Source organism: Haloglomus halophilum (genome assembly GCF_024298885.1).
Classification (GTDB): domain Archaea; phylum Halobacteriota; class Halobacteria; order Halobacteriales; family Haloarculaceae; genus Haloglomus; species Haloglomus halophilum.
Genome location: NZ_CP101166.1, coordinates 1,400,995 through 1,456,332, shown reverse-complemented (window position 1 = coordinate 1,456,332; position 55,338 = coordinate 1,400,995). Strand labels below are relative to the sequence as shown.

Genomic DNA, 55,338 nt, shown 5'->3' with positions numbered 1-55,338 from the left:
CGTCACCGAGGAGGTGTGGGTGCTCGCCGTGAGCATGTCCGTCTGGCAGGCCCTGCTCACCGTCGGCATCGTCTTCGCCATCGGCTACGGCGCGCTGTACCAGGCCGACGACCGGGACCCTGACCGTGAGACGGAGGTCGTCGGGGTTCCGGCCCGGTTCATCTCGCTGATGCTCGTCTCCTTCGGCTCCGTGCTCGTGCTCGCGCTGGCGTTCGGCGCTCCCGAGACGTTCCTCTCGGGACTGGGTATCCCCGTCGCGGAGTGGCCGCTGGTCACCGCCTACGCCGTCAGTATCGGCGCCATATTCAGCGTCGTCGGCGCGGCGACGGCTGACTCCGTGTTCTAGACGAGTCGCTTTGCGGCGAGCGGTGGCGGGCTGCCGCACGGGATGTCTGACGTTCGCCCCGTCAGACACGCCTCTATCGTGCGGTTTTCACTTTCACCGCGGACGGCGGGCGTTTATCCACCATCACGGCATCTATCCGAGTGCACACACGCTCCCTTGCTCCCGGGGTGGTCGGGGCGGCTCCCGCTCCGCTTCCCCGAAGCACTCACCGCTCGCCAGCGGCGGCACTCGTCGCCGGGGCGAAGCTACAACTCCCGCGCGCCGGTAGCGCCGCGTATGCTCGATATCGAGGACGTGCGGGCGGCCCGGGACCGCATCGGGGACGTGGTCCGGCAGACCCCGCTCGACTACTCGCACACCTTCTCGCAGCGGACCGGCGCCGACGTGCATCTGAAACTGGAGAACTTCCAGCGGACGGGTGCGTTCAAGATCCGCGGCGCGCTCAACAAGATCCGCCTGCTGGATGAGGCGGACCGGGCGGCCGGCGTCGTGACCGCGAGCGCCGGGAACCACGCACAGGGCGTGGCGCTGGCTGCGACGACCGAGGGCGTCGACGCGAAGGTGGTGATGCCCGAGCAGGCGCCCATCTCGAAGATCAACGCGACCCGCGGGTACGGCGCCGAGGTGGTGCTTGCGGGGGCCGACTACGACGCGGCCGCCGAGCACGCACACGAACTCGAACGCGAGGAGGGCCGGACCTACATCCACGCGTTCGACGACTACGACGTCATGGCCGGGCAGGGGACCATCGGGCTGGAGATGGTCGAGGCGATGCCCGACGTGGACACGGTCGTCGTCCCCATCGGCGGCGGCGGCCTCATCAGCGGCATCGCGACCGTCCTGAAGGCCGAGACGGACGCTCGCGTCGTCGGCGTGCAGGCCGAGGGGGCCTCGGCGGTGGCCGAGTCACTCCGGAAGGGAGAACCCGTCGAGCGCGACCGCGTCGACACCATCTCCGACGGTATCGCGGTCCGGAAGACCGGCGAGAAGACGTTCCCCATCATCGAGGAGCGCGTCGACGAGGTCGTGACCGTGACGGACGCCGAGACGGCGAACGCGCTGGTCGCGCTGCTGGAACGGTCGAAGACGCTGGTCGAGGGGGCCGGGGCGGTACCGCTCGCCGCGGTACTCGAGCGGGCGTTCGACTACGAGGACGACGAGACCGTCGTCACCGCGCTCTGCGGGGGGAACATCGACCTGAACGTGCTCACGACGGTCATCATGCGGGGGCTGGTGGAGTCGGGGCGCTACCTCCGGCTCCGGACGGTGCTGAAGGACCGCCCGGGCGCGCTCGAACAGCTCATCGAGGTCATCTCGGGGGCCCGCGCGAACATCTACGCAATCCAGCACGACCGCACCTCGCGGGATATCGAGATGAACGCCGCCGACGTGAAACTGGACCTGGAGACCCGTGGCCACGAGCACGTCGTGGAACTCGTCGACGCGCTGGAGGCGCACGGCTACGAGGTTGATATCCTCGTGTAACCGTCTATCGCCTGAACTATCTCTCCCGGATAACCGCACCAGCCGTACTTCTACGACACGGTCCGTTCGGTCGGTCTCGGGACGGCGATTCCCCGGATGTCCGCGATGACTTCCGCACCCTGCTGGCTTCCCACCTGAACCCTCGTCTCCGCCTCCGGACAACCACGGTCACGTCTCGCGATTTCACTTTCACCTACCTGTTGACGAGACTTTATATGACGGGGGGCACAACGCCAGGGTATGTCGACGACAGCTGACCTCGAGAACCTCCCCGGTGTGGGTCCCGCAACTGCAGAGAAGCTCAAGGAGAACGGCTACGACTCCTTCCAGTCCATCGCTGTCGCGAGCCCCGCCGAGCTCTCGAACAAGGCCGACGTGGGCGAGTCAAGCGCGGGCGACATCATCAACGCTGCTCGTGAGGCCGCCGACATCGGCGGCTTCGAGACCGGCGCCGACGTGCTGACCCGACGCGAGGAGATCGGGAAGCTCCAGTTCATCATCGACGAGCTGGACGAGCTGCTGGGCGGCGGCGTCGAGACCCAGTCCATCACGGAGGTGTACGGCGAGTTCGGCGCCGGGAAGAGTCAGGTCACCCACCAGCTCTCGGTGAACGTCCAGCTCCCGCAGGAACACGGCGGGCTGGAGGGCCGCGCCATCTTCATCGACAGCGAGGACACGTTCCGCCCGGAGCGTATCGACGAGATGGTCCGCGGGCTCCCCGACGAGGTCATCGAGGCTACCCTGGAAGCCCGCGAGATCGAGGGCGGCGCCGACGACGAGGACGCACTGGAGGCGCTCGTCGAGGACATGCTGGACAAGATCCACGTCGCCAAGGCGTTCAACTCCAACCACCAGATCCTGCTGGCCGAGAAGGCCCAGGAGATCGCTGCCGAGTACGAGGACGACGAGTTCCCCGTCCGGCTGCTCTGTGTGGACTCGCTGACCGCCCACTTCCGCGCGGAGTACGTCGGCCGTGGCGAACTCGCCAACCGCCAGCAGAAGCTCAACAAGCACCTCCACGACCTCGACCGCGTCGGCAACCTCTACAACACCGCGGTCATCGTCACGAACCAGGTGCAGTCGAACCCGGACGCCTTCTTCGGCGACCCGACCAAGCCCATCGGCGGCAACATCCTCGGCCACAAGTCGACGTTCCGGCTCTACCTGAAGAAGTCCAAGCAGGACAAGCGCATCGTCAAACTCGTCGACGCGCCCAACCTCCCCGACGGGGAGGCCGTCATGCGCGTCCAGGGTGCGGGCCTCAAGCCCGAGTGACGGCTGGGACGTAGTTTCTCCTCGGCTCTTCCGCGTTCAGGGTGTGAGCCGTTGGACCCGGAGCCATTCGATATCCGGGCCGTCGGCTGTGCCCCCGGCGGCAGCCGCGTCCTCGCCCTGGCTGTCGACCAGCACGAACACCATCTCCTTGCGGACGCCGTGCGCGAGCCGCACGTCTAGCGCGAGGTCCCGCGGTGCGAACGTGTGGCCGCCCGGCAGCACCCGGACGAGCAACTCCGAGTGCCCCAGTTCCTCGACGCTCTCGACCTCGGCGTAGGTCCGGAAGTCGGCGCCGAACTTGAAGCCGGTCTTGGGGACGACGCCGCGGTCCCGGAGCGTCGTGTAGACCGTGAGCCGGCGGTCGAATCGGCCGCCCTCGGCCTCGCGGCCGCGGGCGAGGACCGCCGCGTGCCCGTCGCCCCGGTCGTCGGCTTGTACGTCCAGCGCCCCGCGCTCGGCGAGGTACGCGGCCTCCACGAGCGAGAGCTGGAGGGCGTCGTCGTCGCGGTCGAGCGGCTGGCCGTAGAATCCCTGTTCGTACAGGCTCTCCGGCGGGTCCCACGCCACGACGCGGTCGCCCAGCAGGGTCGCCGCGACGCCGGCCGGGGGCTCGTGGTCGGTGTCGCCCTCGACGGCAGCACGGCGGGTGTCGAGGTAGGTGATCTCGGACTCCTCGTCGACGACCGCGAGGACGCCACCGTCGAGTTCGGCCGCGGGGACGGTCGTCCGCTCCCCGACGACGTGGACCCGGTGTTCGACGACCTCGTCCCAGGGCCCCTTCCCGCGCGGGTAGACGAGGAAGTCGGCCGTATCGTCGGGGTCGACGGCCTCGCTCCAGCCCTCGCGGGTGGGCGAGCAGTAGAACCCGCGGTCCCGGAGGTCCTTGTAGACGAGGAAGCGGACGGCGAGGCCGTCGACGGCGCTCAGGTACTCGCGGAAGCCCCGGCCGTCGACCGAATCGAGGTCGCCGCGGTAGAGCAGGTGTGCGGCCTCGACCGGCGCGAGGTCCAGCGCGTCACCCGCCGGCCGGCCGTAGCCGCGCGAGTCGTAGAACTGCTCGCGGCCGTTGGCCGGCACCCGGACGATGTCGTCGGTTCGTGACTGTCCCTCCATGGCCGGCCGTTCGCCTCGCCGGGCATAGCGATGACGGTGTGATGACAGCCCCCCACGGGTGCTGTCTCGCCCGGCTCAGCCCCCTTCGTGGCCACAGCCGGCAGCCAGACAGCGCTCGTCACCGGCACCATCGCCCGCCCGCGGTTCGTACGTCGGGAGCCCGCAGTCGCACTCGCCGGCCAGGACGCCGTCGGGGACGGTGGCCGAGAACGTGCAGTCGGGGTAGGCGTCGCAGCCGAGGATGAGCCCGCCCCTGCGGAGCACGCGCAGCGGTTCGCCGCAGTCCGGGCAGTCGAACTCACCGTCGAACGCGGCGGTGACGGCCCGGTCGAGCGACTCGCAGGTCCGGTCCAGACAGACGGTGAACGCGTGACCACGCTCCACCCGGAAGCGGGGAAGGCCGCAGTCCGGGCACGACTCGTCGGTGACGGTCGCGCCCGCGGGCAGGCCGTAGCGCGCCTCGCACGCCACGCAGGCGACCCCGCCGGTGTCCCGGACGAGCGTGCCGCCACAGTCACAGGTTCCGACGGGTGCGCCCGACGCGGAGGTTGGGTGCGTCTCGCGGGCGGCGGCGTCGACCCGGACCCGGAGGCGGCTGTCCCCGTCGACCGCGGTGACGACCGTCTGGTCGCCGTCGGCGCTCGTGGGCCGTTCGCGCTCGACGGTCACGTGCTCGGGGCGCGTGAGCCACGCCACGGGCTGGTAGCCGCTGGCGTCGTGGACGAGCGTGGTCCCGTCGGGCTTGACGACGGTCACGAGCCGGCCGTGCTGCTCGCGCTCGGGCCGCCACGCGCCGTCGCTCCCGTTGTTCGTGAAGAAGGTGGTCGTGCTCTCTCCGGCGATGACCCTGACCGCGTCGGTGTCGGGCATGGGCCCTCTGGCCGCGTCCCCCTATTTCAACTTGAGCCGACCCCCGGTTCCGGGACCAGGAAGCGCGCTGGTACTCTTCTATGATAACGGCGACTGCGGCGACACGAACGGCTACGAAGGCCTCGCGCGCTCCGAAGAGCGACCGAACTGACGGCGGCGACACCTACGAAGCCCTCGCGCTCTCGACCGTCCGGGAATCGCTGCGCTCCTCGGTCGCTCGCGTTGCTCGCTCCCTGCGGTGCTTGCTTCCTCCGGGACGGGTCGAGATCGCTCGCCCTTCGAGTCCGCCAGGAACGGGGCTGGTGGCACGGGCGCAGTGGCCCTGCCCTCCCCCAGGTCGCGCGGGTTCGGCCGCAGGGGCCTCACCACGTGCTCCCGGCCGGAGAGCGGTTGCGCGACCGGCCGGTTCCGGAATCAGGAAGCGCGCCAGCGGCCCTGCCGTGGAGGCCGCGAGCGGAGCGAGCGTGCCGGAACACGCGCGCCGCTGGCGCGGGGAGGTGAGGGGACACGAGCACTCCGCTGGAACCGCCACGCGGAACGCTCGGTGCAACAGACAACAGGGCGGGACTGAAAGGGGCCGCCCGCTCGGCGGTTCCCGGGCGAAGCAAGCACCGCAGGCCGAACGAAGTGAGGCCGAGGAGCGCAGCGAGCCCCGGAACCCCGAGCGGGCGGGGGCTTTCAACAGGATCCAGTTTCGCTGATTGGACCTCAATTTAGCCAGATAACGCATTTGCAATCTACTAAAAGTGCAAATAAGATTGAAAATTTCCAGATATCCGAACTATCTCTTCCGCGGGCTCTCCAGTTCGATGTCCAGCTCCTCCAGCAACTCGGCAGCCTCCTCGCGCTTCTCCTGGTGTTCGTCGAGGAACTCGCGCATCAGCGTCGCGGCCTGCTCCTTGCAGTCGCCACAGAGCCGCTCGCCGCCGACGCACTCCTCGTACACCTCGGCGGCGAACTCGTCGTCGTCGCCGGCCAGCAGGTACGCATAGAGTTCGTAGACGGGGCACTCGTCGGCCTCGCCGCCGAGTTCGCGCTGTTTCTCGGCGGTTTCGCGCCCGCCCGTCGCGGCGGATTTGACCTTATCGTACCCGTCCTCCGGGTCGTCGAGCAGTGAGATGTGGCTCGCCGGGACCGACGAGGACATCTTCCCGCCCGTGAGCCCGGTCATGAAGCGGTGGTACACCGAGGACGGCGGCTGGAAGCCGTAGCCGCCGTGCTCGACCTCCACCTCGCGGGCGAGGTCCTCGGCCGCCGCCCGGTCCATATCAAACGCGTCGACGTGGCCCTCGAAGACCCGCTTCTCGCCCTCGACGGCGTCGATGAGCGCCTCGAACGCCTCGTCGGTCGCGTTCCGGTCGAGGAAGCGCACGCGCGGGCGGAGGGGTTCCTTGCCGCCCGAGTCGAGGCTCTCGACCGCGCCTGCGCGGGCGTCGCTCGCGTCGGCGTGCTCGCGGAGCCAGTCGGCCGCGTCCTCGCAGCGCACCGGGCCGTCGTCCTCGCCGCGTTCGGCCTCCAGCGCCTCGTACGCCCGGGCGAGGAGGTCGCGCTCCTCGTCGTCGACCTCGAAGCTGGCGTACCCCTCGGTCACCTTGAAGAAGCGCATCCGCGCCGCGAGGTCCCGTGCCAGCCGGACGTGCGGGTCCTGGTCCGGGCCGACCGGGATGACGACCGGTCGGGGTTTCTCCAGTTGCGGGTAGAGGATGTCGGCCATCTGCGTGACGACCGACTGCATGTACGACACCTCGGTCTCGCCGTCGAAGTCGTAGATGGCCGAGAGTTCGGAGAAGTTCGCCTTCGTCCCGAGCTCGAACGCGAGGTCCTGCACCTCGCGGTTGGTGGACTGGCGGTAGAGCTCACCCTCCCCGGGGTCGAAGCCGAGCGCGAGCAGCGAGAGCAGGTACGAGCGCGTGTGCTCGTCGATCTCGTCCCACGAGAGCCCGCGGGCGGCGTGGGCCTCGAGGTCCGCGATGAGGCCGAACGCGTCGGCCCCCTGCTCCTGATGCCAGATGATCTCATCGAAGACCATCTTGTGGCCGATGTGCGGGTCGCCGGTGGGCATGAACCCCGAGAGGACGGCGGCGTCGGCGGGCTCGTCCGGGCCCGTGGTGTCGTTGCGCATCGCGCGGGCCACGCGGCCGTAGTCGCGGTGGCCGAAGAGGACGCCCCGGCGCATCAGGTAGTGCGGCTCGGGGACCTCGGGGAGGACGTCGTCGAACTCCTCGATGCCGAACTCCTCGAACAGCTTGCGGTAGTCCCCGACGGTCGAGGAACCCCACGGGTCCAGCGCGACGTCGTCCGCTCCTGCTGCGCTCCCTCCATCGGCGACCGGTGTCCCGGTGTCGGCCGCGGAGGGAGGCGTGTCGTCGCTCCCGTGAGTGTCGTCGTCGGTCATCCGTACAGGTCTGGCGAGGGCGTGTCACCGCAAAAAGCGTTCGTTCGGGTGGGGCGGGCTGGCACGGGGGAAGGCGCGCGGTGATAGTATCGATTGCGACGCCTCCGGGCCCCTCGGCCGCTCCGGGGCCGCGGGGCTCGCTGCGCGCGCCCGTCCGACTGACAGGTAGCGTCTGCTCGTGGACGGTGGCAGCAGCGTGGGACCACCGGGGATGAACCCGCAGCCTCTTGGGCCCGGGTATCGAACGTCCGGCCATGCGACCGGGTGCCGCAACGCTGACCCTCCTCGTGCTGGCCGCTGCGCTCGTGGGTGCGGGCGTCGCGGGCGGACACTCGGTGAACTACGTCTCCGCGGACGCGCAGGTGACCCCCGACGGGACGGTCCTCGTCGAGGGAGCCTTCGTCGAGGAGTCCGGCTGGGCCGTGCTCCACGAGCGGACCGCGGACGGCTACGGCGAGGCGCTCGGGGCGACCCGGCTCCCGCGCCGGAACGCCTTCTACACGGATATTGCGGTCACCATCGAGGACGACGCGTGGGGCAACTGGACCACACGGAAGGTCGTCGTGGTCCTCCACGGCGAGGACGGGGACGGCGAGTACACCAGCGCGGACCCGCCGCTGGGTGGGTTCGGCGTCGTCGTCACCGACCGGTTCGTCGTCGAACCGGGCCACCGGGCCGTCGTCACCGGTGAGGACGACTTCCCCCAGCGTGCCGACGGGCCGAGCGTGACCGTCCGGCGGGCGACCCTGCCCGAGCGCGGGCACCTCGTCGTCCGCAACCGGACCGCCGACGGCCGCGTCGTCGGCGCGCGGACGCTCGGTGCCGGCACGCACGAGAACGTCTCCGTCGCGGTGAACGACTCGTTCTACGCGGCGACCGAGGGGTCGTTCGCGGCGCGCGTGAGCCTCCACCGCGACGACGGGGACGGGCAGTTCGACGGCGACGAACCGGCGGTCCGCGCGGGCAACGAGAGCGTCGCCACCCGGTTCAGCGTCGAACCCGAGCGGGCGGGCGGCATCGTCACGACACCGGTCCCGACGACCGCGCCGCCGGGCGGGGACGACGGGGCCACCAGGCCCCCGAGCGCGACGCCCGGCGACGACACGACCGAGGTGGCCGGCCAGCCTGGCTTCGGTCCCGTGGTGGCCATCGTGGCAGCCATCGTGGCCGCGCTAGCGCTCGGCAGCGGCCGGCGCCCCTGAACCCACCCTCCCGCGCGGACGCCCGTCTCCCGAGTCCCACGACGGTTTCGACGGTCGGACCAGAACCCGTTTTGGCGGGGAGACCGGACGAGGAGCCAATGCAACGACGCGATCTCCTGCTGGGCGCCGGTGCCGCGGGTGCGACCGCGCTAGCCGGGTGTGGGGGGCTCGTCGAGACCCGCTCGCTCTCCAGCCCGCCGGTCCTCTCGAACCGCCCCGACGCCGTCTACTTCCCCACCCACGTCGAGGGGATGCAGATGACCGGGACGGGGGAAGCAGGCGACTACAAGTTCGCCCTGATGTACAGCTATCCCCACCGGTTCTGGAACGTCAACGGGGACGAGGTCCAGAAGACGAGCATCGAGGACGACGACGACGTCCACCTGATGGCGAGCGTCTGGGACCCCGAGACCGGCACCGTCCTCCCGGAGACCGGCCTCGACGTCGAGATAACGAAGGGGGGCGACCTCGTCACACAGGAGGTCATCTACCCGATGCTCTCCCAGCCGATGGGCTTTCACTACGGCGCGAACTTCTCCCTTGACGGCGACGGGAGCTACGACGTGACCCTCTCCGTCGGCGGGATGAACATCCGGCGGACGGGCGCGTTCCAGGGCAGGTTCGGCGACCCCGCCGAGACCACCATCGGGTTCGACTACAGCAAGGCCGAGCGCGACGAGATCACCTTCCAGGAGACGCCCGACAAGGCGGGCAAGCAGATGGCCCGCGAGCCGATGGAGATGGAGATGCTGCCCCAGTCGACGCTGCCGCCGGGCGAGGAGCTGCCGGGCACGGTGCGCGGGACGGCCGAGACGGGTGACGCGAAACTCGTCGTGACCACGCTCGAATCGCCGCCCGAGGGTGTCGACGCGCCCGACGGTTCGCAGTACCTCGCCGTCTCGGCACGGACCCCGTACAACCGGATGGTCCTGCCCGCGATGGCGATGGCGGGGACGCTGACGAGCGGCGGCGAGACCGTCTTCGACGGCGCCCTGACGCGGACGCTCGACCCGGACCTGAACTACCACTACGGCGCGGCCGTCGAGTCGGTCCCGTCGGGCGCCGACCTCGAACTCCGGGTGACGACCCCGCCACAGGTCGCCCGGCACGAGGGGTACGAGACGGCGTTCCTGGAGATGCCCGCGACGGAACTAACACTGTGACCGCCGAGGAGACAGAGACATGACCAGCACGACCCGACCGGAGGCGAGCGAGGTATGGTGAGCAAGGACACGGAACGGAGCCGCCGCGAGTTCGTGAAGGCGGCCGTCGCCATCGGCGGCGCGAGCGCGCTGTCGGCCTGCACCGACCGGCTGCCGGGCGGCGGGCCCGACGCGCCGAGCGGGAGCGACCCGGCCTCGCGTCCGGCCCGCCAGTACGCCTGGGATGGCGCCCTCCCGACGGACGATGCCGGCAACGTCCGCAACGCCCGCCACCACGTCCTCCTGCTGCTGGACCTGCCGGGCGACGGGACGCCGAGCGCCGGGGACCGCGAGGCCGTCGGGACCGTGCTCGACGACCTCGACCGCGCCTACGAGTGGAGCGCGGACGGCCTGCTGTTCACGGTCGGTTACTCGCCGTTCTACTTCGACCGGTTCGACGCCGACCTGCCGGGGAACGTCGACCTGCCGGAACCGGAGGCGCTCTCCTCGTTCGAGGACCCCGTCCTCGAGGACCCGGACGCCGTTCTCCACCTCGCCAGCGACCACGGGCCGGTCGTGCTGGCGGCAGAGGAGGCCCTGCGCGGGAACAGGGAGGAAGCGAACGGACAGTCGTTCGGCGCCGCGCTGACCGACGCCTTCGAGGTCCGGGACCGTCGGACCGGCTTCGTCGGAACGGGGCTCCCCGCCCAGCACCAGGACGTCGAGGGCGTCCCCGACGACGAGCCCGTCTCCGAGGACGCGCCGCTGTACATGGGCTTCAAATCCGGCTTCAAGAAGAACCAGGCCACCGAGGACCGTGTCGCCATCTCGCAGGGCGCGTTCGCGGACGGGACGACCCAGCACGTCTCCAAGCTCCGGCTCCGGCTGGAGGACTGGTACGGCGAGCAGGACCACGAGAACCGCGTCGCGGAGATGTTCTGTCCGGCCCACGCCGAGGAGGGGAAGATTCCGGAGGGCGGCACCGGCGAGTCGCTGGGGACCGACTCCGGGATGGACGACTGCCAGGACCCATCCGAGAGCGCCCGGGAGCACGGGCGCGTCGGCCACTCCCAGAAGATGGCCACCGACGCCCGCGAGGACGACTCGCCGCTCATCATCCGGCGCGACTTCGACTCCACCGACGACGGCCAGGCGACCCTCCACTTCGTCGCGCTCCACGAGGCCATCGCGGACTTCGCGGAGACCCGCAAGGCGATGAACGGCGAGGAGCTCACGGAGAACCCGGCCATCCGCCAGCGCGTCAACAACGGCATCCTCGAGTACACGTTCGTCCGGCGGCGGGGGAACTACCTGCTGCCGCCGCGCTCGCTGCGTGCGCTGCCGACGCCGACCGGCGCGGGCGAGTGACCGCGAGGGAGGGGTCCGCGGGGAAACCGCCCGAAGGAGGCTTATCCGCGGCGGACCAAGGTGGGCGCATGACAGACCGGAGCCGCCGCGACGTGCTGAAAGCGGCCGTCGCGGTCGGGGGGAGCGTGGGGCTGTCGGCGTGTCTCGACGCCGTCGGCTACCAGGGCGAGGACCGCCCGCCCGTGCCGTCGGGGCCGGCGGACCTCTCGACGCTCCCGACGCGGCAGTTCGCCTGGGGCGAGTTCATCCGCCGCGACGAGTTCGGCAACGAGCAGTTGCCGCGCCACCAGACGCTGCTCTATCTGGACCTGCCCGGCGAGGGGGCGCCGACCCCCGACCAGCGCGCGACCGTCGAGCGCGCGCTCACCCGGCTGGACGAGGCGTACGCGTGGTCCCACGAGGGACTGTTGCGCTCGATCGCGTACTCACCGGAGTACTTCCAGCGCTACGGCTCGCTCCCCGAGGGCGTGGACATCTACCCCGCCGAGCGGCTCTCCGCGTTCGAGACGCCCGACTTCGACCGGCAGGACGCGCTGGTCCACCTCGCCAGCGACCGCCCGGGCGCGCTGCTGGAAGCGGAGCTCGCGCTCACCGGCGAACGCGCGACGGCCAACGGCGTCGCGTTCGATGCCGCGCTCACGGATGTCTTCGAGGTCGCCGACCGCCGGACCGGCTTCGTCGGCGCCGGCCTCCCCGCCTCGAAACAGGAGGGGCTGGAGGGGGTTCCGGCGGACGGCCCCGTCCCGGAGGCGAGTCCGCTGTTCATGGGGTTCAAGGCCGGCTTCAGACGGAACCAGGCGCCCGAGGACCGCGTCACCATCCGGGAGGGCCCGTTCGCCGGCGGCACCACGAAGCACGTCGCCAACCTCCGCCAGCGGCTGGCCGACTGGTACGGCGAGCAGGACTTCACCCAGCAGGTGATGGAGATGTTCTCGCCGATGCACGCCGAGAACGACTGGGTCGAGGGGGTCGGCGAGAACCTGGGCGACGACTCCCGCGTGGACGCAACGCTCGACACCATCCGCGAGCAGGCCCGCGAGCACGGCCGCGTGGGCCACGCGCAGAAGGCCGCCCGCGCGAACCGGGACGAGGACGGCGGGGTGAAACTCAACCGCCGGCACTTCGAGTCCGCCGACGACGGCATCGCGGCGTTGCACTTCCCGTCACTCCAGCGCGAGATGTCGGAGTTCGACGCCGTCCGCGAGGCGATGAACGGCCAGGACCTGACCGAGGTGACGCCCGCGGTGCGACAGCGCGTGAACAACGGCATCCTCGAGTACATCTTCGTCCGACACCGGGGCAACTTCCTCGTGCCGCCGCGCTCGCTCCGGGCGCTTCCGACTCCTGATGGCGAGGCGCCGTTCGAGGATTAAACGTCCTCTATATTAGAAAAAATATAATTTACGAGTTTATATGTGGTTCTACAGGTTAAAATGGCGGCAGAGCGCGAGGGATACGGGGTTGTCCGTGTTGTCGATGAGACCGGGTGAAATATCTCGGATGCTACTCGATCACTCTCTAACTCGTCTACATTGTCGATAACTGGGTGTTGCTGAACTTACTCACTCGGCAAGTAGCGAATCCACCAGCCGCGTGAACCGGTCCACCAGCCGCTCGGGGAGCGACGGCTCGGCCCGCTGCAGGAGTCGTGCCGTCCGTTCCGGCTCCGCCAGCGCCAGCACCACGCGGTTCCCGTCGCGCTCCGTCCGGACCACGCCGGCCTCGCTCAGTCGGTCGACGTGCCACGAACAGGTCGAGCGGGCGATACCGACGCGCTCGGCGGTTTCGCTGGCGCCGAGCGGCCCCGCCGCCAGCAGCTCGGCGACGATGTCCGCGCTCGTCTCGCGGTGGAGCAGCGCCAGCGCGGCCCGCTCCCAGTCGTCGAACTCGGGCGGGTAGTAGTGGGTCCGGCCGAACAGGTCGGCGGCGACGACGCGGTCGGCACGGGTGAGCCGCTTCAGGTGGTACTGGACCTGTCCGGGCGCGAGGTCCAGCACCCGGGTCAACTCGTTGAAGTGGACGCCCGGGCGCTCGTGGACGTGGTCGTGGATCGCCCGCCGGGTCGCGTTCTCACGCGTCTCAGTCATCGTCGACCACCTCGCGCTCGGTGTCGGTGTCGGCGTTCGCCCGCCTGCGAACCGAGCGGGCCGTGTAGACGGCGGCGATGACCAGCGCGGCCATCAGCACGTCCAGCACGTGCTCGGCGAGATGGTGGTCGGGGTCCGTCAGCAGGCCGGCCATCGCGGCCGACGCCACCGCGACGCGGATGAGGAGCGTCGCGAGCGCGAGCGCCACCAGCAGGTACGGCCGGGAGCGCCGGCGGGCAAAGCCCGCGAGCGCCAGTCCGAGTAGCGTGGCCGCTGCGACACCCGCGAGTGCCAGCAGCACGATGAGCAGCGGCCCGTTCGCCATGCAGGTGGGTAGTCATCGTTCGTGTTTAGGTCCGTCGGCGCCGTCCGCCCGCCGCGAGCACGGCCACGACGGCCACTACCGCGACCAGCACGCCGAATCCGGGCTGGCCGTCCGTACTCGTGACGGTCGGGTCGGTGGCGGTCGTCGTTCCGGCACCCGTCGCCGTGGAACCGTCCGCCGCTTCGGCCGTCGCGGTCGTGACGAGGCCGCCGTCGTCGCTCTCGTCCGTCCCGTCGGTCGCGCTCGGGGTGGTCACCGCCGCGCCGTCGCCATCGCTGCCGTCCGCTCCCTCGCCTCCGGCCTCGCCGCCGCCCGCGGCGTCCGTCCGGTTGAGGAAGACGAAGGTGGTGACCGGCTCGTCGCCCGCGCGAACCGGCTCGTCGCCGGGGCCGAAGCTCCCGTCGCCGTCGTCGCGGTAGACGGTGAAGCCGATGCGGGCGCGGGCGTCCTGACGCTCGTAGTACTCCTCGTCCAGTTCGACGGTGACGTTGCCGTGGGTCCCGGCTGACAGCGCGGTCGACCCCACGGGTTCCAGCGCGGTCTCGTTCTCGTCGCCAGCGTTGGTCACGTTCCGCGCGACGAGATGCCCGTCTCTCGGCAGTCGTGCGGTCCGGACGGTCACGCGTGGCCCGTCGGTCTCCTGGGGGCTGAACGCCCGGGTGCCGACGTAGGCGCCCGGGCCGCGTTCGAGCGTGAACCGGTCGGTCGCCTCCCGACCGAAGAAGGTCAGGACCGGGTCCTCCTCGCGGTCGAAGCCGCTCGACCCCTCGTCGTTGTGGAGCGCGATGTGGACGGTCCCGGCCTCGCCCTCGCTCCAGTCGCTCCAGGCCGCCTCGTCGATGGTCACTCCCAGGTCGGTGCGGAAGCCGGCGCCGCTCAGCCGCTGCGAGGCGAGCAGCTCGCCCCGCTCGCCATCGTCGTCGCGGTAGAGCGCGATCCAGGCGTCGTCGGCGACGTACGCCGTCTCCACCAGTACGGTCCCGTCGGCCGAGACCTGCGGGTCCGCACGGACGTCGTTGACGTGGGCGCTGACCGGCAGTGGAACCGCCGCCAGCGCCGCCACGCAGGCCAGCGCGAGCGCCGCCGCGACGAGGGAGCGTCGTTGCACTGCCCGTACGCTGTCGCTCGTCCCGTATAGCCTGTTTCCCAATTCGGACCAGAATTGCACGGTCGCGCCGGTTGCACGGGCGCGGCGGTCGAACGGATCCCGCCCGCTCAGACCGTGAACGTCATCGGCTCCATCTGCAGGAACGCCCGCTCGTACCCCTCGTGCCGGGCGACCTGTGGCGGCGTCGGGACCCGGAGTTCGACCTCGTCGCCGGCCTGGACCCCGCCCTCGACGGCCGCGCCGTAGTGGTAGCCCAGGTCGGGGTCCAGCGTCCGGGCGAGCGCGCCGTCGAACACCGTCTCTCCGTCCCGGGTGACGGTCGCCTCGACCGCCATCGACGGCAGGACGATGCGATTGTACGGGGTCCGGGTCGAGGTGGCGAGGTAGTGTTCGGCCCCGAACCGGCTCGCGGTGTCGCCCGAGAGCTGCGTCGAGAGGAAGACGGCGTCGTCGCTGGTCGTCTCCGCGAGGAACTCGCCGGGCAGATCCGCCTTCGCGGGGGCGTACGCCTGTGGCATCATCCCCATCTCCATCGGCTGGACCGCGCCGCGCTGCCCGTACTGCTCCAGTTCCTCGACGGTCACCTTCGAGCGCTCCGTCTCGTTGAACGCGAACGGGAGGTCGATGGTGGTCGGCTCGCCGAACTTCCCCTCGAAAGCGCCCGTCCGGCGGGTACTCATCCCGCCGATGCTCACCCGCGCGACGTACTCCCCGTCGCCGTCGAGCGGGAAGTTCCCGCCCCAGTGGAACCCCATCCGCTGGGAGAGCATCGGGTAGATGACCTCCTGGCTCACGAGCGAGTCGTTCTGGAGGATCTCGACGGAGACGCCCACCTCGGGGAGGACCGTGTTCGTCTCCGGGTCCCAGACGACGGCCATCAGGTGGACGCTGTCCGAGGACTCCTTCGGCGTCTGCTCCAGCTCCGACCCGACGACGTTCCAGAAGACGTGCGGGGCGGCGTACATCAGCCCGGCGGCGTAGCCGTCCGCCGTCTCCGTCCCCTGCATCGCCATCGTCTCGGAGAACCGCTGGACGTAGACCCCCTCCGGGAGCGACGCGTCGTCGGCCTGCGTGGGTGTTCCGCCGCTGCCACCGGCCGGCGTGGGTGTCGGGCTCGCACCGCCCCCGCCGTCCCCGCCGTCGGTTCCCGTGCAGCCTGCCAGCGCGAGGGCCCCGGCCACTCCACCCGCCCGCAGGAACTCTCGTCTGTCCATTCTTGCGTGGGGTACGCGAGAGACGTCGAAAGGGGTTCTGGTCCGACCGTCGAAACCGCGGCGCTCGGCGCCTCGGTTGCCCGTTTCCGTTACCCGACCGGAGCGACAGGCGTTTGCCGCTCGCTCGCCGACTCCGGGATATGGACTCGCCGCTGGGTGACGATGGGTCGTCCGCGGGCGCGTCCGCGGACGACCGCCGGTGCCCGCGCCTGCCCTCCCGTGCGCTCGTCGCGCTCGCGTTCGCGGCCCTGCTCGTCATTGCGGGCTGCACCCTCCCCGGGGGCGACACCGCCAGCGACGACGACCTGACGGCCAGCGTCGACTGGGTCGCCGGCGACTCCGAGGTCCTCGGTAACCACCACTCGCCCGGTGTCGGGCGGCTCCCGGGCGTGAACGGGACCGACGGCGTCGTCGTCGCACACCCCCTCGGCGGCCGCGGCGACGAGGAGGGCTGCCGACTGCTCGCGCTGAACGGGAGCGGCGGGGAGCGCTGGACCGCTCCGATCCCGCCCGAACACTGCACCATCCACGCCGTCGCGGACCCCGTCGTCGCGGACTTCCTCGGCGGCCCTGCACCCGAGGTCATCGCCTCGACCACGGCGTCCGAGACGGTCGCCTACGACGCCCGGAGCGGGGAACGCCGCTTCGCCGTCTCGCTCACCGACTACGGCTACGTCACGCCCGTCGTCGCGGACCTCGCCGGCGACGACGCGCCCGAACTCGTGACGGTCGACGCCCGTGGCGAACTGCTCGTCGTCCGTCCCGACGGCGTGGTCTGGCGGCGCTCGCTCGGTGCCTACACCTTCGCGGACCCCGTCGTCGATGACTTCGACGCCGACGGCGCGCCGGAGCTCGTCCTCGGAACCGGGGACGGCCACGTCGTCGCCTTCACCGGCGACGGCGTCAGTGACTGGAACGTCTCCGTCGACGGCACCATCGTCTGGGCGACGGCCGTCGACGTGGACGACGACCCGGCCGTCGAGTTCCTCGTCACGACCGCCGACGGCGAGATAATCGCGCTCGACGGCCGCGACGGCGCGGTCGAGTGGCGGCACGGCGTCCCGGGCGACCTCGCGGCGGTCGGCCCCGCCCTCGACGGGGACGACGACGGCACGGTCGAGGTCTACGTGACGGGTGAGGATGCCCGTGTCCGGGCGCTGGACGGGGGCACGGGCGCGGTCGAGTGGACGAGCGACCCGCTCTCGGAAGCACCGCTCCGCTCGGTCCCGCCCGCGACGGCCGGCGACGTGGACGGTGACGGCCGGCCGGAGGTCGTCGCGGTGACGGGAGACGGCGTCGTCGCGGTCCTCGCGGGCGACGGGACCGTCCGGGCGACGTTCGAGCGCGAGGGCGACCGCGCGCTCTACACGCCCGCCGTCACGGCCGACGTGGACGCCGACGGTCGGGCCGAGGTGCTGGTGCCGTACGGCGACGGCCGACTCCACGCCGTCTCGTTCGACTGACGGTCCGGGGGCTGCACGGCGCGGGCGCGGGGCGCCGCGGCTGCATGGTGGACGCTGGGCGCTCTACGTCGGCGCGCCCGCCCGCTGTCGGCGTGGCTGTCGCTGGGATGGTAGCTGACGATAGAAGGTGCGGGAGGGTCCCGCTATAGGTCGATCTCCTCGCCCTCGTACAGTTCCTCGAAGTCGACGTCCTCGTCCTGGTGTTCGATCGCCTTCTCGATGTCGCGCTCGCGTCGCTGTTCTCGCTTCACCAGACCCTTCCGCTCACGGCCCTTCTTCGTGTCTCCCATTACAGTGCGTGTCAATGCCTCACACCGACTTGAACCTGTCGGCGGTTCCGGCGTCCGTGGCGACCACCGGCCCCTGCACGCCCGACCGTCCTGAAGGTCGGTTTCGGCCGCCATAGCTGGTATCACCCGTGTCACGATGACGCTGATATGTCTCGCGCGTGTAGGGGTGACCAGTCATGGTCAACATGTTCGTCGACGGCGAATGGCGCACCGACACGTACGAGTTCAGCGACGAGGAGGGTGAGTTCGACCGGCAGCCGACGACCTTCCGGGACGCCCTCGGCGAGGAGTTCCCCGTCGAGAGCGACCGCTACCACCTCTACGTCTCCCGGGCCTGCCCCTGGGCCCACGGCGCGGCGATGGTCCGGTCGCTGCTGGGGCTGGAGGACGCCATCAGCATGGACATCGTCGACCCGTACCGCGACGAGCGGGGCTGGCAGTTCACCCCCGAGAAGGACGACTGCACGACCGACCGCATCAACGGCTTCGACTACCTCGGCGAGGCCTACGTCGAGGCCGACCCGGAGTACACCGGCCGCGTGACGGTCCCGGTACTGTGGGACACGCAGGAGGGGACCATCGTCAACAACGAGTCCATCGAGATCATGCGGATGCTCGCGACCGAGATGAAGGAGGTCGGCAACGGCGTCGACCTCTACCCCGCGGACATCCGCGACGAGGTGGACGAGGTCGTCGACGCCATCTACGACCCCATCAACAACGGCGTCTACCGCGCGGGCTTCGCCGGCACGCAGGAGGCCTACGAGAACGCCGTGGCCGAGCTGTTCGACGCGCTCGACCACTGGGACGACGTGCTCGCGGACCAGCGCTACCTCGTCGGTGACGGCGAGCGGCTGACGCTCGCTGACCTCCGCATGTTCGCGACGCTGGTGCGCTTCGACCAGGTCTACCACACCCACTTCAAGTGCAACCGGCAGCTCATCGAGCAGTACGACAACCTCTGGCCGTACGTCCGCGATATCTACGGGACGCCCGGTATCGAGCAGACGGTCAACATGGCTCACATCAAGGAGCACTACTACACCACCCACACGGACATCAACCCGACCGCGTTCGTCGCCGTGGGACCGGACCTGGACTTCGAGGCGAGCCACGACCGCGACGCGCTGCCGGGCGGGCCGCCCGAGGAACTGGTGGCCGGCACGGCCAGCGCGGACTGAGGCGCTACTCCGCTACCTCCTCCCCGGTCCGACGCTCGGTGATGTCCAGGATGGTACCCGTGATCTGGACGGTCTCGCCCGCCTCCCGTGTCACTTCTCCGCGACACCGGACCCACGTCACCCGGCCGTCGGGGCGCTGGATGCGGTGCTCGAACGTCGGAAACGAGCCAGTCGCCATCGCCTCCTCGACCGCTGCCTGGGCCCGTTCCTGGTCGTCGGGATGCACGGCGCCGAGCCAGTCCTCGAAGGACGGGGTGGGGAGTTCGTCGGCGTCCCACCCGAAGATGCGGTAGGTCTCGTCCGACCAGACGACCGTGTCCGATTCCGCGTTCCACTCCCAGGACCCGACGCCCGCGACACGCTGTGCTTCCTCGAGCCGTTCCGTTCGCTCCTCCAGCGTCCGTTGCAACTCCTTTCGCTCCGTGATGTCGGTCGCGAACCCGGCCACCCGGACGACCTCGCCCGCTTCGTCCGTGATGGGCTCGCCCCGGACGCGGACCCACCGGTCGAACCCCGACCGTTCGTCCACACGGACCTCGTGCTCGATCGTCTCCCCGTCGGACATCCGCTCCATCGCACCCTGTGCCCGCGAGCGGTCCTCGGGGTGGATGCCGCTCAGGAAGTCGGTCGGGTCGTTCCGGAGCGCCTCGACCGACCGGCCCCAGAGGGCCTCGTACGCGGAGTTGATGAACAGGAGCTCGGTCCAGTCGTGGCTGAAGATGTAGAGGACGCGGTCGGTGTTCTCGGCGAGTTCGCGGAGGTGCCGCTCGGCCTGCTCGCTCTGTGCGCGCGAGACGGCGTTCTCGATCCGATTGGCCAGCAACTCGTACTGTTCACCACCCGTTCCCTTCTGGAGGTAGTCCGTCGCGCCCGCCGAGATCGCATCGCTGGCGATCTCCTCGGACCCCTTACCGGTGAAGAGGATGAACGGGAGATTCGGGTGTGACTCGCGGACGCTCCGGAGGAACTCGATACCGCTGCGCCCCGGCATGTCGTAGTCCGAGACCACGCAGTCGAACTCCCCGTCGGCGAGCCGCTCACCCCCCTCGGCGGCGCTCCCGGCGCTGACGACATCGAATCCCTGGCCCTCTCGCTCCAGGAAGGACGCGGTCAGGTGGGCGAACTCCGGATCGTCCTCGACGTGGAGGACGTGGATCGGGTCCGGAGTGTGACTCATCGTCCTAGCAATTTCGAGAAGCAGCGGCATAAGTATGGGTGTAAATGACTACCACTCGGAGGTCGGCGGTGAGTGCCGCCAACTCGGCGGCGGGGGCGGTTCAGGGCGCGCTGGCCGTGCTGTCGGGCCCTGTTCTCCGCGGGGCGGTCGACCCTACTCCCCGGAGTCGGACTCCAGCGTCTCGACCACGCTCACCACCCGCTCGGCCACCTGCCGTGCGTCCGTCCCGACGAACTTCGCGATGGGTTCCTTCCCGTGTGCGCCGCGGTCCAGCACGACGACGGGCCGCTCGCCGTCCGCGTCTACCGAGCCGAACACCTGCCGGGCGCCCCACTGCATCGTGGACTCCTCGACCTCGGCCACGTTCTCTGGTTGCGCGTCGCGGTCGTACTCGGCGACCCGGCCATCGAGGGACGCCAGTGCGGCCTCGATGTCGTCGGTGAACCGACAGTTGACGGCCCAGCGCAGGTTTGGGTCGTACTCGCGCGCGGCGAGCAGGAAGCGAGCCACGTGGCTGGACGCGCCGAAGCGCACGCCCCGGTTGGGCTGGACGCCCGACAGGGTGCGGGTGATGCGCCCCTCGACGGCGGCGGTCTCCTCGGGTGCCTCGGCGTACGGGGTCGAACCGACGACGTTCATCCCCACCTCGGGAACGAGCGGCGATACGTCCCGCTCCGTGAACCAGTCCACCACGTCCTGCACCCGTTCGGCCGTGGGGTTCCGTGCGGCCTCGTTGCGCACGTCGGCGAGGTGGTGGACCGCGCCGGGCCCCTCGCCCACGTCGTGGTGGTAGCGGACGGCCCGTTCGAGCAGGTCGGCGCTCTCGCCGACGGCCTCACGGAGGGGTTCGCCGTGCGCGAGATGCGTGGCCGCTGCCGAGGCCAGCGTACAGCCCGAGCCGTGGGTCGCCTCCGTGTCGATGCGCGGGTGCCGCGCCGTCTCGATGTAGTCGGCGGTGACGAGCGTGTCCAGTACCTCGTCGCCGGGGATGTGGCCGCCCTTGACGAGCGCGCCCTCGGCGCCCCACGTGAGGAGACGCTGGCCGGCGAGGCGCGCCCCCGCCTCGTCCTCGACGTCGACGTCGGTCAGGACCGCGGCCTCGTCGGCGTTCGGCGTGACGAGCGTCGCCTCGCCGACGAGGGCCTCGTAGGCGTCCTCGGCGGCCTCATCGAGCAGGCGGTCGCCGCTGGCCGCGACCATCACCGGGTCGACGACGAGCGGGCAGTTCAGGTCACCGGCGTAGGCCGTGACGGTCTCGACGATATCGGCGGTGGCGAGCATCCCGGTCTTCACCGCCGCCACGTCGAAGTCCGCGAGGACCGCGTCCAGCTGTGCCTCGACCTCCTCGACGGGCAGGACGTGCGTGCCGTGGACGCCGGTCGTGTTCTGCGCGGTGACCGCGGTCACCGCGGAGGTGCCGAAGCCGCCGCAGGCCTCGATGGTCTTCAGGTCGGCCTGGATGCCGGCGCCGCCACCCGAATCCGATCCGGCGACGGTGAGGATCACCGGCCGCTCGACGGGTGCTGGGCGTCGCGTACTCATGGATATGGCTGCGGGCGTGACGACCATAGCGGTGGTGGTCGCCTGAATGAAACTCTTCGAGGTATTGCTGTCCGCATTTATACACCGTAATTTTATAATATCGGATAATCTTGTTATCATATGACTATTCTTGTCAGTGATGATGGGCTGTGGGGATTATTACAGTCCGATGAAAATGATCAATTAGACTTTAAGAGTGCGAGCTTATTAACGAATCCTGATGGTCAAAGTAGGTATAAAATTGCCAAACATATAACTGGATTTGCAAATCACAGGGGTGGTGAAATTGTGTTTGGGGTTAATGATGAAGGCGAGCCTGAGGGAGCAGATCTAATAGAAGAAGAGTGTCTGAGTACAATATCTGAAATATCTGCTGACTGGTGTAGCCCCAGCATAGATTTCAGGCACGACTTCTTTTCAGAAAGCCGTGGTGATCTTTCCGAGGGATCGATATTGGTACTTAAAATATACCAGAAACGCAATCCGCCACCGGTAGCAATCACTGAAAATTCGGAGGGCAAAATACAAAAAAGAGAATACAGAATCAGATCTGGCGAATCTACACGCCTGGTCTCTGATGGCGAATTGCTATCTCTATTCCAGGATGAACATGACTTGGAAATCGAGAAGTCGCATAATTTTTGGTATACGCACGGAAATAGACTGGAAACACCAAAATTAGACTTTCAACCAGGGTATTATTACAAATTCTCCGATATACTTCAAACTATTTCTGAAAACCGCGATTCTATTCTTGAAGCAATAGAGAGGGAGACAGATAATGAAGAAACAGAATACCTTCATATCGTGCTATTTGAGAGAATATCGTGTCTGTCTATATTGAGGGACTTGTTTTCTATTAGCTGGGACCGACTATTAGATCAGATTAAAACTATTGAGGATGATCGCTCAGTCTCTTCGGATTATGATTTTGTAACCATCTCATCAGATGATATTTTGATGGGTGATAACGATGATCCGGTTGTGAATGAATTCCCATCAGAATTTTGCGATTTGATTGAGGAAGCTGAAGCTACCTCAACTGAAGATAAGGATCAAGGATTACCTATCCCTGATGGTGCTGAAATTAAGGTGACTGATGACTTTAGAGGTATAGAGATAACTATGGATGGTGAATTTTCGATATTTGTCAACACTAGGCCTAGAATGACTACAGTGGGCTTACCACCTAATCATCCAGAAGCAGGTGAAAACCCTCATGCGCCGTTATTATTGACTGATGGTGGAGAACCTGGAATTAATAATGATTTCATATCTCATCAGGTAGATATAAAAATTGAAGCAGAGTTCATGTATCCTTCGCAATCGTATGATAATTATGTAGTGGCACAGGAGTATGCAGAGCATTTGTATCAGAAACTTTCTCGCGGATATAATTGGGAAGAGTTCATAGAGAATATCCCGAACAGAAAATTCTATGATATAGAAGAAAAACTAGAGGATATCGAAGACAAGATAGACAATATATCTGAATAAATAAGCTTTTAATACTTGCTGTTGCGAAATGCTGGAATTTCACGACTCATGTCCTCAATTCAGATTTAATTTATTTCGCTTAGCGACTTCCGCTCCCAGCGCGCCCCGGTACGGGTGTAGAGGCCCACCCCGATACCGCCCGCGACCAGCCCGATACCGACCGCAGCGCCGCCGGTCTGCAGCGGCGGGTAGAGCGGGTACGCGATGGCGAGGATGACTAAGGGCATTAGCACCGCCATCATCGCGAGCGTGAACAGCGCGAACGTCGGCGTGTCGAACAGCAGCTCCGTCGGCTCCAGGCCGGCGACGTACGCGGTGACACCGAAGACGTACATCGAGAGCGGGGGGAAGACGAGCAGGCCGACGATGGCCGTGTCGTAGCCGAAGACGAGCCCGCCTAGCGCCAGGTACGCCAGCCCGACCGGGAGCGCGAGGATGGCGAAGCCGATGAGCTTCGCGCGGAAGACGGTCGGCAGGCTCACGGGGTAGCGCAGGTAGAACTGCTCGTCCTCGAACTGGCAGAGCCAGTTGTAGGTCGTGAACGTCCCCAGCGCGAGGATGGTGGCGATGGTCAGCCCCGGCGCCGGCCGGACGGGGACGACCTCGGGGAGGTAGGCGAGCAACACGGCGAGGACGCCGAAGACGAGCCCCTGCGAGAAGACGACCTTCCAGAGCCCGCCCGAGGAGCGCCCCACGTCGAGCAGTGACTTCGTGAGCGCGCCCTGCCGGTCGAGCCGTCCGAGCCGTGAGTGGAGGAAGCGAAAGCGGTCGCGGGCGGTCCGGGCGGGCGTCCGCCGGTCGAACTCGAACAGCGCGATGCCGGCGGCCGTCAGGGCGACCGGGAGCAGGACGCTCCCGGCGACCGCGGCGGGGGTCACCCGCGAGACGAGCTGGTACGGCGTGACGCTGACGACGGTCGCGCCCCGCAGCACGAGCGCGGCCACGAGCGCGCCCGTGACCGCGAGCGACGCGAGCCGCGAGCGCGTGTAGACGCCCACGAGGAACAGCGACAGCGACACGCCCAGCGTGAACATCCCGGCCGCCGTGACGAACACGAGCGGCACCGTCGTCCACGGGACGAGTCCGAAGTACGCCAGCGGCGCCACGCCCACCGCGAGCGGTAGGATGAACAGGAACGCGTAGTAGAGCACGTCCTTGAACACGAAGGCGACCATCAGCCGGCGGAAGGAGACGGGGAGCGTGCGCGCGGCGAACAGCAACAGCGTCGTGTCACCGAGGAGGTCCTCCAGCGCGTCCCGTCCGACGAGGCCGACGGTGCCGACCTGCAGCCCCAGCAGCGCGACGACGAGGTGGAGCCCCCCGAGCAGCGTGTCGGCATCGGCGTTCCCCAGCGCGAAGAAGGTAGCCGTCCCGGCCGCGACGAGCGCGACGAACAGCGGGAAGGTCGCGAACCGTGCCCCGCCGAACAGCTCCGTGTGGAGCCGCCACTCCTCGCGGACCATCCGGTCGAACAGGTAGCGGTAGGAGACGCCCATCTACCGGTCCTCCGTCCCCCCGAGCCCGGTCTCGCCGTCGTCGGACCGGCGGCCCGACGAGCCACGTCGCGCGTCGCTCGCCTCGCCGCCGTCCGTCTCGGCCTCGACGGCCTCCTCTTCGGCCATCGCCGCGGGGTCGGCGGCGTCCGTCGCCAGCCCCTCGCCGATTACGGCCCCTTCCTTCGAGTCGGCGTCGACCGCCGCGAAGAACCGGTCCAGCAGGCTCTCCTCGGCTCCGAGTTCGCGCGGGTCGATCTCGGCGAGCAGCCGCCCGCGGTTGATGATGCCGACCTGCGTGCAGACCTCCTCGGCGGTCCCGATGAAGTGCGTCGAGAGGAACAGCGTGTTGCCGTCGGCGCGGTACTCCCGGAAGAACCGCTTCACCCGCTCCTGCATGATGGGGTCGAGGTTGGTCAGCGGCTCGTCGATGAACACGACGTCGGGCTCGTGGAGGAACGCCTGCGTGATGAGCACCTTCTGCCGCTCGCCCTGCGAGAGGTCCGTACAGAGCGTGTCGAGCTTGTGCTCGAACTCCAGTCGGTCGGCCCACGCGTCCACGCGGGGCTGGACCGTCCCGTCGTCGAGGTCGCGGGTGGCCGCGACGAACTCGAAGTACTCACGGACGGTGAGGAAGGAGGGCGGCCGACCGTTCTCCGGCAGGATACCCACCGCCTCGCGCGCCCGGACCGGCTCGGCGACGGGGTCGATGCCTACCACCTCGGCGGTCCCCTCGTCGGGCACGAGCTGCCCGGTCAGGATGTTGATGGTCGTCGACTTCCCCGCCCCGTTCGGGCCGAGGAAGCCGAACAGCTCCCCCCGCGGCACCGTCAGCGACAGGTCATCCAGCGCGGTCACGTCACCGTAGTGCTTCGCGAGCCCCTCGGTCCGTACCGCTGGCTCCCCCTCGTCACCGGTCATTGACCACCTGTTCGACCCCGGCCGTCGTTAACCCTGTCCCGACCCGGAGTCGCACGTGGCCGTGTATAATCTGTCTGGACACGTACTATTATGGGAATAGGCTTAGCAACGGAGATAAATTGGCTGAATATTCTCGGAGATATTTATATTTTTATTATAAATGGGCGACATAGAGATACTGTCATTCGGCGATATCGTTGGCGTACTCGATGGCGTCGACCTCGATTCGTCGCAGCTCGTCGGCGTGGGCGGCGCGTCGGGCCTGGATGCGTCGTGCGGCGACAACGCCGACGGCGACCCCGGCGACGACCATCGGGACCACGGCGGCCATCGCGAGGCGGCGGGCGGTGCTATCCTCGTGTCCGCCCTCCTGGTATTCCTCGCCCCCGTGGGCTTCCGGCGTCGTGTCCTCGTGCCCGTGTCCGTTCTCGTCGTCCCCACCGAAGCGGGCGCTGGGGCTGAAGGTCGCGCCGTACCAGTGGTTCTCGAGGAGTGTGATGTTCATACAACCGGTACGCCGGGTGAGAAGATAGCTGTTGCGTGCTACGGCACCGAGTGTCACGCTTTCCGTCCGGGGTCGCCCGGCAACTCTTGTGGCGTGGGCGCCTCTGTCCACGCATGCCCGACGCCATCACCGTCTACTCCGACTACGTCTGCCCGTTCTGCTACCTCGGCCGCGAGTCGCTGTCGCGCTACCAGGCCGACCGCGAGGACGAGCTGGAGATCGACTGGCACCCGTTCGACCTGCGCGCGAACAAGCGTCGCCCCGACGGCTCCATCGACCACGCCGTCGACGACGGGAAGGATGACGAGTACTTCGAGCAGGCCAGAGAGAACGTCCGGCGCCTGCAGGAGCGCTACGACGTGGAGATGACCCTCGAGATCGCGATGGAGGTCGACTCCCTGCCGGCGCAACTGGTCTCCTATCGTGTGAAGCAGGTCGAGCCGTACGAGACGTGGCTCGCGCTGGACGAGGCGCTCCTGGCGGCACTCTGGGAGAACGGCCGCGACATCGGCGACGAGGAGGTGCTCGTGGACATCGCGACCGACGTGGGCCTCGACGCCGAGGTCGTCCACGAGGCGCTCGCCGACGAGGACCTCCGTGCGGAGCTGACCGAGCGGTTCGACGCGGCTCGCGAGACGGGCGTCACGGGCGTCCCGACGTTCACGTACGAGGGGTACGCGGCCCGCGGTGCCGTACCGCCCGAGCAGCTGGAGCGGCTGGTCGAGGGCGCCTGAGGCAGTTCCCTCCACGCCCCCGGAACTCTTCTTCCGCCCGTGTGACGGCTCCTCCGTGTCCCCCCACCCCGCCCTCCCGGACCCACTCGACTGGCTCCTCGACCGCATGGTCTGGGTCGGCTGGTCCCGTGCGGAGCGGCGGCTCCGGCTCCCGATTCGCGTCGCGCTCACGCTCGTCCTCTTCGTCCTGTGCTCTCGTGCCGCCGGCGTGGGCATCCGCCTGCTCACCGACGACTACCGGGGCGGCGCGCTGGCGGGTGCGCTCCCGGGGTCGGACCTCGGGACCGTCCTCCGGGTCGCCAGCGCGCTGTTCGCCCTCGCTGCGGTCGCCCTCGCGATTGCGATCGCGGGCGTGTTCCTCGCGCCCGGCTACGTCCTCAGCGGGGAGCTGGCGATTCCGCTGGGCCTGCACCTCTCGTGGAACTACGCCCAGGGGGTGCTGTTCGAGTTTCCGGTCAGCGGCGTCGGGCTGGGGGTCGCCGTGGTCCGCACCCGCGAGACCGGGCCCGACCTCGTGACTGGCGGGCGGTTCGGCCCGGAGGTAGGGCTGCTCGGCGTGGTGGCCATCCTCGTCGGTATCGCGGCCATCGCGTGGTGGGTCCGGGCGCGGACCGGCCGGCTCGGACTCGAACCCGGGGTGTGGACGCCGGACCTGCGGTGGCGGGCGGAGTGAGTGTCGCGAGCGTGCGCCTCAGAACCCGCCCCACCGCAGGTACACCATCACGAAGATGATGGAGAGCTGGAACACGCCCTGGATGCCCGCCAGCTTCGCGTTGCGCATCCCGATGTCGGCGATGCGCCGGGTGTCCGGCTCCGCGGAGGTCATCTCCCTGTACATCAGCACCTCGCCGGGCATCAGGACGCCGAAGCCCAGCACGCTCAGCACGACCACGATGCCGAGCGACACTGCGATGACCGTCGAGGTCATGGCGAACTCCGGCAGCGTCACCGCGAGGTAGGCGACGCTCGCCACGGTGGCGACCGCGAAGACCGCCTGCCAGCGGCGGTCGCCGAACGCACGGAACTGGTAGCCGATGAGCCCGAGTGCGGGCACGACGATGGCGAGGTTCATCAGCGCCAGCCACGGGTCGGCGTTCGGGAAGTAGTCCAGGCGCAGCGCGAGCGTGATGCCGCCGACGATGGTCACCAGCGCCAGGACCGGCATCAGGAAGGTCATCTTCGGCGTGAACCGCTGGAAGATGTCGGCACGGGCGTCCACGTCGAGGCCGCCGATGACCGGCCCCAGCACCGCGGCCATGAACAGGTCGATGCCCGTCCACAGCACGCCGGCCATCACGTGGACGTACGTGTGCTGCTGGACGGTCCCGTTCACCAGCACGTACGCCAGTGCCAGCACCGGCACGGCCACGGCACCGGCCGCGAACGCCGGGTTCGCTCGATTCCCCATCCCCTGTATCGTCCCGCGGACGCTCGTCCTCGTCGACATCGTGTGTGCTACCTCGGGCAGGTCACAAATTCGTTACTCCGGCGGCGACGCTCCGGCGGCCTCTCAGTCGTCCGAGTCGACGAACGCGAGTACGTCGTCGGCACCGACGAACCCCTCGGCCTTCCGCGCCACCGGCTCCCCGTCCTCGAAGTAGACCAGCAGCGGGACGCTCTGCACGGCGAACCGCTCGACCAGCGGCGGGTCGTCGCGCGGGTTCACCAGCGCCACCGCCACGTCGGTCGCGCGGGCGACGTTCCCCAGAACGGGTTCCATCGACGCGCATATCGAGCAGCCATCCGTATAGAACTCGACCAGCGCGCGGTCGTGGTCGCCGAGGAAGGCATCCAGTGCGGCCTCGTCGTCGAGGTGTATCGGTCGGTCGGTGGTTGCGGTGTCGCTCATACGCTATCCGAGGCACTCTGGGCGGTTAAACGGTCTGCTGGGTCCCACTCAGGCGCGCTTCACGACCGCCAGCGCGGCGCCGCCGCCCACACCGAGCGCGAACCAGTAGGAGACGATGCGGTACACAAGGGCGATGGCGAGCGCGAGCGCGGCGGACTTGATGGCGACCGCGACCAGCAGCGCCACGAGCGCCGCCTCCACGCCGCCCAGCCCCCCGGGTGTCGGGACCATCCCCGCCAGCGTCGACGCGGGGACGACGAACAGCACCGTCAGCGGGCTGATGTCCACCCCGAGGGCTTGCCCCGCGCAGTACAGCGGGAAGGCGAAGAACACCCAGCCGACGTAGGCGAACGCGACGGCCTTCACGAGCGCACGCGGGTCCTGCGCGACGCGCCCGAACGCGCCGTAGAGGTCGTCGATGCGGTTCGCGGCGCCGTCGACGCTGACCCGCTGGGTCCGGCGTGCGACCGGCGCGACGAGCCGGAGGATTCCGCTCCGGACCCGCTCGCGCCAGAACCAGCCGGCGCCCGTGAGCGCGGGGATGCCGACGGCCATCCCGAACAGGCCGAACGCGAGCGGGCGCGTCGCCGCCGGGAGCGACGGCCGGCTCAGCAACACCCCGAGGCCGACGGCCGCGAAGCTGAAGAAGGGCAGCAGGTTGAGCAGGTCCGCCGTCACGACCGAGGCCAGCGAGTCCTCGTAGCTCGCGTCCGTGTCCCGCGAGAGGACGTACGCGATGAACGGCTCGCCGCCGGCCTGTCCGAGCGGCGTGACGTAGTTGGCGAACGTGGCCGCGAAGTACGTCACGACGAGCCGGCGGTACGGCACGTCGATGCCGACCACCTGGAGGACGATCTGCCAGGCCTTCCCCCACGCGGCGAGACAGAACGCCGTCGACAGACAGCCCAGCGCGACCCACTCCCACTCGGCACCGGCCAGCGCCTGCGACACCTTCTCGACACCGAGACCGACGGTCACGAGGTAGAGGAAGGCGAGCGCGACGAGGAAGCCGACGGCCGTCTTCGCCAGCGTCTCGCGGGTCGCGAACTCGACGAACTGCCGCCCCTCGCCCGTCATTCCATGTAGCCCAGGTCCTGCAGTCGGGATTTGGCGTCGTCGCTCATGTCGCCCAGCACGTCGTCGTCGTCCACGTCCGACCACTCACCCCCGACCAGCTCCTCGAACTCGGCGAGCGTCGCCTCCACTTCGGCGACGGCGGGGTCGTCGGTCCCCACGTCCTCGGTCTCGCCGGGGTCCTCGTCGAGCCGGTAGCCCTCGTCGGGGATGCGCTCGTTGCGGATGTACTTCGCGTCGGCCCGCCGCGCCGCGCGCATCCGGGAGTAGAACCGGGAGTCCTCGTCCAGGGTGATGCCGGCTTCGTCGGCCTTCGTCTCCAGCTGGTTCAGCTCCACGACGGGCTGGTGGTACTCGACGAAGCCGTACTCGCCGCCCTCGAACTGCCGGGCCTCCTCGCGCAGCAGCGACCGCGTCGGGTCGAACGCCTCGCCACCGTGGTCGGGTGTGCCCGCCGCCTCGGTCGCGCCCGCGGCGTCCAGCGTCGTGTGGTAGAGATCGAGCAGTTCGACGGTCGTCTCGTCGCGCCCCGGCGCCAGCCCGGGCGATTTGACCATGAGCGGCACGTTCACCAGCGGGTCGTAGATGCAGAACTCGTGGCCGTACAGCCCGTGCTCGCCGTGGAGTTCGCCGTGGTCCGCACAGATGACGACCGTGGTGTCGTCCCACTGGCCGGTCCGTTTCAGGTGGTCGAACAGGCGCTCCAGCTGGGCGTCGATGTGCCGGATCTCGGCGTCGTACAGCCCGCGGATGTCGTCGAACTCCTGCTCGGGGATGTCCCGGGCCCCGGAGTTGTACTCCTTCGAGTTCTGACAGACTGCGGTCGGGTCGACCCCGGGAGCGAACTCCTCGCGGTACTCCTCGGGTGGGTAGATGGGCAGGTGGGCGTCCATCAGGTTGATGAACGCGAACCAGTCCTCGGCCTCGTCGGTGAACTCGATGGTCCGGTCGATGACCTCCGGGGTCTTCGTGTCCGCCCCCTCGCCGCTGGCGAGGTACTCGTGGACCGTGTTGCCGAGTTCGACGAGGCGGTCCGCGACCGAGCGCAGGCGCTCGTTGTCGTTGATGCGCTGCCACAGGTTCGCGAGCGTCCCCGAGAGGAACTCGCCCGGCATCACCTCGAAGAAGTTGTCCTGCTGGTCGAAGCCCGCCGTGAGGCGGGTGTAGGGGGTTATCCACGCGTTCGAGGAGTAGCAGGCCGTCGCACGGCCGCTCGCCCGGACTGCCTGGGCCAGCGTCCCGATATCGTCCCCGAGATAGGGGTCCTCCTGCGTGGCCGCGTGGTCGCTCGGGTACAGCCCCGTGAACATCGAGGCGTGCGAGGGTAGCGTCCACGGTGCCTGTGCGACCGCGTTCTCGTAGACTCGCGCCTCCGCGGCGAACTCCTCCAGTACGGGGGTCGTCGGCCGGTCGTAGCCGTACGGCGTCAGGTGGTCCTTGCGGACCGTGTCCAGCACGACGAACAGCACGTTCCCGTCCGCCTGGCCGCCCGCGTCGTCCGTTCCGGCGGAGTCGGCCGTCTCGCTCATACCCGCCTCTGTCGGTGCGGACGCAAGAAACATGCGGATTTCGTCGGACACTCGAACGACGGTTCGTGGCCCTTAGCGTGCCCCTAATGCGAGAATCACTTCCCGTCGACGTCCCGCGGACGGGACTCGAACCCCCGGCGCCCGGCGGTCGCCGCCGGCACCGCCTCGTGTTGTCCCTCAGATTATCAACCGATATATCTGGGGTATATCTGGTCCGCAGGCATTATGTGGTGTTCTAGATGAATATTTGTACGGTATTCTGGATATGCTGGGTTGTCTGATGGTGGTCGGTGTGTCAGACGGGTGCCGCGGCTCCGGAGGTGAAAGAAGAGTGGAGATGTCGGCCGACGCGGTCCGTTCTACTCGCCCGAGCCCTGCTCGCGGGTCGCTCCGCTCGCGGCGGTGCCGCTCGCCGGGGGCTTCGCCCCCGCTCTCCCCGCTCGCTCCGGGGCTTCTTCCTTCGCGATGCTCAGTCGTCAGCCCCGCCCGTCTCGACGGGCGCGCCGACGAGGTTGCCCCACTCGGTCCAGGAGCCGTCGTAGTTCGTCGTGTTCTCGTAGCCCAGCAGCTCGTGGAGCGCGAACCACGCGATGGAGGAGCGCTCGCCGATACGGCAGTAGGCGACGACCGACTGCGAGTCGTCGATGCCCTGCGAGCCGTACAGCTCCTCGAGCTCATCGTGGGACTTGAACGTCCCGTCGTCGTTGACCGTCGCGGCCCACGAGATGTTCTCGGCGCCGGGGATGTGGCCGCCACGCTGGGCGGTCTCCTGCAGGCCCGGCGGCGCGAGGATCTCGCCGGAGAACTCCTCGGGCGAGCGGACGTCGACGAGCGGGATGCCACGGTCGATAGCGTGCTCGACGTCGTCGCGGTACGCGCGGATGCCCTCGAACGGGCCGCCGGCGGTGTACTCCTGCGCGGAGAAGTCGGGGGCCTCGTCCGAGAGCGGGTAGTCGTTCTCGACCCAGTAGTCGCGGCCACCGTCCATCAGGCGGACGTCGTCGTGGCCGTAGTACTTGAACTGCCAGTAGGTGTAGGCCGCGAACCAGTTGGAGTTGTCACCGTAGAGGACGACCGTCGAATCCTCGGTGATGCCGTGGGAGCCGAGCAGGTCCTCGAAGTCCTCCTTCGAGAGGATGTCGCGCTCGGTCTGGTCCTGGAGCTGGGTCTCCCAGTTGAAGCCGATGGCGCCGGGGGCGTGGCCCTCGTCGTACGCCTCGGTGTCCACGTCGACCTCCACCAGTCGGTGGGCCGGGTCGTCGCTCTGGAACTCGTCGAGTCGGTCCTCGACCCAGTCGGCGGAGACGAGAACGTCCTTCGCGTAGCTGTCTTCTACCATGTTCGTTCCCCTATACCCGGACCCGAGAGATAACCCTACCACCACCGGCAGGACAGGCCGCCCATGGCTATTACCGGAATTTGTTGCCGGTTAGGGCGGTGGCGGAATCCGTCGCTTCCCGACCAGCTGACGGTTCCTGTGCCGGTTTCGGTCCCGGAAGTCGAATTGTGGTCCAAATAGCCGCCACGGAACCGGCAACGAAATCCGCTATCCAGTATCCCGGGTCCCGTTCGCCGCGCTCGCCGGGTTGATGCCCGCCCGGCCAGGAGGTGCTGGTATGACCGACGAGGACGCCGGGCGGCGTGTACGGGGCGATGGTTCCGGTGACGCCGACGGGGACGTGCCGGTCGTCGTGAGTGTCGACTGGCTGGCGGCCCACCGCGAGGACCCGGATGTGGCCGTCGTGGATGTCCGTGACGCCTGGGAGTTCGACGGCATCGGGCACGTCCCCGGGGCCGTGAACGTCCCCTTCGACTCGTTCCGGGCGACCGAGCACGGCGAGGCCGAGGCCGGGATGCTCCCCGGCTCGCGAGCGTTCGCCGACCTCATGAGCGAGGTCGGCATCGGGAACGACGACCGCATCGTGGCCTACGACGACCGGAACGGCGTGTTCGCCGCGCGCCTGCTCGTCACCGCCGAGCTGTACGGCCACGACCCCGACCGCCTGCATCTGCTCGACGGCGACTTCTCCGCCTACAACCTCGACCACGAGACGACGGGCGAGGCACCCGATGTCGAGCCGACCGACTACCGCGCCGCGTACGAGGAGCGGGGTCCCCTGGTGCCGCTGGCGACCGTCGAGGCCGCCGTCGCCGACCCCGGGACCGTCATCGTCGACACGCGCGAGGCGTGGGAGTTCGACGAGGGCCACATCCCCGGGGCGGTCCGGCTGGACTGGCAGGAGCTGGTCGACACGGAGACACGGGGGCTGCTCCCCGAGGACGAGCTCCGCGATCTGCTCGCCGAGCGTGGCATCCGGCCGGGCGAGCGCGTCCTGCTCTACTGCAACACCGCCCGGCGCATCAGTCACACGTACACGGTCCTCCGGCATCTCGGCTTCCCGACCCTGGCGTTCTACGAGGGGTCGCTGACGGAGTGGGAGGCCGAGGGGAACACGCTGGAGACCGCCTGAGGACGGGTCAGTCGTCCGGCTCGTCCGCGCCGTCCACCTGGCCGTCCTGCAGCGCGCCCGGCCGCGGGTCCGCGCCGGCCTCACCGTTCGGCCCGGGAGTCACCGTCGCGTCCAGCTGGGTCTGTCGCCCCTCGGCGGTCTGCGAGAGCAGTTCGACCGCCTCGACCAGCAGCCCGACCACCAGCGGCCCCGCGATGAAGCCGATTGCGCCGACGGTGAGGAGCCCGCCGGTGAACCCGATGAAGTACAGCGAGGTCGGGAGGTGTGCCGCCCGGCTCGCCAGCCGCGGGCGGATGATGGCGTCGGGGGCGAGGCCGATGAACACGGCTCCGATGACCGCCACCAGAATCGCCCGCGTCGGCATCCCGGTGACGAGGTCGACGCCCGTCAGCACGGCGATGAGCACGCCCGGGCCGACGATGGGGATGAACTGGAGGACACCCGCGACGACCGCCAGCGTGAACGGGGCCCCGTATCCCAGTGCCCCGAATATCACGAGTGCGACGGCGAACGTGCCGGCCGCCGTCGCAGCCTGCAGGACGTAGATGCCGTACAGCGTCTCTCGCACTCGTCGGTCCAGTGCCACCAGCACGTCGTGGTAGGCCGGCGGCGTCACGGAGAACGCCGCCCGGCCGACGGCCTCCGGCCGGACCAGCAGCGCGAACAACAGGATGGCGAACAGGAACAGTTTCAGGCCGAGCACCGGTGCGGCAGTCGCCACGTCGACGGCAAGTCCCTGTAGCGCGTTCCGGGCGGTCGCGAGGATCGTCGTCGTGTCCACGGTGTAGGTGAACTCCCCCAGCGGGACCGTCACCTCGGGCGGGACCGTCCGGAGGAGGGTGAACAGCGACTCGCGCCGGTTGTAGAGGACGAGTCCGAGCGCCCCCACGACGACGAGGACGACGCCGAACGCGGCTCCCGTGACGACCGCGCTGGCCCAGTAGGCCGGCAGTCCCCGCCGTACGAGGTGCTGGTGGACCGGGTAGAGGACGTACGCGACCGTGATGGCGAAGAACACCGTCTGGAGGACGTCGAACAGCACCACCCCACAGACGAACAGCAACCCGACGACGAGGGCGGCGAGCAGCCGGCGGCGACGGCGAGCGATAGACACGCGTTCCGGTTCCGCGTCGTGTGACAAAAAGTCACGCGTCGAACGGGCCGGTCCCGCCGGGACCCCGGCCCTGTCACGATGGACACCGGCGGGCGACGGTGTCAGTCCACGCCACTGTCGCCGGCCGTCTCGCGGAAGCGGTCCAGCCCGAGCGAGAGCATGTCCGGCGAGACGGCCTGGAACTCCTCGCGGTCCGGCCCGAGGTACTCGCGGACGCTGTTCCATGTATCGCGCGCGTAGCGCTCGTCCAGCAGCACCCGGACGCCCGTCTCGTCGGGCCCGCGGATGACGCGCCCCACGGCCTGGCGTGCCTTGCGGACGGCGGGGACCGTCAGCGCGTACTCGAAGCCGTCGCCGAACCGCCGGTCGTACGCCGTCCGGAGCGCCCGCGTCCGCGGGCTGGCGGTGTTGATGAGCGGGACCCCGCAGACCACGGCCGCGCTGAGGCGGTCGCCGCGGTAGTCGACCCCCTCGGTGAGCGTCCCGCGGAGCGAGGTGACGAGCACCTTCCCGGGCCCGTCGAAGAACTCCTGTTTCAGGTCCTCGGTCACGTCGTCCGCGGAGGACTCGTCCAGCAGGACCGTCTTGTCGACGGCGTCGCGGAGGTACTCGGCGGCCCATTCGGCCTCGGCGTAGTTGGGCATCCCGACGAGGACGTTGCCCGACACCGTGGCGACCTCCCGCAGTGCCGACGCGTGGATGCGCCGGGCCTCGGTCTCCTCCCCCGGCGCGCCGCGGTTCTCGAAGGTGAACGGCGGCGCCGCGACCGCGAACGACTCGCGGTGCTCGGGTGGGAAGTCCAGTCCGTAGCTCCGGGTGATGACGGGCCGGTCCTCCTCGCGTTCGAGGTGGTTCAGCCCCGTCACCTCGGCGAAGGCGTCGAGCGGTTCGAGGGTCGCGCTCATCAGGACGCCGCCGCCGAACTCGTCGAGGCGCTCGGCGATGGCATCCCCCGGCAGGCAGTTGTGGAGCGCGAAGCGTGCGTTGTACGCGCGCCGCCAGGAGTCCGTGGGCTGAGCGTCGTCCCACGTCCGCTCGAGTTCGACCTCGCGGAAGTGGTCGACGTGGTCGGCGCGCGCCCACGCGCCCAGTGCGCGCCCGACGGCGGGTGCGGTCCGCTTGGTGTCCTCCTCCTCGACGCTGTTCAGGATGCGCGCGGCGACGGCACACGCACTCTCGGCGCGAACCCAGTCGCGCTCGCCGTACCCCTCGTTCTCGGCCCACTGGGTGAGGTCGTCGGTGCGGGGCCGTTCGGGGTCACGGAGGGGAATCTCGTCGTCGGGCAGGTCGTTCAGGTTCGCCCGCCAGCCCCGGTGTTCCCGGTCGAGATACGACTCGACCTGTCGGGCGAGCTCTCCCCGGAGGTCGCGGAGGAACTGGCGGGTCCGCTGGAGGTCCTCCAGGTCGACGCTGGCGTCCGATAACTCCGCCCGTATCTGGTCGACGGGCCCCGTCTGCCGGCCGGTCTCGTCGGTCATCGTCAGCGGCTGGACGACCTGTGCGAGTTCGCTCTCGGCGTCCCGCAGGGAGACGTCCGCGATGCCGTCGCTGACGAGGTCGCGGACGCGCGGTTCGAGCATGTGGGCCTCGTCGCAGACGACGAACGTCTCCTCGTCCAGCAGTGCGCCCGTGAACGTCTCGACCGTCGTCGGGTCGAACGCGTGGTAGTAGTTCCCCACGACGACCTCCACCTCGGGTAGCAGCGCCCCCATCACGGAGTGCGGACACGTCCCGGCGTCCACAGAGAGCCGCGTGAGTTCCTGCGCGTCGATGTGGCCGGTCTCCGTCCAGTCGAACGGGACCGCCTCGGCCGCCTCGCCGTCGTCGGGCAGGTCCTCGAGGAACTGCGCGTAGAACGGGCAGTACTCCACGTCGTTCCCGGATTCCGGCGTGCCCTCGGGGTAGGGGGCCATCCCGCCCGCGGCCTCGAGGTAGTCGGCGGCGTCGCCGCCGCTCGCGCCCGAATCGGCCAGTCCGACCTGCTGTGAGCGGGCCTGTGAGGCGAGGTCGCCCGCGCTCGTGTCGTCCGCGAGCGCGCGCGTCCGTTCGCGGAGCCCCTCGCAGCGCTCGTAGACGTTCGAGTCGTCGATGCCACCCGTCCCGGCGACGTTGTACGCGCAGACGTCGGCCTTCCCGACCAACGTGAGCCCGGAGACGGGGTTCCAGTCCTCGGGGAGGTTGTCGTTGATGATGCGGAGGTCCTGTTCGAACTGCCGGAGCTGCTGCTTGACGCTCGTCAGCGCGAGGACGCGCTCGTACTTCGTGTCCGGGTCCCGGACCAGCTGGATGCCCGCGGTCAGCGCGATGTGGGTCTTTCCGGTGCCACAGGCCCCCTCGAGGGCCAGAAAGCCGCTGGATTCGCCCGTTCCGATGGCCGTCTCGATGCCGTCGACCTGGTCGTCGTACGGCTCGTCGTGGCCGAACACGTCGCGCCAGGGCTGGTCGTCGTGGGCGTCGGTGTCGCCTTCGCTGGCGGTGCCGGCGTCGCTCGTCCCGGCGTCGTCGCTCGATGTGTCGGCCCCCTCGGTCACGAAGTCGGGTCGGGCGTCACCGGCCATAGGCGTGTCGGGTCCTCGTCCCGGGATGGGTCTTGAAGTTTCGTGTGGGTGGCATATATTCCAATAAGTACTATAATATATGACCAAATCATAACATATCTATCGAAAATTTAGGGCATATGGGTAATAGGTGAAGTAGTGATAGAAACTGCTACGAAGCCCTCGCACTCTCGACCCACGGGAAGACGTTCCTGCTCGGCCTTCGGCCTGCGCGGGCTGCGACTTCCCTGGTTCGCGCCGTCGGCGCTCACCTCCGGGGCTCGTTGCGCTCCTCGGCCTCACTCCGTTCGGCCTGCGGTGCTTACGTCGCCCGGGAGGGTTCGAGAGCGCTCGCCTTCCGGCAGAGCAAGCTCTGCCGACCTTCGCCTCGCTTCGCTCGGCTCAGCTTCGAGTCCGCCAGGGGGGACCGTTTCGGGTCGAGCGAGGCGCGTGGTGGTTCCAGCGGGGCGCTAGCGTCCCCACACCTCCCCGCGCCGTCGCCGGGAACGCCGAACCCGCTCGCGTTGCTCGCGGTTCGGCGCGGGTGGCGACGGCGCGCTTCCTGGTCCCGGAACCGGCTGGCCGACCAGTCCACGGGCCGGGAGCGCGTGGCCGAGCGCACGCGAGGCCCACGCGACCCGGGGAAGGGCAGGGCCGCCGCTCCGTGGAACGGTCAACGTCCTGGTGGAATCGAAGGGCGAGCGCGCTCAGCGGGTCCCCGGCGACGCAAGCACCGCAGTGGAGGGAGCGAAGCGACCGGAGCGAGGAGCGCAGCGAGCCGCGGGCCCCTGAGCGCGCGAGGGCTTCGTAGGTGGTTCTGTTGTCGCGTTCGTCGTAGTCGCGTTCGCTGTCGACGCGAGAGTCCAGAGAACCCAGGAACCCACCCTAGAACCCGGTCAGCTTGTCCCGCTCGTACAGGTCCAGTTCGTGGACCATCGAGGGCGACTGCTTCGCGGCGAAGGCGATCGCGTCCGCCACTTCCGCCGGCTCCACCACCTCTCCCGGTTCGTAGCGCTCGGCCATCGTCTGGTCGCCGACCTCGAACTCGGTGCGAACCGCGGCGGGATTCACGACCGTCACGCCGACCCCGTCGTCGCCAACCTGCGCCGACACCGACTTCGCGAAGCCGCGGACCCACCACTTCGTCGCGGCGTACACCGGGTTGTACGGTCGGGGGAACTTCCCGGCGAACGAGCCGACGTAGACCAGATGGCCGCCCGCTTCCCGAAGCGCGGGCAGCGCCGCGCGCGTGAGGTAGAACACGCCGTCCGTGTTGACCGCCATCATCCGGCGGTACTCGTCGTCGGTCATCGTCTCGATGGCCGACCCCGCGGCGACGCCGGCGTTCGCGACGACGACGTCGAGGCCGTCGAGTCGCTCGCGGGCCGCCGCGACCAGCGCCTCGACCTGGTCGGGGTCGGTCACGTCCGTCGGGACCACCTCGGCCGTGACGCCGTGGGCGTCGGCCACACCGTCGGCGACCTCGCGGAGGCGTGCCTCGCGGCGGGCCGCGAGCACCACGTCGGCGCCGTCCCGTGCGAGGGTTCGGACCGTCTCTCGACCGATTCCGGAGGAGGCGCCCGTCACGAGCGCCGTCATTCCGCCGAGTGCGCCGCCGGCTGTGTCGTCGCTCATCGGCCCGCGGTCCGCCTGCGTGCGGTATGGCTCTTGTGGGGGTGTGTTGGCGGTCTCCCGCCCGCCACGGCTAAGCCCGACCCGGACCACGCTGGCGTGTGCTCGCAGACCGCGCTGCCATCCTGCCCGACCGCGAACCCATCCGCGCGACCGGCGTTGCCGTCTCCGTGTTCGACGACACTCCGTACGTCCTCGTCGGGGGGTACGGCGAGGCGAACCGGCTGTTCCGGGGTACCGCGCCCGGCGCGGCCGACAGCCCCACCACCGAACTCGTCGACGTGGTGGCCGAACTCCGGGACGCGACGGCCACCGGCGGGGACCCGTACGGCGAGGGGGAGGCGGTCGCCGACCCGAGCGGGCACGCGGTCGGTATCGCCGCCGCGGACGTCGACGCGGACGGCACCGAGGAGTGGTACATCCACAACGCCGGCCCGTTCGCCCGCGAGGTGGTCGAACCGGGCGCGGAGGGCGACCTCGGTTCGCCCGAACCCGACCGTCTGCTCGACCCGCACGGCGCCGACGGCCTCGACGGCTGGCTCGACCTGCTGGCCGACGGCCGCAATCGACGGGGCCGGAATCTCCGGGTCGGCCGCTCGGTCGCGGCGCTCGACCGGACCGGCGACGGCACCTACGCCGTCCTCGTCACTGGCGACGCCTCCCCAGCGCGCCTCCAGACCGTCGCTGCCGGACACGTGACAGACCGCGCTGCCGACCTGGGCGTCGACTTCCTCGGCGGCGGCCGCTCGGTCCTCGCCGGCCCCGTCCGAGCCGTGGACACCGCGACGGACGCGGGCGTCCGGATGGACCTCCTCCTCGGGATGGAGCGTGGCCCCAACCTGCTCCTCCGGAACGACGGCGGGGGGTTCACCGACTTCGCGCCCGAGGTCGGCGTGGCCGACACGCACGGGAACGCACGCGGCGTCGCGCTGGTCGACTGCGGCGGGGCGCTGGGGCTCGCACTCGGCAACGACGGCGGCCACAACCGGCTGTGGCGCCTGGGTGACGGGGCCGCTGCCGATATCACGCCGGACGCGTTCGCCGAGCCCGACCCCGTCCGGGCGGTGCTCGCGGCCGACCTCGACAACGACGGCCGGCAGGAGCTGTTCGTGGGCTGCCACGGGGCGCCGAACCGGCTGCTCCGGCGCGTCGGTGACGGCGCGGCGGACGGCGGTGGCTCGACGTGGGAGGCCACCGACCCGGGCCCGGCAGCCGAACCCGACCGCCCGACGACGGGCGCGGTTGCGGCGGACCTGGACGGCGACGGCGCACTCGAGCTGCTCGTCGCACACGGCGGCGCAGAGGGCGAGCCGCTGGCCGTCTACGGCGTGCCGGACGCGGGCGATGCGGGCTGGCTCCGCGTCCGGCCCCGTACCGGACACGGCGCTCCGGCCCGCGGTGCGCGCGTCACGCTCGCGACCGCGGAGGGGCCACCCCAGCACCGCATCGTCGACGCCGGCTCCGGCTATCTCTCGCAGGGCGAGCCGGTCGCGCACTTCGGGCTCGGCGACCGGGCGCCGGCGCGGGTCACGGTCGCGTGGCCGGACGGCGAGACGACGGCGACCGTCGAGGCCCCCGCCGCGGGGCAGGTGCTGGACGTGCCGTTCCCGGCGTAGCGTGCCGGCCGACGGCGTGGCTCACCGCAGCGTCGCCCCGATGAGCTGCCGGTGGCCGCGCCGGAGTCGCCCGGCGAGTGCCTGCCGCGAGATGCCCAGGTCGGCGGCGATGTCCGCCAGCGTGGCGCCGCGGTCGGTGTCGAAGTAGCCGGCCTCGTGAGCGGCGACGAGTGCCTCGTGCTGTGGCTCGGTCAGTCCGTACTGGGGGAACGCTCCCCCCTCGTCGGTGCGGTAGAGGCTCTCCACCTGGAGGTCGATCCCCTTCCCCTGGCAGGTTTCGACGTACTCGCGGAGTGCCGCACGCGTCGGCACGCGTGCCCGGATGCGGGTCCGCTCGTGGGTCGAGCGCATCTCCAGATAGACGATATCGTTGGCGGCGGCGTCGAGGTAGGTCATCCGCGTCTTCATCTCGCCGGTGAAGCTCACCCGGTAGAGCCGGCGGTCCGGCAGCTCCGTCAGGCAGGTGAACGAGGCCACGGTCGGGTCCACGGTCAGGGCGGCGTCGAGCCGCTCGAGGTCTCCCCCTTCGGCCCAGAAGAGGTACTTCGCGGGCCCGTCCTCGACCAGCTGGAGGTCCTCCATCCGGAAGATCGTCTCCGGGACCGCACCCGCGGTGGCCTCCATGAGCGGGGAGCTGAGCGATATCTCGGCGATGAGGCTCATACCCCTCACTGGCCGGGTGGAAAGATAAGCGCCGGTGTCGAGCCCGTGCCACGACCAGGTGGCTACGACCCGGCGTCGGTAGGGGCCTGGCGGGAGCGACGTGCGTGTCTGGGCCGAAACGGAACTTGGTAGCTAACGATGGATTCTCCCGTTCAGTCCCTGAATCGTCCGAGACGAGCCAGGAACCTCAGCGGTAGTATTGACTATGCAAGGTTTGATGCACGTTCACAGCTCCTGCTCAACCACGTACCCCCATCGCTCCATCCCCGCCGCCTCGTAGAACGACAGCGCGTCCTCGTTGTCGAGGCGGTTGGCGAGTGCGACGTACTCGCAGTCGCGCTCGTCGGCCCAGCGCTCGACGAACGCCAGCAGTTCGGTGCCGACTCCCGACGACCGCCGGGGCTCGTCCACCACGAGGTCGTGGACCCAGGCGTGGCGCCGATGGTGGAGGACGCGCTGGACGGAGACCCCGACGACGCCGACGAGCATCCCGGCTCCGGTCGGCGCGCCGCCGGCGAACAGCCCGAACAGGTGGTAGTCGTCCTCCTCGCGCCACGACCGGACGAACTCGGGGTCCGCATCGCTCCAGAGCTGGCGCAGGAGCGGGACCGCCGCGTCCCACTCGGCGTCGGTGGTCACCTCGCGAACCGTCGTGGCCGGGTCTGTCTCGGGGTCGTGGCCGGTGTCGGCCGTCTCGTCGCCGGGGACCATGCGGGTGGCGTGTGTCGCGTCCGCCCTCAGTCCTGCGCCCGTGTGTGAATCGTTCGCACCTGGCGCACTGCCACACGCTTTAGCCGGTCGCGTGCCAATACCGGGTATGCGCGTCGTCTCGCTTCTCCCGTCCGCGACGGAGATCGTCTACGCCCTCGGCGTCGAGCCGGTGGGCGTCTCCCACGAGTGCGACCACCCGCCCGAGGCCGCGGCCCTGCCCAGCGTCGTCGAGACGCACGTCGACCCCGAGGCGTCGAGCGACGAGATCAACGAGCAGGTCGCGCAGGCCGAGCGCGCCGGCGGCGTCTACGATCTCGACCTCGCGACGCTGGAACGGCTCGACCCGGACGTGGTCGTCTCGCAGGGTATCTGTGACGTGTGCGCGGTCGACCGCGTGCTCGTGCGCGAGGCCGTCGACGAACTGGGGCTGGACTGCGAGGTCGTCACGACGGACCCGCACTCCCTGGACGATGTGCTCGCGGATATCGAGCGCATCGGCGCCGCGCTCGACCGGCCAGCGGCGGCCGCGGACCTCGTGGTCGACCTGCGCGAGCGGGTCGAGCGCGTTCGGGCGCTGACCGACGACGTTCCGGCGGAGTCCCGCCCCCGCGTCGCGGTGCTGGACTGGCTCGACCCCGTGATGGTCGCTGGCCACTGGATGCCCGAACTGGTCGAGTGGGCCGGTGGCGAGTACGGCATGGCCGAACATGGAGCCGAGTCGCGCCCCCGCGAGTGGGCCGCGGTCCGCGAGTACGACCCCGAGGTGCTGGTGGCGGCCCCCTGCGGGTTCGAACTCGACCAGACGTTCGAGAACCTCGACGAACTCACGGGCCGCGAGGGGTTCGACGACCTGCCCGCGGTCCGCGAGGAGCGGGCGTTCGCGATGGACGGCCACCACCTCGTCAACCGCCCGGGGCCGCGGCTGGTGGCGACGCTGGAGTATCTCGCGTGGGTCCTGCACCCCGACCGGTTCGACGAGCCGCCGGCCGATGCCGTCCGGCCGCTGGCGCGGACGGTGGCCTGATGCTCCGTCTCGCCCCGCCGGTCCGTGAGGATATCGTCGCACACGCACGCGGCGGCGTGCCCGAGGAGGTGTGCGGCATCCTCGCTGGACGACACGGCGCGGCGGCCGACGGTGAGGCGTCGACCGCACACGAGTCCGCCCGCGCGACCAACGCCGCCGACTCCCCGCGCAACCGCTACGAACTCGCCCCGGCCGAGCAGCTGGAACTGATGCGAGACCTCGAAGCGGACGGCGACGAGGTCGTCGGCTTCTACCACTCGCACCCCCGCGGCCCGCCGGCCCCGAGCAACGTCGACGCCCACGAGGCGACGTGGACGGGATACAGCTACGTCATCGTCTCGCTGGGCGCCGACTCCCCCGACGTACGGTCCTGGCGCTGGACGGGCGAGCGGTTCGAACGGGAACCGGTTCGTGTCGCCGACTCGTGACGCGGCTGTAGTTCTACTATTTGACTTCTCTGTTTCTTCTCTGCGAAGTTCGCAACTTGTTCCGGAAGTACGGCTCAGTCAGCGGCGATAGAGCAGGTATCACGGTACTCGACCTCGTGGACGGACGCGACGCCGTCGGGCTGGCAGACCGGGCAGTCCGGCCGCGGTTCGACCTGGATCTCGCGGAAGGTCATGTCCTCAGCGTCGTAGAACACCATCCGGCCGTCCAGCGTCTCCCCGTGGTCGAGTACGAGTTTGACGGCCTCGGTGGCCATCACGCAGCCCACGGTGCCGGGGAGGACGCCGAGGACGCCGGCGGTCGCACAGTCCGGGACCGTCCCGGGTTCGGGGGCCTCGGGAAACAGACAGCGGTAGCAGGGGCCGTTGTCGGCGCCCTCCTCGGGAACGGTGGCTTCGAACGTCGTCATCTGTCCCTCGAACCGGAGGATGGCGCCGTGGACGAACGGCACCCCAGCGAGCGTGCAGGCGTCGTTGACCAGATAGCGGGTGGCGAAGTTGTCCGAGCCGTCGACGACGAGGTCGTAGTCGGCGAGGAGGCCCTCGATGTTGTCGGGCGTGACGCGGGTCTCGTGGGTCTCGACGGCGATATCGGGGTTCTGTCGGCCGACGAACTCCTTCGCCGATTCGACCTTCGGGCGGCCCACGTCGGGGTCGCCGTGGATGACCTGGCGCTGGAGGTTCGAGCGTTCGACGATGTCGTCGTCGGCGATGCCGAGCGTGCCGACGCCAGCCGCCGCGAGGTACTGGATGACGGGCGAGCCGAGGCCGCCGGCACCGATACAGAGGACCCGGGCGTCCAGCAGCCGGCCCTGTCCCTCCGGGCCGACCTCGTCCATGATGACGTGCCGAGAGTAGCGGTCGAGCTGCTCCGGCGTGAGGTCGAGTGACATACACCGCCGTAGGGCGAGTGGGCGAATAAGCGCGGGGGTCGTGCGCCGGGACGGCAGCCATCGCGCGGGACGTTCCCGATGGACACCACCTCCCGGAAGGTTTATTACCGATAACGTTTCCATCCCACACAGGCCCCCGCCGGACGGGGCATCGTAGAGGCATCTTTGCCTCGTTGGGCCCCAGTATTAAGGGGGACGCACCCGTAGAGACGGGTGCACTATGGCGGGACCGACTTCCGACATTCAGACCATTGCACTGGGTATCGGCACCCTCGGCATGGCGCTCGGCACCCTCGCGTTCATCGCGATGGGGTCGGGTGAGACCAACGAACGGAAACAGGAGTTCTTCATCATCACCACGTTCATCACGGGCATCGCGGCCGTGGCGTACTTCTCGATGTTCCAGGGGTTCGGCGTCATCGAGGTGACGCTGGCCAACGGTGAGGCGCTCACCATCTACTGGGCCCGGTACGCCGACTGGCTGTTCACGACGCCGTTGCTCCTGCTCGACCTCGGCCTGCTCGCCGGGGCCGACCGGAACACCATCGCCACGCTCGTCGGCCTGGACGTCGGGATGATCGTGACCGGTCTCGCCGGCGCACTGGCGACTGGCGCGGGGAGCCCGCTCAGTCCGGCGGGGACACGCATCGCGTGGTGGGGCATCAGCTGTGGATTCTTCGTCGTGCTGCTGTACTACCTGGTGTCGACGCTCAGCAGCGTCGCGGCCCAGCGCTCGGGTGATGTCGCGAGCCTGTTCAGCACGCTCCGCAACCTCGTCATCGTGCTCTGGACGGCGTACCCCATCGTGTGGATCCTCGGGACGGAGTCCGCGCTCGGTCTCGGGACGGGGTCGCCCGGCCTGATCGGCCTGAACGTCGAGACCATCCTGTTCATGGTCCTCGACCTGGCCGCGAAGGTCGGCTTCGGCTTCATCCTGCTCCGAAGCCGTGACGTGCTGGACCAGGCCGCCTCGGCCTCCGAGGCCGCGGCCGCGGACTGACGACACCGCTCGTCCCGGTGCGGGCCACTCCCTCGGCTCGATGCACCGCTGGGACCCAGGCGCTCCGGCGCCGGTCGCCGGATTCATGCGGTCACCACGGCGTTCTTTCCGATACCACACCCGATGACGACCCTCACGTACCTGCAGTTCCACCTCGTCTTCCTCGGTGGGCCGTTGCTCGTCCTCGCCGCGGCCACCGCCCGCGGAGTGGCGCTCGCGATTCCCGGGGTGCCCGCGGTGACGGCGACTCCCCGGGTCCGGCTCGCCGGGCACTCGCTGGACGCGCGGGTCGTCGGCGTCGTCATCATGGCGGCCCTGGCGTTCGCCTACACCACGCCCTGGGACAGCTACCTCATCCGGCGGGGCGCGTGGCGCTACGGCGAGGGCGCCGTCGCCGCGCGATTCCTCGCGGTGCCGCTGGGGGAGTACCTGTTCTTCGTCCTCCAGCCGGTGTTGACGGCGCTGTGGCTGTACCTGCTCCCTGCGTGGCCGCCCGAGCGCCCGGCACGGATGGACGGGGGCACCGCGCTCAGGTGTGACCGTCCCGTCCCCACGCCCGGCGAGCGCGCGCTCGGCGCCGGCGGTGGCGGGCTGGTCGCGCTCGGCGGCTGGCTCGCGCTCGCCCTCGACGGCGGGCTCTACCTCGGGACGCTCCTGCTGTGGGCGGCCCCCGTGCTCGCCATCCAGTGGGCGTTCGGCTGGCCGTATCTCTGGGCACGGCGCCGGGTGGTCGCGCTGGCCGTGGCCGTTCCGTCGCTGTATCTCTGGGTGGCCGACCGGGTCGCGCTCGTGCTGGGCGTCTGGGAGCTCTCCCCCGACCTGACGACGGGCTACGCCGTGCCGCTGCTGGGACTCCCGGTCGAAGAGGCCGCGTTCTTCCTCCTGACGAACCTGTTCGTCGTCCAGGGGCTCGTGCTCTGGTTCTGGGTGGTCGACCGATGGCTGTGAGGGGTGTGGCCGTCCCCGGTCGCGTCCGTGAGACGTTGGCCGACAGCGCGCTCGCGCCCCCGTGGGTCGTGCACGGCCTGCTGGTCGTCCCCTTCCTCCTCGGCGTCGAGGTGCCGCTCGCGCTCCAGTACGCGCCGCTGGCGGTGAGCGTTCTCGTTCTGGGACTGCCCCACGGCGCGGTCGACCACCTCGCGGTCCCACGGGTCCGGGACCGCCCGGTCACGCTCCGCGCGCTCGGGGGCGTCGGTGCCCTCTACGGGCTGCTCGGCGGCGCCTACCTCGCGCTGTGGTTCCTCGCGCCCGTCCCGGCGTTCCTGCTGTTCATCGCCCTCACGTGGGCCCACTGGGGCCAGGGCGACGTGTACGCGCTGCTGGCGCTCGCGGATGTCGACCACCTCCGCACGCGGGTTCAGCGCGTCGCTACCGCGGCGGTTCGCGGCGGGCTGCCGATGCTCGTGCCGCTGCTCTCGTATCCATGGCAGTATCGCCGCGTCGCACGGGCACTGACCGGCCGGTTCGGCGTCGCCCCGTCGGAGCTGGCCCCCCTGTTCCGGGTCGAGACGCGCCTCGCGCTCGGCGTGGCCTTCGCCGCCCTGACGCTCGGGACGCTCGGCGTGGGGCTGGCGCGGGCCGAGCGTGGGTTCGCGGAGCCGGGCTGGCGGGTCGACGCCGGTGAGACGGCCCTGCTGTGGGTGTTCTTCCTGGCCGTGCCGCCGATTCTCGCCGTGGGCGTCTACTTCTGCCTGTGGCACTCCGTCCGCCACATCGCGCGGCTGGTGTTGCTCGACAGGGACGCGGTGGCGGGCCTGCGGGTCGGGGCGCTCGCCCCGGCGCTTCGCGGGTTCGTTCGGGACGCCGCGCCGTTGACTGCTGTCTCCGCCGCGTTCCTCGCGGCGTTCTACTACCTCGTCCCGGTGCGTCCTGCGAACGTCGAGGCGGCCGTCGGGCTGTATCTCGTACTCATCGCCGTGCTGACGCTCCCTCACGTCGTCGTGGTCGCGCTGATGGACCGCGTGCAGGGGGTGTGGAACGTGTCCGATTCCGGGTAGTCCGCCCGTTCGATAGTCGGAGACGACCGGCCTACTCTTCGTCGTAGTCCAGCGCGACGCCGTTGATGCAGAAGCGCTTGCCCGTCGGCTCGGGTCCGTCGTCGAAGACGTGGCCGAGATGTCCGCCGCACTCGGCACAGACGACCTCGGTCCGGACCATCCCGTGGCTGCGGTCCTCGCGGAGTTCGACGGCGCCCTCGTTGGCGTCGTAGAAGGAGGGCCAGCCCGTGCCGGAGCCGAACTTCGTGTCGCCGTCGAACAGCTCGGCGCCACAGCCCGCGCAGTCGAACGCGCCGTCGCCTTTCACGTCGATGAGGTCGCTGGAGAACTTCGGCTCGGTCCCCTGCTCACGGAGCACGCGGTACTCCTCCTCGGTGAGGACCTCGCGCCACTCCTCGTCGGTCTCGGGCAGCTGCGTGTCTGACTCGCTCATACCCGCGATAGGGGTCGTGGCCCCTTCCCCGTTTCCCCCGTGGGTGTCGGGAGTGGGCGGTCGTCCCGGAGTCGACGCCGGGCATCCGGTCCCGTCCCACGAACGCCCAGTTCGGGGGCCGTGCGGCCGGCTGTTCCGGGACGGAGTCACACACCGTCGGTCCCTCCGTAACGCTCTTGAGCGACCCTCGCGGACCGTCGGTATGCCGACAGGGCCCGCGGAGTACGACCCCACACTGGGGAACAAGTTCGTCTTCGTCACCGGCGGCGTCATGTCCGGGCTCGGCAAGGGAATCACGGCCGCCTCGACCGGCCGCTTGCTCGCCAACGCCGGGTTCGACGTCACCGCCGTGAAGATCGACCCGTACCTCAACGTCGACGCCGGGACGATGAACCCCTACCAGCACGGCGAGGTGTACGTGCTGAAGGACGGGGGCGAGGTCGACCTCGACCTCGGGAACTACGAGCGCTTCCTGGACATCGACATGACGTTCGACCACAACGTCACGACCGGGAAGCTGTACAAGAACGTCATCGAGAAGGAGCGCGCCGGCGACTACCTGGGCAAGACCGTCCAGATCATCCCGCATATCACCGACGACATCAAGCGGCGCATCCGCGAGGCCGCCGAGGGCCACGACATCTGCATCATCGAGGTCGGCGGCACCGTCGGTGACATCGAGGGGATGCCGTACCTGGAGGCGCTGCGCCAGTTCTCCCACGAGGAGGACGAGGAGGACATCCTGTTCACGCACGTCACCTTGGTCCCGTACTCGAAGAACGGCGAGCAGAAGACGAAGCCGACCCAGCACTCCGTGAAGGAACTCCGGAGCATCGGCCTCCAGCCCGACATCCTCGTCGGGCGCTGCGAGGACAAACTCGACGACGAGACGAAGGAGAAGATCGCCCTGTTCTGCGACGTACCGACGGACGCCGTCTTCTCGAACCCCGACGTGGAGGACATCTACCACGTCCCGCTGATGGTCGAGGACGAGGGGCTCGACCAGTACGTGATGGAGCGCCTCGGTATCGCCGAGGACGCCCTCGAACCGGCCGAGCGCAAGAACGGCTGGCGCGACCTCGTCACCCGCGACACGACCGGGACCGTCGAGATCGCGCTCGCCGGGAAGTACGACCTCGAGGATGCCTACCTCTCGGTCCACGAGGCGTGCAAGCACGCCGGCCTCGAACACGGCGTCGATGTCGAGGTGCTGTGGGTCGACACCGAGGACATGGACGACGAGCATCGCGACCGGCTCGAACGGGCGGACGGGCTCATCGTCCCGGGCGGCTTCGGCGCCCGCGGTACCGACGGGAAGATCGACGCCATCCGCTACGCCCGCGAGAACGACGTGCCCTTCCTCGGGCTCTGTCTGGGCTTCCAGATGGCTGTCGTCGACCACGCGCGCAACGTCTGTGACCTCGCGGACGCCAACTCCACGGAGTTCGACGAGGGCACACCCCACCCCGTCATCGACATCCTGCCCGAGCAGTACGAGGTCGAGGACATGGGCGGGACGATGCGGCTGGGCGCCCACGAGACGGACATCGAGCCGGACACGCTCGCCGCCGACCTGTACGACGGTGCCGACTCCTGTACGGAACGCCACCGCCACCGCTACGAGGTCAACCCCGAGTACATCGACCAGCTGGAGGAGAGCGGCCTCGTCTTCTCCGGGACAGCGGCCAACCGGATGGAGATACTCGAGTTGCCCCGCCATGAACACCCCTACTTCGTCGGGACGCAGTTCCACCCCGAGTTCCGCTCCCGGCCGGGGCGGGCGTCGCCGCCGTTCGTCGGCCTGCTCGACGCCGCGCTCGAGCACGGCGAGCCACGTGACGAGCGCGACCCCGAGGAGGTGAGCGCCTGATGGTCGACGTCGACTCGTTCATCGAGGACGCGGTCGCCGAGATCGACGAGCAGGTCGGGGACGACAACGCCATCATCGCGCTGTCGGGTGGCGTGGACTCCTCGACCGCGGCCGCGCTCGCGTACGAGGCCGTCGGCTCGCAGCTCACGCCGGTCTACGTCGATACGGGCCTGATGCGCAAGGGCGAGACCGAGGAGATACGGGAGACCTTCTCCTACATGGAGTCGCTCCGTATCGTCGAGGCCCAGGACCGCTTCCTCGGCGCGCTGGAGGGCATCACGGACCCCGAGGAGAAGCGCCACGTCATCGGCGAGCAGTTCATCCGCGAGTTCGAGACCGTCGCGAAGGAGGAGGACGCCGACGTGCTGGTCCAGGGCACCATCTACCCGGACCGCATCGAGTCCGAGGGGACCATCAAGTCCCACCACAACGTCGGCGGCCTGCCCGACGTCGTCGATTTCGACCGCATCGTCGAGCCGATGCGCGACCTCTACAAGGACGAGGTCCGGGAGGTCGCACGGGAGTTAGGGCTGGACGCCATCATCTCCGAGCGGATGCCGTTCCCCGGGCCCGGGCTCGCGGTGCGCATCGTCGGCGAGGTGACCGAGGAGAAGGTCGAGGTCGCCCGCGAGGCGACCCACGTCGTCGAGGCGGAACTGGAGGAGTACGACCCGTGGCAGGCGTTCGCCGCGGTGCTGGGCCGTGCGACGGGCGTCAAGGGTGACAACCGCGTCCACGGCCACGTGGTCGCGGTCCGTTCCGTCGAGTCCCGCGACGGGATGACCGCCCGTGCCCAGGAGCTCGACTGGGAGACGCTCCAGCGCATCCAGTCACGCATCACCGGCCAACTCGACAACGTCTCGCGCGTCGTCTACGACGTGACGCACAAACCCCCCGCCACCATCGAATATGAGTGAGGCCGTCATCGCCGGGGCGGACCCGGAGGGGCTGGGCGAGGCGCTCGCGGCCGAGGGGTTCGCGGTCACGCGCGCGGCCGGCACGGCCACCCGCGACGACCTCGTCGAGGCCGACATCGAGACGGCCGACCTGTTGGTCCTCACGGACGCCGGGCTCGCGACGGCCATCCCGCTGGCCCGCGAACTGAACGCCGACATCCGCATCGTCGCGTACACCGCCGACTCGCTGCCGGAGTTCGTCGGCGGGCAGGAGGTCGTCGCCATGGACCCCGCGCTGCTGGGGCCCGAGGCCGTCGCCGAGGAGCTGGCGTAACCACCTGCAGTCCTCCCCACCGGAGGCTGAAGTTCTCGGAGGAACCGGCCGCCAGCGCAGGGGCCGCCGGCCTACTGCTCGATACGCTCGCCCAGCTCCGCGAGCCGGATGGAGCCGTCGCGGACGAACGGCGTGCCGTGGCCCATCGCCAGTACGTCGACCGCGGGGGCCCGGTCGGCGAGGTCGTGGATGGACTCGCGGACGCTCTCGGTGTCGTAGGTGATGAACCACGGGGAGGGGGTGAGTTCGCCATCGGACTCGAGGACCAGGTCGCCGACGAACGCGGCGTCGAGGGCGTCGCTCACGTAGGCGGTGTGGCCGGGGGTGTGGCCGGGGGTGTGGTAGGCGGTGAAGCTCCCGATCTCGTCGCCGTCGGCCACCAGTTCGGGGTCGTGGTCCGGGCGGTCGACGAGGCGTTTCCCCGCCCGCTGGATGAACCCCTTCAGCGTGAGGCCCGGCGGCTGCTCCTTGCCCATCAGGAACGGCGCGTCGGCGGCGCCCATGTAGACCTCGGCGCCGGTCTCGGCGGCGAGCGAGGCGAGCGCGCCCACGTGATCCATGTCGTAGTGCGTGACGAGGATGCGCTCGAGGTCGTTCACGTCGTAGCCAGCCTCCCGGATGGCGGTCCGGATGGTGCTCCCGTCCCGCGACAGTCCGGTGTCGATCAGCGTCAGCACGCCGTCGTCGTCGGCGAGGTAGGCGTTCACCCCGGTACACTCGATCTGCCAGACATCCCCACGGAGGTGTACGAGCATGGTTTCACGTACACCACGGGTGGATAAGGGTCTACCCATGGCGGACGGCGGCAGGTGTCAGGGGGTCGGTGTGGCCCGGGTTGTTCCGGTCGTGTTGACCGACGCGCCCCCGCCGAGGTCGACCCGGGAGGCGGAGACGTTGCCGCCGCCACCGCCGTCGGTCTGGAGGATTATCGGTGTCCCATCGCGGTCGGTCGCGAGGATGACCTTGTCCGACGCGTCGATGCTCTTGATGTACTGCTGTTTCAGGACGATGGGGTTCTCACGGAGCGCGCGCCCCCGGATCTCGATGACGCGGGCATCCGCCTCCGCGCGGATCTCCTGCCGTTCCTTCTCCTTGCGGGCCTGCTGGATCTCGAACTCCTTCTTCTGGACCCGCTGCTTGGCGATCTCCTTCTCGTTCAGGGCCTCGTCGTACGACGATGGCAGGTCCACGTCCCGGACCTGGACCTCCTCCAGGACGAGCGCCTCGCTCGCGAACGCGGACTCGAGTTTCTCCTGTGCGGCCGTTCCGAGCCGCTCCCGACCGTCGCTGGTGTAGATCTCGCTGGTCTGGATTCCGGCCGCCTCGTCGCGGAGCCGCGACCGGATCGACGGCCGGATGAGCCGCTGTTCGGCCTGTCTCACCGTCCGCCACTCGGTCACGAACTTCGAGGGGTTGCTCTGCTGGACCCGATAGCGGACCGTGATATCGATTCTGACGGTCGTGCCGTTGACCGTCTGGACCGTCACCGCGTCGGCCCGTCCGGGTCTGTCGCCCTCCCCCTTCGTGTTCGCCATCGTGTACGTTCGGGGACGGATCTCCACGTCCTGGACGGAGTCCTTCACCGGGACGATGAGGTGGGCACCGGGCGCGAGCTCGTCGCCGGTGACCGCGCCGAACGACTTCTTCACGCCGACGTGCCCCTCGGGAACCTGATGGTAGCCGCCGAGCAGTAGCCCGAGCACGACCAGGAGCCCGAGCCCCAGGGCTGCCGCCCGAAGTATGCGCGCCGGGTCGAGGTCCGGCCCGGAACCCGAGTCCGGCCCGGAATCGAGGATGTCACTCATCGCCAGCCTCCGTACTGTCCGCTCCACCGGAACCGCTGTCTGGGGACCATACGTCGTGTCGGTGCACGGTGCTGAATAAATGTTCAGATAGCGTGGCGGCTGGGCGGTCCCGCGGCCCTGCGGTCGCCCCCCTGACTCCTATGCAGGTGGCACCGCTAGCACCGGTATGGGGTTCACGAAACACCTCGCCAACGGCATCATCTCGACGGTCATCAGCGTCGCCATCACCGCGGTCCAGGCGGACGGCGACGAGTGGACGACGAACGACCTGCTGCTGTCGGTCGCGGTTTCGGCGTTCCTGTCGGGCTTCTTCACGAGCTACTTCGCCGAGTGAGCGGTGAACCGGCGTCCGCAGCGTCCCGCTACCCGAACGGCCCGGGGTTGCCGGTGCTGGTGACGACCCAGGTGAACTCGCCGGTCTCGGACACCTCGGCGCCGAGGAAGCTCCCGCGTTCGTCGTCCCCGGGCGCGGGCCCGAACGCGACCGTTCCCGCCCCGTCTTCGAGTCGCTTGCCGTCCAGCCGGAACCGGACGGCGTACCAGACGGGCGCGGTGAACACCCGCTCGTACAGCGCCGTCTCCTCGGGGTCGACGGCCCCCGTCGCGGTCAGTGTCCGCTGTGACTCCCGGACTGGCGGGTCCGGTTCGCCCTGCACCTCGCCCTGTCCGTCCCCCGGCGCGGTACCGACGCCGGCCACCTCGACGCGGATGCTGTGCGGGACCGAGTGGCGATTCTCGAACCGGAGGCTCCCGGCGGGTGGGTCGTCGCCGCTCCCGGTGAGCGCCGAGCACCCCGCGAGTGTCGCGGTCGCTGTCGTGCCGAGCGCCGCGAGGAAGCGGCGGCGGCTCGTGGAGGGCGGCATACGCCCCGGTTCAGCCTGCCGGGACAACAGCGTTATGCCGGTCTCGGGCGACTGCCGGCACAGGTGCTGACGCGCCGCGACACATGAGCGAACGGCCATCCCGTCCGGCAGACCGGAGCGACGACGAACCGCCGCCCGTCGACGCGGACTACTACGCCATCGATACGGACGCGTCCGAGGCGGAGTTCCTCGCCGCCTGCAAGCTGTACGCACGCGAGGTGGTCGATACGTTCGACCTCTCTGTCGATGTCGGGGCGCTCGACTGGAATATCAGCCGCCGGGCCAAGCGCCGGGCCGGACAGGTCCGCTACCGCGACGGCGACCCCGAGACGGTCGTGCTCACGTGGGGCTACTTCGAGCGGCGCGGCTGGGCCGCGATGGCATCGACCATCCGGCACGAACTGATCCACGTCCACCTGCTGAACGAGCACGGCGACGGCTCGCACGGCGAGCGGTTCGAGCGGTGGGCCGAGCGCCTCGACACGGGTGTCGCCTGCGAGCTGTTCACGACGCCGGAGTGGTGGGTGGTCTGCGAGGACTGCGACGCGGCGCTGGCGCGGTACCGCGAGTCGAAGCTGGTCCGGCGGGTCGACGAGTACCGGTGTGGCGAGTGTGCCGGCGACCTGCGGCTGGCGGATGGCGACGCCAGGGCCGCAGCCGGCGACGAGTGAGTCGTCGGGCCGAGCCTACCCGCTGACCCGTGCCTTCAGGAACCCCTTGAGCGTCTCGTACGTCGAGGGGCGGCGGATCTCCCGCATCTCCGTCTCGGTCAGCTCGAAGTCGAAGATCGCCATGTTCGCTTCGAGATGCTCGCGGCTCGTGGCCTTCGGGATGGTGGCGACCTGGTCCTGCTGGACGAGCCAGCGGAGCGCGACCTGTGCGGGCGTCTTCGCGTGCCGGCGGGCGATGCGCTCCAGGACGGGGTCGTCGAGCACGCCCCCGTGGCCCAGCGGCGAGTACGCCGTCAGGAGCACGTCGTGGACCCGGCAGTACGAGAGCAGGTCCTGCTGGTCCCAGAACGGGTGGTACTGGACCTGGTCGGTGAGGATGGGCGCATCGCTCAGCTCCCGGGCCGCGTCCAGCTGGTCGACATCGAAGTTGGAGACGCCGATGTTCCGGACCGTCCCGGACTCGACGAGCTCGTTCATCGCGTCGAGCGTCTCGGCGTGGTCGGGGGCCGAGGCGAGCGGGTTCGGCGGCGACCCCGGCGGCCGGCCGTTGGGCCAGTGGATGAGGAGCAGGTCGAGGTAGTCCGTGCCGAGACGAGCGAGACTCTCCTCGGTCGTCCGGAGCACGTCGTCGGACGAGCGCTGGGGCCCGAGCTTCGTCGCGAGGAACACCTCCTCGCGGGGCACGTCGCTCGCCGCGAGCGCGTCACCGACCTGTCGCTCGTTCGTGTACACCTGCGCGGTGTCGATGTGGCGGTAGCCCAGGTCGAGCGCGGTCCCGACGGCCTCGCGACAGTCGTCGCCGGTGAGCCGCCAGGTTCCGAGGCCGAGCCGGGGCACCTCGACGCCCTGCACGGTGATGCTCTCGATGTCGCTCATGCGCCGTCGTAGGGCCGACCGACCCGAATAGCTGCCGGCTCCGGTGCGTGGTCGCCGGCGGACACGCTGGCCGACGGTGGCGTCCGGGTCGGACCCATCGGCTTTTAGCCGGCGGCGCGCGACGGGTCGCCCATGTTCGACCTGCTGGTCGTGGCGACGGACGGCTCGGAGAGCGGCGAGCGCGCCGTCGCCACGGCGCTGGACCTGGCGGACCGGTTCGACGCGGCGGTCCACGTGCTGTCGGTCGTCGACCCCAGTCGCGTGGCGGAGGTGCCCGCCGAGGACGCGGACGCCGTTCAGG

54 protein-coding genes (2 of these 54 cut by a window edge) are annotated in these 55,338 nt (G+C 69.4%); 25 read left to right on the top strand and 29 right to left on the bottom strand.

Annotated elements, in window-relative coordinates; translation table 11 throughout:
- The 3 genes from NL114_RS07185 to radA all read left to right on the top strand — a co-directional run.
- Nucleotides 1-346: the 3' portion of a DUF2391 family protein gene (locus NL114_RS07185; RefSeq protein ID WP_254824109.1), read on the top strand. The gene continues 83 nt to the left of window position 1, outside the view; only the last 346 of its 429 coding nucleotides appear in the window; the start codon falls outside the window, past its left edge; the stop codon is at nt 344-346.
- Nucleotides 347-622: 276 nt separating this feature from the next.
- Nucleotides 623-1,831, top strand: coding sequence for a threonine ammonia-lyase (gene ilvA / locus NL114_RS07180; RefSeq protein ID WP_254824108.1), 1,209 nt, complete (start codon nt 623-625; stop codon nt 1,829-1,831).
- Between the two features lie 240 nt (nt 1,832-2,071).
- Nucleotides 2,072-3,106 (top strand): DNA repair and recombination protein RadA, encoded by a 1,035-nt coding sequence (gene radA / locus NL114_RS07175; RefSeq protein ID WP_254824107.1) that lies wholly within the window; start codon nt 2,072-2,074, stop codon nt 3,104-3,106.
- Between the two features lie 36 nt (nt 3,107-3,142).
- Here radA and endA read toward each other — a convergent pair whose 3' ends face one another.
- The 3 genes from endA to NL114_RS07160 all read right to left on the bottom strand — a co-directional run bounded on the left by endA (nt 3,143) and on the right by NL114_RS07160 (nt 7,484).
- The gene (gene endA, locus NL114_RS07170) at nt 3,143-4,219 is read right to left on the bottom strand and encodes a tRNA-intron lyase (protein ID WP_254824106.1); all 1,077 of its coding nucleotides are present in this window, start codon (nt 4,217-4,219) and stop codon (nt 3,143-3,145) included.
- Between the two features lie 75 nt (nt 4,220-4,294).
- Nucleotides 4,295-5,089, bottom strand: coding sequence for an endonuclease NucS domain-containing protein (locus NL114_RS07165; protein ID WP_254824105.1), 795 nt, complete (start codon nt 5,087-5,089; stop codon nt 4,295-4,297).
- A 781-nt stretch (nt 5,090-5,870) separates the two neighbouring features.
- Nucleotides 5,871-7,484, bottom strand: coding sequence for a tryptophan--tRNA ligase (locus NL114_RS07160; RefSeq protein WP_254824104.1), 1,614 nt, complete (start codon nt 7,482-7,484; stop codon nt 5,871-5,873).
- A 254-nt stretch (nt 7,485-7,738) separates the two neighbouring features.
- Here NL114_RS07160 and NL114_RS07155 point away from each other — a divergent pair, with 254 nt between their 5' ends.
- The 4 genes from NL114_RS07155 (at nt 7,739) to NL114_RS07140 (ending at nt 12,569) form a co-directional block, all read left to right on the top strand.
- The gene (locus NL114_RS07155) at nt 7,739-8,686 is read left to right on the top strand and encodes a DUF7282 domain-containing protein (RefSeq protein WP_254824103.1); all 948 of its coding nucleotides are present in this window, start codon (nt 7,739-7,741) and stop codon (nt 8,684-8,686) included.
- 98 nt (nt 8,687-8,784) lie between these two features.
- The gene (locus NL114_RS07150; RefSeq protein ID WP_254824102.1) at nt 8,785-9,849 is read left to right on the top strand and encodes an iron transporter; all 1,065 of its coding nucleotides are present in this window, start codon (nt 8,785-8,787) and stop codon (nt 9,847-9,849) included.
- A 54-nt stretch (nt 9,850-9,903) separates the two neighbouring features.
- Nucleotides 9,904-11,196, top strand: a complete 1,293-nt coding sequence (locus NL114_RS07145) for a DUF7405 family protein (RefSeq protein ID WP_254824101.1) — start codon at nt 9,904-9,906, stop codon at nt 11,194-11,196.
- 68 nt (nt 11,197-11,264) lie between these two features.
- Entirely contained in the window at nt 11,265-12,569 is a 1,305-nt protein-coding gene (locus tag NL114_RS07140) for a DUF7405 family protein (RefSeq protein WP_254824100.1), read from the top strand.
- Between the two features lie 189 nt (nt 12,570-12,758).
- On the opposite strand, the gene NL114_RS07135 is transcribed toward NL114_RS07140, so the two are convergent.
- The 4 genes from NL114_RS07135 to NL114_RS07120 form a co-directional block, all read right to left on the bottom strand.
- On the bottom strand, nt 12,759-13,283 hold the full coding sequence (locus NL114_RS07135) for a winged helix-turn-helix transcriptional regulator (protein ID WP_254824099.1): 525 nt from the start codon (nt 13,281-13,283) through the stop codon (nt 12,759-12,761).
- On the bottom strand, nt 13,276-13,608 hold the full coding sequence (locus tag NL114_RS07130) for a DUF7471 family protein (protein ID WP_254824098.1): 333 nt from the start codon (nt 13,606-13,608) through the stop codon (nt 13,276-13,278). Before NL114_RS07130 ends, NL114_RS07135 begins: the two co-directional genes overlap by 8 nt.
- A 25-nt stretch (nt 13,609-13,633) precedes the next feature.
- Nucleotides 13,634-14,716, bottom strand: a complete 1,083-nt coding sequence (locus tag NL114_RS07125) for a DUF7282 domain-containing protein (protein ID WP_254824097.1) — start codon at nt 14,714-14,716, stop codon at nt 13,634-13,636.
- Between the two features lie 107 nt (nt 14,717-14,823).
- A complete protein-coding gene (locus tag NL114_RS07120) occupies nt 14,824-15,930 on the bottom strand; it encodes a DUF7350 domain-containing protein (RefSeq protein ID WP_254824096.1) in 1,107 nt (368 codons plus the stop codon).
- A gap of 140 nt (nt 15,931-16,070) precedes the next feature.
- On the opposite strand from NL114_RS07120, the gene NL114_RS07115 reads away from it, so the two are divergent.
- Complete coding sequence (locus NL114_RS07115) at nt 16,071-17,393, top strand: outer membrane protein assembly factor BamB family protein (RefSeq protein ID WP_254824095.1); 1,323 nt, start codon at nt 16,071-16,073, stop codon at nt 17,391-17,393.
- A 143-nt stretch (nt 17,394-17,536) separates the two neighbouring features.
- Here the strand turns inward: NL114_RS07115 and NL114_RS07110 are convergent, their stop codons facing one another.
- Complete coding sequence (locus NL114_RS07110; RefSeq protein ID WP_254824094.1) at nt 17,537-17,683, bottom strand: hypothetical protein; 147 nt, start codon at nt 17,681-17,683, stop codon at nt 17,537-17,539.
- A 176-nt stretch (nt 17,684-17,859) separates the two neighbouring features.
- Between NL114_RS07110 and NL114_RS07105 the strand changes: the two genes are divergently transcribed.
- Complete coding sequence (locus NL114_RS07105) at nt 17,860-18,864, top strand: glutathione S-transferase family protein (RefSeq protein ID WP_254824093.1); 1,005 nt, start codon at nt 17,860-17,862, stop codon at nt 18,862-18,864.
- Nucleotides 18,865-18,868: 4 nt separating this feature from the next.
- Here NL114_RS07105 and NL114_RS07100 read toward each other — a convergent pair whose 3' ends face one another.
- Nucleotides 18,869-20,041: a PAS domain-containing response regulator gene (locus NL114_RS07100; protein ID WP_254824092.1), complete on the bottom strand. Its 1,173-nt coding sequence runs from the start codon at nt 20,039-20,041 to the stop codon at nt 18,869-18,871.
- 153 nt (nt 20,042-20,194) lie between these two features.
- Nucleotides 20,195-21,583: a bifunctional hydroxymethylpyrimidine kinase/phosphomethylpyrimidine kinase gene (thiD, locus tag NL114_RS07095; protein WP_254824091.1), complete on the bottom strand. Its 1,389-nt coding sequence runs from the start codon at nt 21,581-21,583 to the stop codon at nt 20,195-20,197.
- 120 nt (nt 21,584-21,703) lie between these two features.
- Here thiD and NL114_RS07090 point away from each other — a divergent pair, with 120 nt between their 5' ends.
- Nucleotides 21,704-23,080 (top strand): AlbA family DNA-binding domain-containing protein, encoded by a 1,377-nt coding sequence (locus NL114_RS07090; RefSeq protein WP_254824090.1) that lies wholly within the window; start codon nt 21,704-21,706, stop codon nt 23,078-23,080.
- Between the two features lie 65 nt (nt 23,081-23,145).
- On the opposite strand, the gene NL114_RS07085 is transcribed toward NL114_RS07090, so the two are convergent.
- From NL114_RS07085 to NL114_RS07075, 3 genes are all read right to left on the bottom strand, one after another.
- A complete protein-coding gene (locus NL114_RS07085; RefSeq protein WP_254824089.1) occupies nt 23,146-24,576 on the bottom strand; it encodes a hypothetical protein in 1,431 nt (476 codons plus the stop codon).
- A complete protein-coding gene (locus tag NL114_RS07080; protein WP_350355403.1) occupies nt 24,577-25,494 on the bottom strand; it encodes an ABC transporter ATP-binding protein in 918 nt (305 codons plus the stop codon). It abuts the gene before it with no gap.
- A 181-nt stretch (nt 25,495-25,675) separates the two neighbouring features.
- On the bottom strand, nt 25,676-25,999 hold the full coding sequence (locus NL114_RS07075; RefSeq protein WP_254824088.1) for a hypothetical protein: 324 nt from the start codon (nt 25,997-25,999) through the stop codon (nt 25,676-25,678).
- 113 nt (nt 26,000-26,112) lie between these two features.
- Here NL114_RS07075 and NL114_RS07070 point away from each other — a divergent pair, with 113 nt between their 5' ends.
- Together NL114_RS07070 and NL114_RS07065 are read left to right on the top strand one after the other, a co-directional pair.
- Entirely contained in the window at nt 26,113-26,733 is a 621-nt protein-coding gene (locus NL114_RS07070) for a DsbA family oxidoreductase (protein WP_254824087.1), read from the top strand.
- A gap of 55 nt (nt 26,734-26,788) precedes the next feature.
- Nucleotides 26,789-27,406, top strand: a complete 618-nt coding sequence (locus NL114_RS07065) for a hypothetical protein (RefSeq protein ID WP_254824086.1) — start codon at nt 26,789-26,791, stop codon at nt 27,404-27,406.
- Between the two features lie 18 nt (nt 27,407-27,424).
- Here NL114_RS07065 and NL114_RS07060 read toward each other — a convergent pair whose 3' ends face one another.
- From NL114_RS07060 to NL114_RS07040, 5 genes are all read right to left on the bottom strand, one after another.
- The gene (locus tag NL114_RS07060; protein ID WP_350355419.1) at nt 27,425-28,141 is read right to left on the bottom strand and encodes a hypothetical protein; all 717 of its coding nucleotides are present in this window, start codon (nt 28,139-28,141) and stop codon (nt 27,425-27,427) included.
- 102 nt (nt 28,142-28,243) lie between these two features.
- The gene (locus tag NL114_RS07055; protein WP_254824084.1) at nt 28,244-28,582 is read right to left on the bottom strand and encodes a thioredoxin family protein; all 339 of its coding nucleotides are present in this window, start codon (nt 28,580-28,582) and stop codon (nt 28,244-28,246) included.
- A gap of 48 nt (nt 28,583-28,630) precedes the next feature.
- Nucleotides 28,631-29,659, bottom strand: coding sequence for a lysylphosphatidylglycerol synthase transmembrane domain-containing protein (locus NL114_RS07050; protein ID WP_254824083.1), 1,029 nt, complete (start codon nt 29,657-29,659; stop codon nt 28,631-28,633).
- Nucleotides 29,656-31,185: a sulfatase gene (locus NL114_RS07045; RefSeq protein WP_254824082.1), complete on the bottom strand. Its 1,530-nt coding sequence runs from the start codon at nt 31,183-31,185 to the stop codon at nt 29,656-29,658. Before NL114_RS07045 ends, NL114_RS07050 begins: the two co-directional genes overlap by 4 nt.
- 469 nt (nt 31,186-31,654) lie before the next feature.
- Nucleotides 31,655-32,524 (bottom strand): sulfurtransferase, encoded by an 870-nt coding sequence (locus NL114_RS07040; protein WP_254824081.1) that lies wholly within the window; start codon nt 32,522-32,524, stop codon nt 31,655-31,657.
- 340 nt (nt 32,525-32,864) lie between these two features.
- On the opposite strand from NL114_RS07040, the gene NL114_RS07035 reads away from it, so the two are divergent.
- Complete coding sequence (locus NL114_RS07035; protein ID WP_254824688.1) at nt 32,865-33,656, top strand: sulfurtransferase; 792 nt, start codon at nt 32,865-32,867, stop codon at nt 33,654-33,656.
- Between the two features lie 7 nt (nt 33,657-33,663).
- On the opposite strand, the gene NL114_RS07030 is transcribed toward NL114_RS07035, so the two are convergent.
- From NL114_RS07030 to NL114_RS07020, 3 genes are all read right to left on the bottom strand, one after another.
- A complete protein-coding gene (locus NL114_RS07030) occupies nt 33,664-34,770 on the bottom strand; it encodes an AI-2E family transporter (protein WP_254824080.1) in 1,107 nt (368 codons plus the stop codon).
- Between the two features lie 101 nt (nt 34,771-34,871).
- Complete coding sequence (locus NL114_RS07025) at nt 34,872-37,328, bottom strand: ATP-dependent DNA helicase (RefSeq protein ID WP_254824079.1); 2,457 nt, start codon at nt 37,326-37,328, stop codon at nt 34,872-34,874.
- A gap of 864 nt (nt 37,329-38,192) precedes the next feature.
- A complete protein-coding gene (locus NL114_RS07020; protein WP_254824078.1) occupies nt 38,193-38,942 on the bottom strand; it encodes an SDR family oxidoreductase in 750 nt (249 codons plus the stop codon).
- A 98-nt stretch (nt 38,943-39,040) separates the two neighbouring features.
- Between NL114_RS07020 and NL114_RS07015 the strand changes: the two genes are divergently transcribed.
- Complete coding sequence (locus NL114_RS07015; RefSeq protein WP_254824077.1) at nt 39,041-40,555, top strand: CRTAC1 family protein; 1,515 nt, start codon at nt 39,041-39,043, stop codon at nt 40,553-40,555.
- Nucleotides 40,556-40,576: 21 nt separating this feature from the next.
- Here NL114_RS07015 and NL114_RS07010 read toward each other — a convergent pair whose 3' ends face one another.
- A complete protein-coding gene (locus tag NL114_RS07010) occupies nt 40,577-41,218 on the bottom strand; it encodes a helix-turn-helix domain-containing protein (RefSeq protein ID WP_254824076.1) in 642 nt (213 codons plus the stop codon).
- Between the two features lie 225 nt (nt 41,219-41,443).
- A complete protein-coding gene (locus tag NL114_RS07005; protein ID WP_254824075.1) occupies nt 41,444-41,929 on the bottom strand; it encodes a GNAT family N-acetyltransferase in 486 nt (161 codons plus the stop codon).
- A 106-nt stretch (nt 41,930-42,035) separates the two neighbouring features.
- On the opposite strand from NL114_RS07005, the gene NL114_RS07000 reads away from it, so the two are divergent.
- Together NL114_RS07000 and NL114_RS06995 are read left to right on the top strand one after the other, a co-directional pair.
- Nucleotides 42,036-42,953 (top strand): ABC transporter substrate-binding protein, encoded by a 918-nt coding sequence (locus NL114_RS07000; RefSeq protein ID WP_254824074.1) that lies wholly within the window; start codon nt 42,036-42,038, stop codon nt 42,951-42,953.
- Nucleotides 42,953-43,381, top strand: a complete 429-nt coding sequence (locus NL114_RS06995; RefSeq protein WP_254824073.1) for a desampylase — start codon at nt 42,953-42,955, stop codon at nt 43,379-43,381. The genes NL114_RS07000 and NL114_RS06995 overlap by 1 nt, the downstream gene beginning before the upstream one ends.
- 74 nt (nt 43,382-43,455) lie before the next feature.
- Here the strand turns inward: NL114_RS06995 and ubaA are convergent, their stop codons facing one another.
- Nucleotides 43,456-44,292, bottom strand: coding sequence for an SAMP-activating enzyme E1 (gene ubaA, locus NL114_RS06990; RefSeq protein WP_254824072.1), 837 nt, complete (start codon nt 44,290-44,292; stop codon nt 43,456-43,458).
- Between the two features lie 220 nt (nt 44,293-44,512).
- Between ubaA and NL114_RS06985 the strand changes: the two genes are divergently transcribed.
- From NL114_RS06985 to NL114_RS06975, 3 genes are all read left to right on the top strand, one after another.
- Nucleotides 44,513-45,292, top strand: a complete 780-nt coding sequence (locus NL114_RS06985; protein ID WP_254824071.1) for a bacteriorhodopsin — start codon at nt 44,513-44,515, stop codon at nt 45,290-45,292.
- Nucleotides 45,293-45,415: 123 nt separating this feature from the next.
- On the top strand, nt 45,416-46,240 hold the full coding sequence (locus NL114_RS06980; protein ID WP_254824070.1) for a lycopene cyclase domain-containing protein: 825 nt from the start codon (nt 45,416-45,418) through the stop codon (nt 46,238-46,240).
- Nucleotides 46,231-47,289 carry a Brp/Blh family beta-carotene 15,15'-dioxygenase gene (locus tag NL114_RS06975; protein WP_254824069.1) on the top strand — a complete coding sequence of 353 codons (1,059 nt, stop codon included), beginning with the start codon at nt 46,231-46,233 and terminating at the stop codon, nt 47,287-47,289. The genes NL114_RS06980 and NL114_RS06975 overlap by 10 nt, the downstream gene beginning before the upstream one ends.
- Before the next feature lie 31 nt (nt 47,290-47,320).
- On the opposite strand, the gene msrB is transcribed toward NL114_RS06975, so the two are convergent.
- Complete coding sequence (gene msrB / locus NL114_RS06970) at nt 47,321-47,722, bottom strand: peptide-methionine (R)-S-oxide reductase MsrB (protein WP_254824068.1); 402 nt, start codon at nt 47,720-47,722, stop codon at nt 47,321-47,323.
- Nucleotides 47,723-47,924: 202 nt separating this feature from the next.
- On the opposite strand from msrB, the gene pyrG reads away from it, so the two are divergent.
- The 3 genes from pyrG to NL114_RS06955 are packed head-to-tail and all read left to right on the top strand — an operon-like array spanning nt 47,925 to nt 50,822.
- Nucleotides 47,925-49,592, top strand: a complete 1,668-nt coding sequence (pyrG, locus tag NL114_RS06965) for a CTP synthase (protein ID WP_254824067.1) — start codon at nt 47,925-47,927, stop codon at nt 49,590-49,592.
- On the top strand, nt 49,592-50,509 hold the full coding sequence (guaA, locus tag NL114_RS06960; protein ID WP_254824066.1) for a glutamine-hydrolyzing GMP synthase: 918 nt from the start codon (nt 49,592-49,594) through the stop codon (nt 50,507-50,509). The genes pyrG and guaA overlap by 1 nt, the downstream gene beginning before the upstream one ends.
- The gene (locus NL114_RS06955; RefSeq protein WP_254824065.1) at nt 50,502-50,822 is read left to right on the top strand and encodes a DUF7126 family protein; all 321 of its coding nucleotides are present in this window, start codon (nt 50,502-50,504) and stop codon (nt 50,820-50,822) included. The genes guaA and NL114_RS06955 overlap by 8 nt, the downstream gene beginning before the upstream one ends.
- Nucleotides 50,823-50,893: 71 nt before the next feature.
- On the opposite strand, the gene NL114_RS06950 is transcribed toward NL114_RS06955, so the two are convergent.
- Both NL114_RS06950 and NL114_RS06945 read right to left on the bottom strand, forming a co-directional pair.
- Entirely contained in the window at nt 50,894-51,577 is a 684-nt protein-coding gene (locus NL114_RS06950; RefSeq protein WP_254824064.1) for an MBL fold metallo-hydrolase, read from the bottom strand.
- A gap of 57 nt (nt 51,578-51,634) precedes the next feature.
- Nucleotides 51,635-52,627 (bottom strand): prohibitin family protein, encoded by a 993-nt coding sequence (locus NL114_RS06945; RefSeq protein WP_254824063.1) that lies wholly within the window; start codon nt 52,625-52,627, stop codon nt 51,635-51,637.
- A 166-nt stretch (nt 52,628-52,793) separates the two neighbouring features.
- Here NL114_RS06945 and NL114_RS06940 point away from each other — a divergent pair, with 166 nt between their 5' ends.
- A complete protein-coding gene (locus tag NL114_RS06940; RefSeq protein WP_254824062.1) occupies nt 52,794-52,961 on the top strand; it encodes a hypothetical protein in 168 nt (55 codons plus the stop codon).
- A 28-nt stretch (nt 52,962-52,989) separates the two neighbouring features.
- Here NL114_RS06940 and NL114_RS06935 read toward each other — a convergent pair whose 3' ends face one another.
- Nucleotides 52,990-53,490 carry a hypothetical protein gene (locus tag NL114_RS06935; RefSeq protein ID WP_254824061.1) on the bottom strand — a complete coding sequence of 167 codons (501 nt, stop codon included), beginning with the start codon at nt 53,488-53,490 and terminating at the stop codon, nt 52,990-52,992.
- A gap of 83 nt (nt 53,491-53,573) precedes the next feature.
- On the opposite strand from NL114_RS06935, the gene NL114_RS06930 reads away from it, so the two are divergent.
- Nucleotides 53,574-54,161: a SprT-like domain-containing protein gene (locus NL114_RS06930; RefSeq protein ID WP_254824060.1), complete on the top strand. Its 588-nt coding sequence runs from the start codon at nt 53,574-53,576 to the stop codon at nt 54,159-54,161.
- A 15-nt stretch (nt 54,162-54,176) separates the two neighbouring features.
- Here NL114_RS06930 and NL114_RS06925 read toward each other — a convergent pair whose 3' ends face one another.
- Nucleotides 54,177-55,028, bottom strand: coding sequence for an aldo/keto reductase (locus tag NL114_RS06925; RefSeq protein ID WP_254824687.1), 852 nt, complete (start codon nt 55,026-55,028; stop codon nt 54,177-54,179).
- 141 nt (nt 55,029-55,169) lie between these two features.
- Here NL114_RS06925 and NL114_RS06920 point away from each other — a divergent pair, with 141 nt between their 5' ends.
- Nucleotides 55,170-55,338, top strand: the 5' end (the start) of a protein-coding gene (locus NL114_RS06920; RefSeq protein ID WP_254824059.1) for a universal stress protein. 287 nt of this gene lie beyond the right edge of the window; the window shows 169 of its 456 coding nt (coding positions 1-169); it begins with the start codon at nt 55,170-55,172; the stop codon falls past the right edge of the window.

What these genes read in the sequence shown, in the direction of transcription:
- ilvA (WP_254824108.1), top strand. Translation starts at nt 623, where the DNA reads ATGCTCGATATCGAGGACGTGCGGGCGGCCCGGGACCGCATCGGGGAC.
- radA (WP_254824107.1), top strand. Translation starts at nt 2,072, where the DNA reads ATGTCGACGACAGCTGACCTCGAGAACCTCCCCGGTGTGGGTCCCGCA.
- endA (WP_254824106.1), bottom strand. Translation starts at nt 4,219, where the DNA reads ATGGAGGGACAGTCACGAACCGACGACATCGTCCGGGTGCCGGCCAAC.
- NL114_RS07165 (WP_254824105.1), bottom strand. Translation starts at nt 5,089, where the DNA reads ATGCCCGACACCGACGCGGTCAGGGTCATCGCCGGAGAGAGCACGACC.
- NL114_RS07160 (WP_254824104.1), bottom strand. Translation starts at nt 7,484, where the DNA reads ATGACCGACGACGACACTCACGGGAGCGACGACACGCCTCCCTCCGCG.
- NL114_RS07155 (WP_254824103.1), top strand. Translation starts at nt 7,739, where the DNA reads ATGCGACCGGGTGCCGCAACGCTGACCCTCCTCGTGCTGGCCGCTGCG.
- NL114_RS07150 (WP_254824102.1), top strand. Translation starts at nt 8,785, where the DNA reads ATGCAACGACGCGATCTCCTGCTGGGCGCCGGTGCCGCGGGTGCGACC.
- NL114_RS07145 (WP_254824101.1), top strand. Translation starts at nt 9,904, where the DNA reads ATGGTGAGCAAGGACACGGAACGGAGCCGCCGCGAGTTCGTGAAGGCG.
- NL114_RS07140 (WP_254824100.1), top strand. Translation starts at nt 11,265, where the DNA reads ATGACAGACCGGAGCCGCCGCGACGTGCTGAAAGCGGCCGTCGCGGTC.
- NL114_RS07135 (WP_254824099.1), bottom strand. Translation starts at nt 13,283, where the DNA reads ATGACTGAGACGCGTGAGAACGCGACCCGGCGGGCGATCCACGACCAC.
- NL114_RS07130 (WP_254824098.1), bottom strand. Translation starts at nt 13,608, where the DNA reads ATGGCGAACGGGCCGCTGCTCATCGTGCTGCTGGCACTCGCGGGTGTC.
- NL114_RS07120 (WP_254824096.1), bottom strand. Translation starts at nt 15,930, where the DNA reads ATGGACAGACGAGAGTTCCTGCGGGCGGGTGGAGTGGCCGGGGCCCTC.
- NL114_RS07115 (WP_254824095.1), top strand. Translation starts at nt 16,071, where the DNA reads ATGGACTCGCCGCTGGGTGACGATGGGTCGTCCGCGGGCGCGTCCGCG.
- NL114_RS07110 (WP_254824094.1), bottom strand. Translation starts at nt 17,683, where the DNA reads ATGGGAGACACGAAGAAGGGCCGTGAGCGGAAGGGTCTGGTGAAGCGA.
- NL114_RS07105 (WP_254824093.1), top strand. Translation starts at nt 17,860, where the DNA reads ATGGTCAACATGTTCGTCGACGGCGAATGGCGCACCGACACGTACGAG.
- NL114_RS07100 (WP_254824092.1), bottom strand. Translation starts at nt 20,041, where the DNA reads ATGAGTCACACTCCGGACCCGATCCACGTCCTCCACGTCGAGGACGAT.
- thiD (WP_254824091.1), bottom strand. Translation starts at nt 21,583, where the DNA reads ATGAGTACGCGACGCCCAGCACCCGTCGAGCGGCCGGTGATCCTCACC.
- NL114_RS07090 (WP_254824090.1), top strand. Translation starts at nt 21,704, where the DNA reads ATGACTATTCTTGTCAGTGATGATGGGCTGTGGGGATTATTACAGTCC.
- NL114_RS07085 (WP_254824089.1), bottom strand. Translation starts at nt 24,576, where the DNA reads ATGGGCGTCTCCTACCGCTACCTGTTCGACCGGATGGTCCGCGAGGAG.
- NL114_RS07080 (WP_350355403.1), bottom strand. Translation starts at nt 25,494, where the DNA reads ATGACCGGTGACGAGGGGGAGCCAGCGGTACGGACCGAGGGGCTCGCG.
- NL114_RS07075 (WP_254824088.1), bottom strand. Translation starts at nt 25,999, where the DNA reads ATGAACATCACACTCCTCGAGAACCACTGGTACGGCGCGACCTTCAGC.
- NL114_RS07070 (WP_254824087.1), top strand. Translation starts at nt 26,113, where the DNA reads ATGCCCGACGCCATCACCGTCTACTCCGACTACGTCTGCCCGTTCTGC.
- NL114_RS07060 (WP_350355419.1), bottom strand. Translation starts at nt 28,141, where the DNA reads ATGGGGAATCGAGCGAACCCGGCGTTCGCGGCCGGTGCCGTGGCCGTG.
- NL114_RS07055 (WP_254824084.1), bottom strand. Translation starts at nt 28,582, where the DNA reads ATGAGCGACACCGCAACCACCGACCGACCGATACACCTCGACGACGAG.
- NL114_RS07050 (WP_254824083.1), bottom strand. Translation starts at nt 29,659, where the DNA reads ATGACGGGCGAGGGGCGGCAGTTCGTCGAGTTCGCGACCCGCGAGACG.
- NL114_RS07045 (WP_254824082.1), bottom strand. Translation starts at nt 31,185, where the DNA reads ATGAGCGAGACGGCCGACTCCGCCGGAACGGACGACGCGGGCGGCCAG.
- NL114_RS07040 (WP_254824081.1), bottom strand. Translation starts at nt 32,524, where the DNA reads ATGGTAGAAGACAGCTACGCGAAGGACGTTCTCGTCTCCGCCGACTGG.
- NL114_RS07025 (WP_254824079.1), bottom strand. Translation starts at nt 37,328, where the DNA reads ATGGCCGGTGACGCCCGACCCGACTTCGTGACCGAGGGGGCCGACACA.
- NL114_RS07020 (WP_254824078.1), bottom strand. Translation starts at nt 38,942, where the DNA reads ATGAGCGACGACACAGCCGGCGGCGCACTCGGCGGAATGACGGCGCTC.
- NL114_RS07010 (WP_254824076.1), bottom strand. Translation starts at nt 41,218, where the DNA reads ATGAGCCTCATCGCCGAGATATCGCTCAGCTCCCCGCTCATGGAGGCC.
- NL114_RS07005 (WP_254824075.1), bottom strand. Translation starts at nt 41,929, where the DNA reads ATGGTCCCCGGCGACGAGACGGCCGACACCGGCCACGACCCCGAGACA.
- NL114_RS07000 (WP_254824074.1), top strand. Translation starts at nt 42,036, where the DNA reads ATGCGCGTCGTCTCGCTTCTCCCGTCCGCGACGGAGATCGTCTACGCC.
- NL114_RS06995 (WP_254824073.1), top strand. Translation starts at nt 42,953, where the DNA reads ATGCTCCGTCTCGCCCCGCCGGTCCGTGAGGATATCGTCGCACACGCA.
- ubaA (WP_254824072.1), bottom strand. Translation starts at nt 44,292, where the DNA reads ATGTCACTCGACCTCACGCCGGAGCAGCTCGACCGCTACTCTCGGCAC.
- NL114_RS06985 (WP_254824071.1), top strand. Translation starts at nt 44,513, where the DNA reads ATGGCGGGACCGACTTCCGACATTCAGACCATTGCACTGGGTATCGGC.
- NL114_RS06980 (WP_254824070.1), top strand. Translation starts at nt 45,416, where the DNA reads ATGACGACCCTCACGTACCTGCAGTTCCACCTCGTCTTCCTCGGTGGG.
- NL114_RS06975 (WP_254824069.1), top strand. Translation starts at nt 46,231, where the DNA reads ATGGCTGTGAGGGGTGTGGCCGTCCCCGGTCGCGTCCGTGAGACGTTG.
- msrB (WP_254824068.1), bottom strand. Translation starts at nt 47,722, where the DNA reads ATGAGCGAGTCAGACACGCAGCTGCCCGAGACCGACGAGGAGTGGCGC.
- pyrG (WP_254824067.1), top strand. Translation starts at nt 47,925, where the DNA reads ATGCCGACAGGGCCCGCGGAGTACGACCCCACACTGGGGAACAAGTTC.
- guaA (WP_254824066.1), top strand. Translation starts at nt 49,592, where the DNA reads ATGGTCGACGTCGACTCGTTCATCGAGGACGCGGTCGCCGAGATCGAC.
- NL114_RS06955 (WP_254824065.1), top strand. Translation starts at nt 50,502, where the DNA reads ATGAGTGAGGCCGTCATCGCCGGGGCGGACCCGGAGGGGCTGGGCGAG.
- NL114_RS06950 (WP_254824064.1), bottom strand. Translation starts at nt 51,577, where the DNA reads ATGCTCGTACACCTCCGTGGGGATGTCTGGCAGATCGAGTGTACCGGG.
- NL114_RS06945 (WP_254824063.1), bottom strand. Translation starts at nt 52,627, where the DNA reads ATGAGTGACATCCTCGATTCCGGGCCGGACTCGGGTTCCGGGCCGGAC.
- NL114_RS06940 (WP_254824062.1), top strand. Translation starts at nt 52,794, where the DNA reads ATGGGGTTCACGAAACACCTCGCCAACGGCATCATCTCGACGGTCATC.
- NL114_RS06935 (WP_254824061.1), bottom strand. Translation starts at nt 53,490, where the DNA reads ATGCCGCCCTCCACGAGCCGCCGCCGCTTCCTCGCGGCGCTCGGCACG.
- NL114_RS06930 (WP_254824060.1), top strand. Translation starts at nt 53,574, where the DNA reads ATGAGCGAACGGCCATCCCGTCCGGCAGACCGGAGCGACGACGAACCG.